The sequence below is a fragment of the Streptomyces coffeae genome (assembly GCF_016741875.1).
GTDB classification, from domain to species: Bacteria; Actinomycetota; Actinomycetes; order Streptomycetales; family Streptomycetaceae; genus Streptomyces; species Streptomyces coffeae.
In genome coordinates this window covers 1-56,688 of the sequence record NZ_JAERRF010000008.1, presented here as the reverse complement: position 1 = coordinate 56,688, position 56,688 = coordinate 1, and the positions used below count along the sequence as shown (strand labels likewise).

Below are 56,688 nucleotides of genomic sequence, written 5' to 3'. Positions count from 1 at the left end.
ATGAGCCGTGGGTGCTGTGGCTCGACGCGGATGTGACCGGCTGCCCGCCCGACCTCGTCCAGCGGCTGCTCGGCGCGGGCGAGGACATCGTGGTACCGCACTGCGTCACCGAGCCCGGCGGTCCCACCTTCGACCTCAACACCTTCGTACTGCGGCCCGGCGCCGACGCGCTGGACTGGAGCGGCTGGCTGCGCGACGGGATCCTGCAACCGCCCAGGGGCTACGGCCGGATGTACCTCGACGAGCTGCGCGGGCGGGAGCGGGTCCGCGTCGACTCGGTGGGCGGCGCGGGGCTCCTGGTACGCGCCGATCTGCACCGCGACGGCCTGGTGTTCCCGGCCGTTCCGTACCGGCATCTGATCGAGACCGAGGGACTCGCCGCGATGGCCCGCGACATGGGCATGGACTGCTGGGGGCTGCCCGCGCTGGAGGTGGTCCATCCGCCCCACCGCCGACCGGAGCCCGAACCGGAATCCACGACGGAACCCGAGCGTGCTGCGCCGGACAGGTGAAGCGGTCCGCATGATCGATCCCCGGCCCGCCGCTTGTCGTTGGACACAAGTCCGCGGGGACCCACGCGGAGCGCTCACAAGGAGGTTTTCATGAACATCGGCAAAACGGCCGCGCTGGTGACGGCGACGGCGGGCGCGGTGATGTTCGGCGGCGGTCAGGCCGCCCTCGCCGACCCCGTTAACCAGAGCAACGAGTGTGACACCGCCACCGCCAGCACCCTTCCCTTGAGCGCCGACGGCGTGGAAGCCGGGGCCAACTGCCTGAACTTCGCGCATATCTTCGGCGACCCGAAGAGTGTGACCCAGAAGAACCACTGTGACTCCTCCGGCCCGTCCAACAACGCCAATGTGGTCATCGTGCCGATCGGTGACGGCTCGTGCTCCAACATCGCCATCGGCAACGACTCCTCGAAAGCCGCCAAAGCCCGGTACGGCAGCTCGTCCACCACAGCCACCGGAGCCCGATGAGCGCGGCACCCCCCGCGGCCGAGCGCGGCCCCCTGGAGACAACCCTCCCGGGGGCCGCGTCCGGCTCGTGCGCCGACCCCGCCCCGCGTCCGGCCGTCTCCGTGGTGATCCCCTGCTACGGCTACAGCCGCTATCTGCCGCAGGCGGTGGCGAGTGTGCTGGCCCAGACCTACCAGGACTGGGAGCTGATCATCGTCGACGACGGCAGCCCCGACGACACCGCGGCGGTGGCCGAGTCCCTGATCGCCCGCCACCCCGGCCGCCCGATCCGGCTGCTGCGCCAGGCCAACGCGGGGGTCTCCGCCGCCCGCAACGCCGGGATCGCCGCCGCCACGGGCCGTTATGTGCTGCCGCTGGACGCGGACGACGTGATCGCCCCGACCATGCTGGAGAAGACCGTCGCGGTGCTGGAGGGCGACCCGGACATCGCCATCGCCTCCACCGATGTCTCCGCCTTCACCGACGACCAGGACCTCCCCGCCCAGGTGCTGGCGCTCCCCGCGTACAACCCGCGGCTGCTGCTGCGCCGTCTGATCATGTTCTACTGCTCGCTCTACCGCCGTGAGGTGTGGGAGGCGGTGGGCGGCTACAACGAGGAGATGCGCGCCGGGGAGGACTGGGACTTCTGGATCTCCTGCGCCGAGCGCGGCTTCACCGCCCACCATCTCCACGAGCCGCTCTTCGGGGCGCGCAACAAGGACGACGGGCTGCATGTGGAGGCCGCCGAGAACGATCTCGCGGTACGGGCCCGGATCGTGGCCAACCACCCGCGGATGTTCAAACCGGTCACCCGGGCATGGGCGCACGCGGTGCTCGGCCAGGACTCGCCGGACTGTCCGGACGACGCGCGGGTGCCGGACGACATCCTCACCCGGGCCGCCGATATGGACCAGTTCCTACGGGCGGTTCTGTCGCTCCAGCGCACCGCCCGGCTCCAGCACCGCCATATCCAGCGGCTGGAGGCGGCGCTGGCACAAGCCGGCGGCGGGGCGGTGGAAGCAGGGGCGGTGGAAGCCGGTCCGGTGGAAGCGGGGACGAGCCCCGGGCCGCCGGTCTGAACCGGCGTCAGGACGACGCGCGCACCACCAGCCGCGTCGGCAGCACCAGCTGCGGCCGGGCGGCCGTACGCTCCGCCGCGCCCTCGATCTCGTCCAGCAGCACCCGCACCATCGCCCGCCCCATCTCCTCGGTGGCCTGCCGGACGCTGGTGAGCGGGGGATCCATATGGCGGGCGACGGCGGAGTCCTCGAATCCGACGAGCGCGACATCGTCCGGCACCCGGCGGCCCGCCTCGCGCAGCACCTGCCGGGCGCCCGCGGCCATCACGTCCGAGGCCGCGAAGACCGCGTCCAGGCCGGGTCTGCGGTTCAGCAGTTCGCGCATCGCCCGGCGGCCGCCCTCCTCGGTGAAGTCCGCGGCCACGGCCAGTGCCGGATCCGCCTCCCGGCCCGCCGCCCTGAGCGCGGCGCGATAGCCGTCCAGACGGCACCGGGCGGCGTACATGTCCAGCGGGCCGGTGATGGTGGCGACCGTGGACCGGCCGCGCTCGACGAGGTGCTCCACCGCGGCCCGCGCACCGCCGGTGTTGTCCGAGTCCACGTACGGGACCGACTCGTGCGCCGAGCGGCGGCCACTGAGCACCGCGGGAATCTCTATCCGCTCCAGCAGGTCCGGAAGCGGATCGTCCGCGTGCACGGAGACCAGCAGCACACCGTCGACCCGGTGGGCGGAGAGATAGTCCGCGAAGCGCTGGCGCTCCTTGGGGGTGCGGATGAGGGTCAGCAGCAACTGGAGGTCGGCGTCGGCCAGTTCGGCGCCGACGCCGCGGATGATGTCGGAGAAGTAGGGCTCGGCGAAGAGCCGGGTCTCGGGCTCGGGTATCACCAGGGCCACCGCGTCGGCCCGGTTGGCGGCCAGCGCGCGGGCCACCCGGTTGGGGACGTAGCCCAGTTCGGCGACGGCCCGCTGCACGGCGACCCGGGTACGGTCGCTGACCCGCGGCGAGCCGTTGATCACCCGCGAGACGGTGCCCCGGCCGACTCCGGCGCGGGCCGCGACCTCCTCCAGCGTGGGCCGTCCGCGGCCCGCCCCGCGCCGCCGCGTTCCTGCCATCTCGCGCCTCCAGCCGTCGTACCCGGCAGCCCCTCCTCCCTCGGCGGCTGCGAAGGGACATTCAACAGCAGTGTGGTTTCGGGGCGTTGTTTCGCGCGCTCCCTTGACACCCCCGCGGGCAGCCGGAACCCTTCAACACATCAATTTGGGAGCGCTCCCACACTACCTGGGCCATACACAAGCCGCACGTTCCCCGCCCGCGCCGATGTTGCCCAAAGCGCCATGAACGCCCATCTCTTGGCCGGGAGCGGTACGCCGGGGTGCGAGGAGGACGGAATGCGCACGAGTTCAGGAAGACCAGGAAGACAGGGACGGCGGATGGTGGCCCTCACAGCCGCCGCCGCCCTCGGCGCCGGGCTGCTGACCGGCTGTGCCGACGACGGCGAGGACCCGGCCGGAGCCTCCTCCGGAGGCGGTGACGGAGGCGGCAGAACCACCGTGACCATGGGCGTCTTCGGTGTCTTCGGCTACCGGCAGGCCGGGCTCTACGACACGTATATGCAGCTGCACCCGGACATCCGGATCAAGGAAACCTCGATCGAGCGGAACGAGAACTACTACCCCCAGCTGCTCACCCATCTCGGCTCGGGCAGCGGGCTCGCCGACATCCAGGCCGTCGAGGTGTCCAATGTCAACGAGGTCACCACCACCCAGGCGGACAAGTTCATTGATCTTTCGAAGGCAAAGGGGGTGGAGAAGGACACCTTCTTGCCCTGGAAATGGGCGCAATCCACCACCAAGGACGGCCGGACGATCGGACTCGGTACCGACATCGGCCCGATGGCGATCTGCTACCGCAAGGACCTCTTCCGCCGGGCCGGACTGCCCACCGACCGGAAGAAGGTCGCCCGGCTGTGGGCGGGCGACTGGCGCACGTACCTCGCCACCGGGAAGCGCTATATGAGGAACGCCCCGCGCGGCACCGCCTTCGTCGACTCGGCGGCCGGGGTGTACAACGCGGCGGTCGCCGGCAACGCCCGGCGCTACTACAACCCCGGCGGCGAGCCCGTCTACCAGGACAGCCCGGCGGTCAAGGAGGCATGGCGCATCGCCACGGCCGCGGCGAAGGGCAAGCTGACCGCCCGGCTCCAGCAGTTCCAGAAGACCTGGGACCAGGCGTACGCCAACGGCCGGTTCGCCACTGTCTCCTGTCCGCCGTGGATGCTCGGCTACATCAAGGAGAAGTCCGGGCCCAAGGCCGAGGACCAGTGGGACGTGGCCGCCGCGCCCCGCCCCGGCAACTGGGGCGGCTCCTTCCTCACCGTGCCCAAAGCGGGGCGGCACACCGACGAGGCGGTGAAGCTCGCCGCCTGGCTGACCGCGCCCGAGCAGCAGGCCACACTCTTCCGGAAACAGGGCAGTTTCCCCAGCTCCCGGGCCGCGTACAAGCTGCCGCAGGTGGCGAAGGCCAGGCATCCGTACTTCGGCGACGCACCGATCGGCGCCCTCTTCAGCGCGGCGGCCGAAAGCATCCCTACCCAGGTGCTCGGCCCGAAGGACTCCCTCATCCACCAGAACATCACCGATGTCGGGCTGCTCCAGGTCGACCAGCAGGGCAAAACCGCGGACGAGGGCTGGAAGGCCGCCGTCCGGTCCATCGACAACGCCCTGGACCGGTGACCGCGCTCACCGCGCCGCGCGCTACCGCCGAGGAGCGGAGCCGCGCCCGGCGCAGCCGCCGCTACCGCCGGGACCTGCGCTGGAGTCCGTATGCCTTGGTCGCCCCGTTCTTCCTCTTCTTCAGCGCCTTCGGGCTGTTCCCGCTGCTGTACACGGGCTGGGCCTCACTGCACCGGGTGGAGCTGACCGACCCCACCCATATGGAGTGGGCGGGGCTGCACAACTACTCCCGGCTGTGGGAGGACGACTTCTTCTGGAACGCGCTGCGGAACACCTTCACCATCGGGGTGATCTCCACCGTGCCGCAGCTGCTGATGGCTCTCGGCCTCGCCCATCTGCTCAACTACCGGCTGCGCGGCTCGATGTTCTTCCGGGTCGCGCTCCTCACCCCGTACGCCACCTCGGTCGCGGCGGGGACGCTGGTGTTCGTGCTGCTCTTCGGGCGGGACTACGGCATGGTCAACTGGGCGCTGGGGCTGGCCGGACTGGACGCGATCGACTGGCAGAACGGCACCTGGACCTCGCAGTTGGCGGTCTCCACGATCGTGATCTGGCGCTGGACCGGCTACAACACACTGATCTATCTGGCCGCGATGCAGGCCGTGCCCAGCGATCTGTACGAGTCGGCGGCCCTGGACGGGGCCTCGCGATGGCAGCAGTTCCGCCATGTCACCATCCCCTCACTGCGGCCGACGATCCTGTTCACGGTCGTCGTCTCGACGATCGGGGCCACCCAGCTCTTCGGCGAGCCGCTGCTGTTCAACGGGGCCGCGGGGGCCACCGGTGGAGCCGACCACCAGTACCAGACGCTCGGGCTCTATCTGTACGAGCAGGGCTGGGTGAATCTGCACCTCGGCCGGGCCTCCGCCATCGCCTGGGCGATGTTCCTGATCCTGTTGCTGATCGCCGCCGCGCACTGGTTGATCGGGCGACGGCTGCGGAAGAGCGGGTGAGGGCCGTGACACACCCGCTGACGAAGGCGAAAAGGAAGGCGAGGGAGAGCCATGACCGCCACCGTGCCGTCCCGTCCGACGGCTGACACCGCGGCGGCGTCCGCACCGCCTCCCGCGCCCCCGGTCGCGCGGGGCCGCGGACGGGCCGGACGCCCGCTGCACGGCGGGCCGTTGACCTACGCCGTGCTCATCCTCTTCACCGCGGGCTCACTGTTCCCGCTGGTGTGGACCGCCGTCGCCGCCTCCCGTACCAACACCCGGCTGGCCGGGACCCCGCCGCCGTTCTGGTTCGGCGGAAACCTCGCCGGAAACCTGACGATCGCATGGCGCGACGCCAACATGGGCACGGCGCTGCTCAATACGACCGTGGTGGCGGGGACGGTCGCGGCCGGGACCGTGCTGTTCTCGACGATCGCCGGATTCGCCTTCGCCAAGCTGCGGTTCCGGTTCAAGAACGCACTGCTGCTGCTCACCATCGGGACGATGATGGTGCCACCGCAGCTGAGCGTGGTGCCGTTGTACATGACCATCGCCGAGCTGAAGTGGACCGATCAGCTCCAGGCCGTCATCCTGCCCACCCTGGTCAGCGCCTTCGGGGTCTTCTTCATGCGGCAGTACCTGCTCCAGGCGCTGCCGTCCGAACTGGTCGAGGCGGCGCGGATGGACGGGGCGAGCAGTCTGCGGATCATCTGGCATGTGGTGTTCCCGGCAGCGCGGCCGGCCATGGCCGTCCTGGGCATGCTCACCTTCGTCCAGGCGTGGAACGACTTCTTCTGGCCGGTGATCGCGCTCACCCAGAGCGGTAACCCGACCGTGCAGGTGGCCCTGACCGGCCTCGGCCGCGGCTATATCCCCGATCAGTCGGTGATCATGGCGGGCGCGCTGCTCGGCACCCTTCCGCTGCTGATCGCCTTTGTCCTCTTCGGCAAGCAGATCGTGGGCGGCATCATGCAGGGCGCCGTCAAGGGCTGAGCGCCCGCCGCCCGCCCCGACCCGTTCCGTCCGACCCGTCCGGACCCCCACCTTCGTACGCATGGGAGCGCTTCCATGACACTCGCCTTTCCCCCCGGATTCCTGTGGGGCGCGGCCACGGCCGCGTACCAGGTCGAGGGGGCCGCGCAGGAGGACGGCCGTACCCCGTCCATCTGGGACACCTTCTGCCGCACCCCCGGAAGGGTGCTCGGCGGTGACACCGGCGATATCGCCGCCGACCACTACCACCGCTACCGCGAGGACGTCCGGCTGATGAGCGGGCTGCGGCTGGGCGCGTACCGCTTCTCGGTCTCCTGGCCACGGGTCCAGCCCACCGGGCGCGGCCCGGCCGTCCAGCGCGGTCTCGACTTCTACCGCGCGCTGGTGGACGAGCTGCTGACGGCGGGCATCCAGCCGGTGCTGACGCTCTACCACTGGGATCTGCCGCAGGAGCTGGAGTCCCGGTTCCGCGGCGGCTCGGCCGCGGGTGGCGGCTGGCCGGAGCGGGAGACCGCCGAGCGGTTCGCGGAGTACGCCGCGATCGTGGCCGGTGCGCTCGGCGACCGCGTGGACTTCTGGACCACCCTCAACGAGCCCTGGTGCAGCGCCTTCCTGGGCTACGCCTCGGGGGTCCACGCCCCGGGGCGCACCGAGCCGCCGGCCGCGCTGCGCGCCGCCCATCACCTCAATCTCGCTCATGGTCTGGGCGCCCAGGCGCTGCGCGCCGCACTGCCCGCCCGCGCCCGGATCGCCATCAGCCTCAACCCGGCGGTGGTCAGACCGCTGACCGGGAGCCCGGGGGACCTGGACGCGCAGCGGCGGATCGACGCGCTCGCCAACCGCGTCTTCACCGGGCCGCTGCTGCGCGGCGCGTATCCGGAGGACCTGATCGAGGACACCCGGTCCATCACCGACTGGGACTTCGTCCACGACGGCGACCTGGCCGTCATCAAGCAGCCCCTGGACGCGCTGGGCATCAACTACTACACCCCGTCCCTGGTGTCCGCCCCGGCCGGTGACGAGCCCGCCGTGCGCCAGGACAGCCATGGCACGGGCGCCCACTCCCCCTTCCCGGGTGCCGAGCAGGTGGCGTTCCACCAGCCCGCCGGCGAGCGCACCGAGATGGGCTGGACGGTGGACCCGACCGGCCTGCACGACCTGCTGATGCGCTACACCCGGGAGGCACCGGGGGTGCCGCTGTACATCACGGAGAACGGCGCCGCGTACGACGACAAGCCGGACGCGGACGGCCGGGTCCATGACCCGGAGCGGATCGACTACCTCCGGAGCCATCTGGCGGCGGCGCACCGGGCGCTCGCCGACGGCGCCGATCTGCGCGGGTATTTCCTGTGGTCCCTGATGGACAATTTCGAATGGGCGTACGGCTACAGCAAGCGTTTCGGCGCGGTCTATGTGGACTATCCGTCCCAAGCCCGTATCCCGAAGTCCAGCGCCCGCTGGTACGCACGGGTGGCGGAGACCGGTGAGCTGCCGGAGGCGTAGGCCCCGTCGCCGAATGGGCCGCCCTCGTTCCGGCGGCCCGCCGGAGCACCCTCCGGGGACGAGCGGATGTTCGACCGCCCCCGGTTTTCCCCGCCCATGCGTATGCCGCGCTTTCTTCCCACGTTTCCTCCAACATTTCCGCCAAAGGGGCTAGCCGCGCACGGCCGACGCGGGCGGGGTACTGGAGGGACTGGTAAATCCGAAACATGAGAGCATTCCCGGGGCGCCGGCAGAGGGTCCACGACGACGAATCCGCCCGGACCGGACCGGTCGGCAAGGGCGAGGCCCTCGCCGACTGGGCGGACGGGCGGGTGGGCCTCTTCAAGATGGCCAAGGCCAATCTGCGGAAGGTCTTCCCGGACCACTGGTCCTTTCTGATCGGTGAGATCGCGCTCTACACCTTCATCATCATCATTCTCACCGGGGTCTATCTGACCCTGTTCTTCGATCCCTCGATGAACGAGGTCGTCTACCACGGCCGCTACGTCCCGCTCCAGGGCATCCGGATGTCGGCGGCGTACGAATCCACCCTGGACATCAGCTTCGACCTCCGCGGCGGGCTGCTGCTGCGGCAGATCCACCACTGGGCGGCGATCCTCTTCATCGCGAGCATGCTCGTCCATATGATGCGCACGTTCTTCAACGGCGTGTTCCGCAAACCGCGTGAGTTCAACTGGATGTCCGGCGCCGGACTGCTGATCCTCGGTATGTTCGACGGCTTCCTGGGTTATTCACTGCCCGACGATCTGCTCTCGGGCACCGGTCTGCGCTTCATGGAGGGCGCGATCCTGTCGGTGCCGATCGTGGGCACCTACCTGTCGTTCTTCCTCTTCGGCGGGCAATTCCCCGGCGACATCATCATTCCGCGTCTGTTCACCGTGCACATCCTGCTGATCCCGGGCATCATGCTGGGGCTGCTGGCGCTCCATATGATGCTGCTCGTCTACCACAAGCACACCCATCACCCGGGGCCCGGCAAGAAGAACATGAACATCGTCGGGCCGCCCCTGTGGCCGGTCTATGTGGCCAAGTCCGGCGGCTTCTTCTTCCTGGTCTTCGCCATCACCACCCTGATGTCGGGCATCGCCACCGTCAACCCGATCTGGGCCTACGGCCCGTACCGGCCCGACATGGTGTCCACCGACGCCCAGCCCGACTGGTACATGGGCTTCTCCGAGGGGCTGATCCGGCTGATGCCCGGCTGGGAGATCAACCTCTGGGGCCATACGCTCGTCCTCGGCATCTTCATCCCGCTGATGGTCTTCCCGATGGTGCTGCTCGTCATCTGGCTCTATCCGTTCCTCGAGGCGTGGATCACCGGGGACAGACGCGAACACCACCTCAATGAACGCCCGCGCAACGCCCCGACCCGCACCGCCTTCGGCGCCGCCTGGATCGCCCTGTACCTGGTGCTGCTGATCGGCGGCGGCAACGACCTGGTCGCCACCCACTTCCATCTGTCGATCAACGCCATCACCTGGGCCGGCCGGATCGCCTTCTTCGTGGCGCCGGTGGTGGTGTTCGCCATCACCAAGCGGGTCTGCCTGGGCCTCCAGCGGCGGGACCGGGACAAGGTGCTGCACGGCCGGGAGACCGGGGTCATCCAGCGGCTGCCGCACGGCGAGTACATGGAGGTGCACGAGCCGCTGACGCAGGGCGAGCGGTACACCCTGACCTCCTTCGACCAGTACCAGCCGCTGGAGCTGCCGCCCGCGGTCGACGAGGCCGGGGTCGAACGCAAGCTGACCTTCACGGAGCGTCTGCGGGTCCGGCTCTCCCGCGCCTACTTCGGTGAGAACGGGCAGATCGCCAAGCCCACGCGCGAGGAGTTCGAGCGGCAGCACCATCCGTAGCGGCCCGACCACACGACCGGCCCCCGGGAACGTTCCCGGGGGCCGGTCGTGTGGTCGGGTGCCTTCCGGCGTCAGCCCTTGTACGCGCCGAACGCCTTGGAGAACGCGAACTCCTTCTGCTCGACCGAACTGCACGTGGGCGACGCGGAGTTCTGGGCGCCTCCCGGGCACTGCTTGTCACGGGTCGCGGACCACATGGAGAGCCGGCCGAGCTTCTTGGACGTGGCGAAGTCCACCAGCTGCTTGGCGTCGTCCACGGTGAAGATCTCGGTGACCACGTCATTGACGCCGATCATCGGGGTCACGGCAACGGTCCGCCAGGCGGCCTTGTCGCTCAGCCCGAGGGCGTCCTTGATCTGGCCCTGGGTCGCGGTGGCCGCGTCGATCGCGTACTGGCCCATGTCACCGTCGAACGAGGCGCCGTAGTCCATCGCCATGATGTTGACGGCGGAGACCTTCACCCCGTTCTTCTTGGCGTCGGCGACCAGGTTGACGCCGTCCGGGGTGAGCCCGGTCGGCATCACCGGCAGGGTGAAGGAGACATCCAGGCCGGGGTGGCTCTTCTGGAGGGCGGCGATGGCCTTCGCGCGGCGGGTGTTGGCGGCCGTGTCCGGCAGTGCCGCGCCCTCGATGTCGAAGTCGACCTTGGTGAGCTTGAAGGTGTCCACGACCTTGCCGTACGCCGCGGTCAGCTGGTCGACCGAGGTGCAGGCCAGGCCCAGTTCGGAGCCGGAAGCGCCGCCGAAGGAGACCCGGACATCACCCCCTGCCGCGCGCAGCGTGTCCAGCTGCTTGGCCACGGCGTCGCTGCCGAGGTCGGTGACACCGCCCCACTTGGGCGTACAGCCGCCGCCGGAGGTGATGAAGGCGAGGTTGAACTCCTTGACGCCGGTCTTCTCGGCCGCGCCCACCAGGTCGAAGGCGGGCGAGAGCGAGGTGTCGACGTACGGGGCGAAGCCCGCGGCCGCCCGGGACGTCTTCTTGGTCTTCACCGCGGTGTGCCGGGGGCCTGAGTCCTTCTTCCCGCCGACGGTTCCGGCGTTCGCCGCACCGCTGAGCACGAACGCCGCGCCGCCGGCCACCGCGGCGGCGGCCACCGCGCCGATCACCATGCCGGTCCGGCTCACCGTGCGACGGTGCGTAGTGCTCATCAGCTGCCTGCCTCGTGGACGGGGGTGGGGGGTGGTGGTGCGGGCAGCACGCTAGCGAGGCCGAAACGGGCAAAAGTCTCTTCCCGGGTGCGGGGTGCGCTTCTTATGGCGCCCTTAAGGCGCCCATCGGGAGCGATTAAGCCGGGCCCGCCCACCGTTTGGGCCCCCGCCCACCGTCCGGGCGTCAGCCCCCGGGCAGCCGTGAGGTCAGCCGCTCGGTGAGGCAGCGCGCCTTCTGCCGGGCCCTGCGGCGCCTGCCGCGCCGCCCGTGCTCGGCCGCCCCGTCGCCGTGCAGCGACAGCCAGACCCGCACCTCGGTGCCGCCCAGCACCGAGCGCCCGATGCGCACATCGCCACCGGTGGACTCGGCGACCCGGCGCACGATGTCCAGCCCGAGCCCGGTCGAGCCGGGGCCGCCGTCGCCGTGGCCGCGGCGCAGCGCCGCCTCCGGGTCCTCGATGCCGGGGCCCGCGTCGGAGACCAGCACGATCACGCTGTCCTCGCCGTTGTGGACGTCGACGGCGAACGCGGTGCCCTCGGGGGTGTGCCGGAAGACATTGCCGAGCAGCGCGTCGAGGGCGGCGGCGAGTTCGGGGCGGGCGACCGGCACCCGTACGGTGCGGTCGACCCCGGCCAGCCGTACGGTGCGGTCCTCGTCCTCGGCCAGCGCGGACCAGAAGTCCATCCGCTCCCGGATCACCTCGGAGACATCGCAGCCGGAAGGAGCGTGGGTCTTCTGCTGCCGCGCGGTGCGGATGATCTGGTCGACCTCGCGCTCCAACTGGGCGACGGCGAAGCGGGTCTGGTCGGCCGCCGGTCCGTCGCCGAGCGAGGCGGCGTTGAGGCGCAGCACGGTGAGCGGGGTGCGCAGCCGGTGGGAGAGATCGGCGGCCAGCTCACGCTCCCCGGCCAGCAGCTGGACCACCTGGTCGGCCATGGAGTTGAACGCCACGGCGGCGGACCGGAGTTCGGCCGGTCCCTCCTCCGGAACGCGCACCCCCAGCTCACCCTGGCCCAGGTCGTGGGCGGCCCCAGCGAGCCGTTTCGCCGGGCGCACCACCCGGGTGCCGAGCCGGTCCGCGGTCGCCACGGCGCCCACGATCAGGGCGAGGCCGACCCCGGCCAGCACCAGCCAGGAGGTGGCCACCCCGCTGGTGACCATGGCGCGCGGCACATACACCTCCACCACCGCGACCTGAGCGGTGCTCAGCGCGGTGGGCTGGAGCAGGGTGTAGCCCCCGGGGGCCTCCGAGACCGAGGACCGGCCCAGCTTGCGGGCGGTGGCCACCGCACTGCGGTCCGCCCGGCTCTTGCCGAGGTCGTAGCCGCTGTCCCGGCGGCCCGGCACATCGGGGACATGGACCGCCATCCGGCCGTCCCCGCCCGCCTGGGTGCTGGCCACGGCGCGCTGGAGCCGGGCGCGTTCGGTGGTGATGGCGAGCGCCGGGCCGATCTGGGCGGCCTGCCGCTCGGCGTCCGCGAACGCCCGGTCGCGGGCCAGCTCCTTGACGACGAGTCCGAGCGGTACCGCGAAGGCGACCACGACCATGGTGGTGACGGCCAGGCAGACCTTGACCAGGGCCCATCTCACCGGCGCTCCCGGTACTCCCGGACGTCCGCGCCCTCGCCGTCCTGCGTGGGGGGCTCCAGTTTGACCCCGACCCCGCGCAGGGTGTGCAGATAGCGGGGGCGGGCGGCGGTTTCGCCCAATTTGCGGCGCAACCAGGACAGATGGACATCGATGGTCTGGTCGTCGCCGTAGGACTGCTGCCAGACCTCGGCCAGCAGTTCCTTACGGGGCACCACCACACCGGGTCGTCCGGCGAGGAAGGCCAGCAGGTCGAACTCGCGCCGGGTCAGGTCGAGTCCGATCCCGTCCAGGGCGGCCTGGCGGCGCAGCGGATCGACGGTGAGGCCGCCGACCCGCAGCACCCCCGAGGGCGGGGTCTCACCGGCGGCGGGGGTGCGGGAGCGGCGCAGCACGGCGGCCATCCGGGCCGAAAGGTGCGCCACGGAGAAGGGTTTGACGAGGTAGTCGTCGGCACCGTCGTTGAGCAGCCGGACGATCTCCGCCTCGTCGTCCCGCGCGGTCGCCACGATGACCGGGACATCGGTGATCCCGCGCAGCATCTTCAGCGCCTCGGCCCCGTCCAGATCGGGCAGGCCGAGATCCAGGATGACCACGTCGAATCCGATCTGCGCCACCTCGCGGAGCGCCTCCAGGGCGGTGCCCACGCTGCGGACGGTGTGGGACGCCTCGGTCAGCTGCCGTATGAGGGCCGAACGAACGAACTGGTCGTCCTCGACGACGAGCACACTTGCCATGGGCGGCACCGTACGCCATCCGGGTGAGGCAGCATGGGGGGCATGCAACGAGCTCTGGTCCAATGCCTGGCGTGGGTGCTGGCCACGGGAGCCGCGGTCGCGCTGTCCTGGTACGGCGTGCGTACGGTGCTGACCGGCACGGCGTACGACCCGCCGCGCGCGCTGACGATCGCGGGCGAGGGCCGGTCGACGACACAGGAGCGGTCCTCCTCGACCCACCAGCCCGATCGGCCCTCGCGGCCCTCGGATGAGCGGTCCGCGTCCCCGTCGCCCGGCCGCTCCTCGGCCCCGCCGTCGCCCGGTACGAAGCCGGATCCCACACCGCGTCCGACAAAGGAGTCGAAGCCGGAGGAGAGCGGAAACATCCGCAGCTATCCGGTGCGGGGCGGCCGAGTTGTCTTCGACATCCGCGACTCCGGGGCGGAGCTGGTCTCGGCCACCCCGGACAGCGGCTGGCAGATGCAGGTGTGGAAGCAGACCCAGTGGATCCGGGTGGACTTCACCTCGGGATCGGAGACCACCTCGGTCTACTGCACCTGGCACGAGGGTCCGCCGAAGGTCCGGGTGGACCATCCCTGACGCCGGTCCCGGTGCCTTCAGTCGAAGACGTCCGGCGGCGGGGCCGGGGAGGGCGCGGCGGCTGCGTCGGTGACGGGGGCCGCGCCACCGGTGAAGTCCTTGAGGGCCCGGCCGTGTTCGACCCGGGCGGGCTGCGGGTCGCTCGCGGCGCGGCGGGTCAGCTCGGCCAACGGCAACTCCCGGTCGGCGGCCAGCAGCACCGCGTTCCCGAAGCGGCGGCCGCGCAGCACGGCGGGGTCGGCGGTCAGACACACCTCGGCGAACACCGCGCGGGCGGTGGCGATCTGGGCCCGCAGATGGGCCAGCGGCGGGCCGTCGGCGACATTGGCGGCGTAGGCCCCGCCGGGGCGCAGCGCCCGCCGCACCTCGCCGAGAAACTCCACGCTGGTCAGATGGGCGGGGGTACGGCCGCCGCCGAAGACATCCGCGATGATCAGGTCGGCCCAGCCGTCGGGGACCTTGGCGAGCCCGGCGCGGGCGTCGGTGGAGCGCACCCGTATCCGGTCGCCGGGGTCGAGCGGCAGCTCACGCCGGACGAACTGGACGAGCGGGGCATCGATCTCGACGACCTGCTGGGTGGAGCGGGGGCGGGTGGCCGCGATGTAGCGAGCCAGGGTGAAGGCGCCGCCGCCGAGGTGGACGGCGTGCAGCGGACGTCCTGGCGGGGCGGCGAGATCGGCGATATGACCGAATCGGCGCTGGTACTCGAAGCCGAGGCGGGCCGGGTCGTCCAGGTCCACATGGGACTGCGGCTTGCCGTCCAGCAGCAGGGTGAAGGCGCGCGGATGGTCGCGGTCCGGCACCAGCTCGGCGAGCCCCCCGTCCACGGGTGCCACGGCCGGCTCGGGGGTGCGCCCCCGGCCCTTTCCGCGCCCGTGGGCCGCTCGCTTGTGTGTGCCTTTCGCCATGGGCCCCAGTATGCGTCCGGCCACCGACAACGGCCGTCACGGCGATCACCGGGGGCCAACGGAGATCACCGGGGCCGGGGGATCACCAGCGGATCACCGGGGGATCACTGGCAGCGGTCGACGGCCTCGATGGTGCGGGCCGCCTCGCCGAGCGCCGCCCGCAGTTCCGCGGGGTCGGTGGCCACGCTGTACGCATCGCCCGGCGGCACCAGCCAGCCGGTGCCGAACCCCGGGGGCTCGCCCGGGGCCCGGGGCGCGGCGCCGGGCACGGGGTCGGTGCCGGGCATGGGGTCGGTGCCGGGCATGGGGTCGGTGCCGGGGCTTATCCGCATACCGCGCCCGGAGGTCCGGGTGCAGTCACTGCCCGGCAGATCCCAGCCGTCCGCGGTGCCGGGCGGCACCAGGAAGCCGAGGGTGTCGCAGGCGGTGTCGTGCACTACGGGCCCGAGGCCGTCGCACGCACGGCGCAGGATGTCCACCGCCTCCAGCCCCTGACGGGCGGGCACGGTGACCAGATCGCAGTCCTGGCGCGGGGGATGGTGAGCCGTGCGCGGGGGATGCTGGGCAGTCGTCCGTGAGCGGCTGATATCCACTCCGGCCTCCCTCTTCATCGGGTTGCGAGGGGTTCAACGCCCGGACGGCGTCAACGGCTACGGCCGAATGCCGCCGTAAAGGATGGCAGTTCATGGCAGATCGTGGGCGACATGTCCCAATTGCTGGAATTCTCCGAGTGTCGTGTATCTCACAGCCGGTACGGTTCTCCCCCGCCCACCTGGCAGTACCCAAGGGAGAGGCTGCATATGACGCCGCTTCCAGATCCTCCGGCCCCCCGGCCGAACACCGCGTTCCGGCGGCTGCGAGGACCGCTCTCCCCCGCCGAGTTCGCGGCCTCCGTACGCCGCGCCGCCCGTGAGATCGGCGAACAGGTCTCCTGTGACGCCCGCTACATCGGCCGTGTCGAGTCCGGGGCGATCCGCTGCCCCAACTACGCGTACGAACGCGTCTTCCGCCATATGTTCCCCGGCCGCTCCCTGACCGATCTGGGCTTCGCCTCCCGGGAGTCGGTCCGCGGCCACCGCGCCCGCCACGGCGCGGGCACCGTCCCCGCGCCCGGGGCGGGGGCGGGGGCGTCCGTCGATGTCTTCGAGGAGAGCGAACTGCTACGCCGTGCCTTCATGACCAGTGGGGCGGCGGCCGCCGCCGTGGCCGCGACCCCCCTCGTCCCCCCGCCCCGGCGGTCCGGGCGCCGGGTGGGCGAGGCGGAGGCCGCCGCCGTGGAGGAGGCCGTGCGCCGGATCCGGGTGCTGGACGACCGGCACGGCGCGGACACCCTCTACAGCCACACCGCCAAACCGCTGAGCGCCGCCTACACGCTGCTGGACGCGGGCGGCTACAGCCGCTCGGTCGCCGCCCGGCTCTACGCGGGCGCCGGTGAACTGGCCATCTCGGTGGGCTGGTTGGCCCATGACTCCGGCCGGCTCTCCGACGCCCGTTCGCACTACGCCGAGGCGCTGGCCACCGCGCGGGTCAGCGGTGACCCCGCCCTGGAGGCCCACGCCTTCTGCAACACCGCTTTCCTGGCACGCGACGCGGGCCGCCCCCGCGAGGCGGTCCGGGCTGCCCAGGCGGCCCAACGGGTCGCCGAACGGCTCTCCTCCCCACGGCTGTTGTCCCTGCTGGCGCTGCGCGAGGCGGGCGGCTGGGCCTGGCTCGGCGACCGCGGCGGCTGCGAGGCCGCCCTGCTGCGCGCCCAGACCCTGTTCGGCCGCGGCCCCTCGGACGCCGATCCCGAGTGGATGAGCTTCTACGGCGAAGCGGAGCTGCAGGGTCTGGAGGCCCAGTGCTGGTCGGCCCTGGGCGACTGGGCGCGCGCCGTCGACCACGCGCGCCGCGCGGTCGCCCTCCAGGACCCCCACTTCACCCGCAACATCGCGCTGTTCACCACCGAGTTGGCGGGCGACCTCGCACAGCACGGCGCACCGGACGAGGCCGCCGTGGCTGCGGCACGCGCCCTGCGGCTGATGGACCAGGTCACCTCGTCCCGGATCCGCCGCATGCTCGACGACACCGCCCGGCGGCTGCGTCCGCACGGCGGCGAGGCCCCGGTCGCGGACTTCCTGGACCGCTACGAGGCGGCGGCGCGCCCGCGCCGGGTCTGACCACCGGCGCCCGGCGGCCCGGCCCCGGAGCGGCGCTCACGCCGCGGTGCGGTGCGCCGCGGGCACCGTCACCACCGCCGCACGGCGGCGCGAGCCGCCTGGACGGGTGCGCAACCCCCGCGTCACGCACGGCCGGAGGGCACGCCAGGCAACGTCTCGTGCCTGGGCGGGGGCCGGACCGCCGCGCCACGCACGGCCGCACATCCTCGGCCCGCCGAAACCCTGGGGCCGTCGGCCCCGGCCTGAGCCTCCGGGGAATCCCACACCGCCGGCGGGCCGCAGGCACCGCGACCGCCATCGCCTCGGAGACCCCGGCCCTCAGAAGGGCGCCCGCGCCGCGGTGGGCCGCAGGCACGTGACCGTCGTGGCTGGAGGCAGCGCCGGGCGGGGCGTCGCGCCAGGTGGGGCCGGACCTCGGGGGCGGCTCCGCCGCCGGAGGGCGTCAGCCCAGATGGCCCGTGTCGTTCCAGCGCTCGATGGCCGGTTCGCCGTACGCCCAGCCCAGGATCGACAGCGACGTCGGGTCCAACCGGATCCGGGACGCGAAGGAGATGTCGTAGCCGAGCCAGCGCGCGCCGAGGGTCCGCAGGATGTGGCCGTGCGCGAAGACGAGCACATCGCGGTCGGCCGAGCGCGCCCACTCCACCACCACGTCCGCGCGGGCCGCGACCGCCTCCCGCGCCTCGCCCTCCGGAACGCCGTCGCGCCAGATCAGCCAGCCCGGCCGGGATGCCTTGATCTCGCCCGGGGTCAGCCCCTCGTAGGCGCCGTAGTCCCACTCCAGCAGGGCATCCCACTCCCGCGCCCGGTCTCCGAAGCCCGCCAGCTCACAGGTCTCCTTCGCGCGGGACAGCGGGCTGGTGCACACCTCGGCCTCCGGCAGCCCGGTCCACGGCGCGCGGTGCAGCCGCTCACCGAGCAGCTTGGCGCCCCGCCGTCCTTCGTCGAGCAGCGGGATGTCGGTGCGGCCGGTGTGCTTCCCGCACAGCGACCACTCCGTCTGTCCGTGCCGGGCCAGGAGGATGCGGGGTGCCATGGGTGTGCCTTTCAGCGGATGTACCACCACGGCGCGCCGCCGTGCCCCGTCGCACACCGCCGCCCGCGGCCTGATGCGAACGCGGGGTGCGGACCTCAACCGGTCCGCCGTCCCCATCATCGCTCACCCGTTCCCGAGGCAACCCGCGGGGCGATCCTGGCGTCTTTTCCTTCGCGCACCACGTCGGCCGGGGGATACAAACGGGGCACTCCTACCGCAACCGGGGCATTCCGGGGGCGGTTCATGCGTTGCCTCGCCTACACCGTACGGTTGACCGCGCGCCTTGTTGTGGTTGCCTGACATTTTGGAGAACGTCCGGATGCCCCCTACCGCTGCCGCGCCCCGAGCCGGGGCATCACAGGGTGGTCGGCCCCGTTGGTGGACCGAACTGCCCCTGATAGCCGTGGTGTACGCCGCCTACTCGGCCGGACGGCTACTGGCTCGCGGTGATGTGTCCACCGCTGTGGACCACGGGCTGGCCATCCTCCACTTCGAACAACGCCTGAACATCGACTTCGAGTCGCCGCTGAACGACATCTTCACGGCGCACGCCGCGATAGGCATACCCGCCGACTTCGCCTATGCCTCGCTGCACTATGTGGTCACTCCGGCGATCCTGGTGTGGATGTGGAAGCGCCACCGGGCGTCCGACTACCGCTTTCTGCGCACCTGGCTGCTGATCTCCACGTTCATCGGCCTGATCGGCTTCACCCTGCTGCCCACCTGCCCGCCGCGGCTGCTGGACGGGGGCCACGGTTTCGTCGACACCATGGCGCAGTACCGCTCGTACGGCTGGTGGGGCGGCGACGCGAGCGCCCCGCGCGGGCTCGGCGGACTGACCAACCAGTTCGCGGCGATGCCCAGTCTCCATGTGGGCTGGGCGCTGTGGTGCGGGGTGGCGCTGTGGCGGCACGGCCGCTCCGTGTGGGCCAAGGCAGTCGCGGTCCTCTATCCGCTGTCCATCACGATCGTGGTGATGGGCACCGCCAACCACTACTTCCTCGACGCGGCCGCCGGCGCCACCGTGATGGGGGTCGGGGCACTGCTCGCGAAGCCCGCGCTGCGGCTCGCCGACCGGCTGCGCGCCCGCTTCCGCCCGGTCGGCGAGACCGTCGGCGAGGCCGTCCCGGAGGCCGCTTCGCGGACCCCCGTGGCCACCGGAAACACCGGTGCGGCCACGGATGTCGGTGACAAGTGCGAGACTGCGGCACGTGAACGGGAACGGATCCCCCGACAGCAGAGCAGGGGCGCGGACAGGGAACGCAACCACGGCGCCGCCGGTGACAGGCCCGGCACGGCAGGAGCAGGTGCCGCGGCCGAGACCGGTGACAGCGCTGCGGCAGCGGCTCGCTGAGCTGCGCGGACCGGAGACCGTTCCGCATCCGATGGATGCCCGCGCCCTGGCGGCGCTGGCCGCCAACCCCGGCTGCCGTCGCCGTGCCCTGCTGGACGGGGCCGGGGTCGACAAGGGCGCGCTCGCACGGGCGTTGGGCGCCTCGGCCAACTTCGGGCAGTCCCAATTCGCGCATCAGCGCGGCAATTCCTTCGAGGCGCGGGTCAAGGCCGACCGCGGTGAGACGCTCACCCGGCTGCTGCACGAGCGGCTGCGGGACGGCTCGCCCGCGCCCGAGCCGGGCGGTGTCGACACCCCCGACCTGACCGCCGTGGGCCCGCAGGGCCGCACCGCCCGTACGGCGCTGGCGCTGCGCGAGGCCACCGCGGCGGGGCGGTGGGCGCTGCTGGACCATCCGATGGTGAGCCTGGACGTGGCGGGTTCCCCCGCCTTCCTCGAACCGGACGCGGTCGTGGTGCACCCCGACGGCTCCTGGTCGGTCATCGAGATCAAGTCCTTTCCGATGGTGGACGGCTCGGCGGACCCGGCCAAGGTGGGCGCGGCCGCCCGCCAGGCCGCGGTGTACGCGCTGGCGCTGGAGCGGGTGGCGGCGCGGGTCGGCGAGCTGAAGCCGGACAGCGTGGGCGAGGCGAGGGCGGTCCGGGTGCGCCATCAGGTGCTGCTGGTGTGCCCCAAGGACTTCTCCAACCTGCCGACGGCCGAACTGGTCGATGTGCGCAAGCAGTTGTCCGTCACCCGGCGGCAGCTCGCCCGGCTCACCCGGATCGAGGACATCGCCGCCGCCCTCCCCGAGGGCACCACCTTCGATCTGCGACTGGCGGACGACGGCCGCACCGTGACCCGCCCGGCCGAGGAGCTGACGGCCGCCGTGGACGCGGTGGACGCCGCCTATGCCCCGGAGTGCCTGGCCGCCTGTGAGCTGGCGGTCCACTGCCGGGCGCGGTCCCGGGCGACGGGCGCCGTGGAGTCGCTGGGCCGCGGGGTGCGGGGCGAGCTGGGCGGGCTGACCACGGTCGAGTCCGTGCTGGCCGCCGCCCTCGAGAGGACCGGCGGCGAGCCCACCGGCGATCCGGCGGTGGACGCCCTGCGCCGTGCGGCGGCGCTGCGCGCCGAAGCGCTCGCCGCGCCCGGGGCGGTGGCATGTCGCTGATCACCACCCTGGCCCGGATGGAAGCCGTCCGGGACGGGCGGGCGCGGCCGGTTGCGACCGTGCTCCACCGCCATCTGTCCGACCGTCCGCTGGCGTTCGTACCCCTGACCACCGCCGGTGAGGCGGGAGCGCCGCTGGGGGCGCTGGTGGGCACCGACCGGGATACGCCGCGGCTGCTGGTCGTCCCGCAACCGCGCAACCGCGATCTGCGGTTCGCCTTCCTCGCCGATCTGGCCGAGGAGATGCTGCCCTATCTGGACTCCTACGCGGACGACGTGGAGCTGGAGGAGCGCAAGGAGACCGATCCGGAGACCGGGAAGAAGGTGCCGGTCCAGGTCGAGCTGTGCGCGGACGCCCCGCAGCTGCTGGTGCCGAGCGCCGCGGGCGTGGCGTTCGTCCGGCTGCTGGGCCGCTCGATGCGGTTCCGGCGGACGGCCGACCAGGACCCGGACACCCCCTTCCCGGCGCCCGCGCGCGTACCGCTGCTGGGCCGCTGGCTGACGCACTACGGCGAGCGGTCCCGGGTGCCGGGGTCGAGTCTGCTGCTGTCGCTGACCGAGCTGCTGGGCCGTCACTGGGCGACCGGCCAGAGCAATCTGGAGGACCAGCACCTGGGTTCGCTGCTGGCCTGGATCGACCCGCCCGAGGGATTCCCCGGCGCCGAGGCCGCGCTGCGGGCGGAGTCCGCGCGGGACGCCGACGGCCAGTTGCTGTGCCCGCCCGCGGGCCCGGCCACCGACCCGGCCTTCGACAACAAGCTGCTGGCCCCGGCCATCGCACGCTACGACGCGGCGCGCGCCGAGGTCCTCGGCGGGGTGGCCGGGGGCGAGGCACGGCTGCGGCTCGCCGAGAACGAGCTGCGCGAGCTGATCGCGTCCCAGCTGCGGCCCACCTGGGACGCGCTGTGGCACGGCGTGGACCGCTTGCGCGGGCTGCCGCGGGGCGAGCGGGTGGCGGAGCGCTGGAAGCGGGACCGCTGGTCCTTCACCGGCCATCGGGACCGGGTCCGGGCGGGCGAGCCGCCGCAGCCCAAGCGGGACGACGCGGTGACGGCGGCGCAGAAGCTCTCCGCGCGGGAGACGGCGCAGGCGCAGCTGGAGGCCCAGGAGGCGCTGGACGACCCGCTGGTGATGGCGGGGCGGCGGCTGGCCGGGGAGGCGTTCGCGGGCGAGGTCACCGAGGTGGAGATGGCCTGGTCGGAGGCGAAGGTGCCACGGCCGCGGCCGCTGGTCACGGTGCGCACCGAAGACCGTCCGCATCTGGAGGGGGAGGTCAAGCTGTACCGGGTGATGGCCGACGGCAGGACGCAGACCGGGGAGTTCGCGGGCGCGCAGGCGCCGGGCGCCCTGGTGGTGCGGCTGACCGGCGGTATGGGACGCGGGAAGACCCCGGAGCCGGGCTCGGTGCCGGAGCCGGGCGACCGGATGTGCTGGACGCTGTTCGAGCACGCGCCGCGCGGCGGCCCGGAGCTGCCCGACGCGGAGAGCACGCCGTGGACCCACGGCGGCCCGCCCGACGCCGTGGCGCTCGGCCCCGACCCCGACCCGGTGACCGAGGAGGACTATCTGTGATCGGCACGGACTGTGTCGACGGCGGGTCCCGTGCCGGGCACGGGGCCGAGCCGTTCGACCCGTCGGCCGCGGCGGCCCGCGCGACGGAGGCGATCCTGCGCGATACCCTGCACGGCGCCCACCGCGGTGTGGTGGTCGACTCCCCGCCCGGCGCGGGCAAGTCGACGCTGGTGGTGCGGGCGGCGCGGGAGCTGGCCGCCGCCGGGCGGCCGTTGATGGTGGTCGCGCAGACCAACGCCCAGGTGGACGATCTGGTGGACCGGCTGGCCACCGCGGATCCGGACCTTCCGGTGGGGCGGCTGCACAGCAGTGATCCGCATCCCTACGACCCGGTGCTCGACGAGCATCCGTCGGTGCGCACCTCGGCGAAGGTCGCGGATCTCGCCGGTCTTGGCATCGTGGTGTCCACCGCGGCGAAGTGGGCGCACATCAAGAACGTGGAGCCGTGGCGGCACGCGATCGTCGACGAGGCGTACCAGATGCGCTCGGACGCGCTGCTGGCCGTCGCCGGGCTGTTCGAGCGGGCGCTGTTCGTCGGCGACCCGGGGCAGCTGGACCCGTTCAGCGTGGTCGGCGCGGACCAGTGGGCGGGGCTGTCGTACGACCCGTCGGCGAGCGCGGTGACCACGCTGCTCGCGCACAATCCGCAGCTTCCGCAGCACCGGCTGCCGGTGTCCTGGCGGCTGCCCGCCTCGGCCGCGCCGCTGGTCTCGGACGCCTTCTATCCGTACACCCCGTTCCGCAGCGGCACCGGCCACGGTGAGCGGCGGCTGAGCTTCGGGGTGGCCTCCGACGGCTCGGGGCCGGACCGGGTGCTGGACGAGGCGGCCGTCTCCGGCTGGGGGCTGCTGGAGCTGCCCGCCCGCCGCACCCCGCGCACCGACCCGGAGGCGGTGACGGCCGTCGCCCAGGTGGTGCGGCGGCTGCTGGACCGGGGCGGGGCCGCGGTCAGCGAGCGCTCCGAGGAGCCGGTGCCGCTCACGGCGGACCGGATCGCGGTGGGCACCGCACACCGGGACCAGGCGGCGGCGGTGCGGGCGGCGCTCACCGGGCTCGGGGTGTCCGGCGTCACCGTGGACACCGCCAACCGCCTCCAAGGGCGTGAGTTCGATGTGACGGTGGTGCTGCACCCGCTGTCGGGGCGTCCGGACGCCACGGCCTTCCACCTGGAGACCGGGCGGCTGTGTGTGCTCGCCTCCCGGCACCGGCACGCCTGCGTGGTGGTCTGCCGCGCGGGAGTGGCCGAGCTGCTGGACGAGCATCCGTCCACCGAGCCGGTCCAGCTGGGCGTCACGGTGAAGTTCCCGGACGGCTGGGAGGCCAACCACGCGGTGCTGGCCCATCTGTCCGAGCACCGGGTGGCCTGGCGGCCGTAAGGTGCTGTCCGGATCCTGACCCCGGGCCGCCCGGCCCCTTGACCCGCCTCGTGCGGGCGGGCGGTGCCCGCCGGATCGCGGCCCGGGGCGTGCCGATCCACGGGTTCTGCCCGCCGCAGGGTTCGCGGGGCGGCGGGGTGGGGAGAGAAACCCTGGTCGGCGCCGTGCGGCAGGGGCGCTCTTGCCCCGCGCGCGACAATGGAGGGCAGGAAGCACCGCGAACCGGCCCTGTTTCACAACCCAGGAGGAGCGATCACATGCCCGAGCCGGATCCGGCTCAAGGCCCGCACCACGCGGCGACCCGGCGGCTGAAACCCGCACCGCTGCTCTTCGAGCCGGTGGCGGCCGTCAAGGACGAGGCGCACTTCTTCGACCTGGAGTCGATCGAGGACCCGCGGGAGCTGCTCGCCCGCTCCACAGAGCTGGTGCTGGCGTTCCGCGCGGCGACCGACCGCGCCATGGAGTTCCAGGCGATGGCCGCCGCCCAGCTCGCAGATCCGCGGCGGTTCGACCGGCTGACCCCGGCCGTGATCGCCGAGCGTGCCGAGTGGACAGCGGACTACGCCAAGAAGATGGTCGAGTTCGGCAGGGAGCTGATGCGGGGCGGCGACCCGTCGGACTGACGGTCGCGGCGTCCGCGGTGAAGGAGGGGTGGCTGATGTACGGGTTGTGCCCCGCGGTGCGGGTGGGAGATCGCTCCCGGTGCCGCGATCATGAGCCGGGGGCATATGCAGGCGGAAGGTACCCCATCCGGCGCCGCCGTGTCCCGGTTTTACCTCATCCCCCTACGCCGTCCGTACCGACGGTAAAGGTAGACACATGAGCAGATGGCCTCGGGAAATCCAGCACACCGCCGCGTTCGTCACCCCGGCGGGCGCGGACTGGCTCGCTTCGGCCAGCCACTCCCCCCGCGATGTGCACGCGCTGTGGGCCCAGCATCCGTCCGCGTCCGTGGCCCTGCCCTGCGGTACGGCGTTCGACGTGGTCAGCATGGACGCGCTCTTCGGCCGCCGGGTGGTGAGCCGGTTATGGACGGACGGCCCGGGCACCGGGCCGGTGGCCGCCCAGGGCGGCCGGGTCATGCTCTTCACCACCCCGGGCGCGGCCCAGCGGCTGCCCGCCCTGCTCGGCTGGGAGGAGTGGGGCGCCACCGCTCCCCCGCTGCTCTGCTACGGCTGGGGCGACGCGGTGACCGTGCCGCCGCTGTTCCCCCCGGATCCGCCCACTGGGGAGTCCTCCGCGGACACCGCCGCGGCACCGGCCCCGCGCTGGCTGGTGGCCCCCGATGTGCGCAACCCCTGGCTGCCCGGTCCCGAGGTGCTGCTGTGGGCGTGTGTCCGAGCCGCCCGCGCGGTCGGTACCGATCTCGGCACCACCCCTGTGACCAGCGCTCCCGCCGTTTTTCCGGGCTGAGGGATATCGATTTTCACGCAGCCCGATCCGGGTGCTAAGGTCTTCTACGTCAGCAGGCGCCGCTAGCTCAGTTGGTTAGAGCAGCTGACTCTTAATCAGCGGGTCCGGGGTTCGAGTCCCTGGCGGCGCACAGACATGTGTGAGGCCCCTCACTTCGGTGGGGGGCCTTTCGCATGCCCATGCCCATGCCGGGGGCGGGCGCGGCCGGCCACGACGCAGCCGCAGACGCATGACGGCACCTCGCGGCACTTCCCGCGGAGCGCTCAGTCGGTACGGCGGCGGCCGTCCCGTCCCCTCTCGGAACGGTCCGCGGAGGGACGCGGGGGCGCCGGGGCCGTCAGCCGGGTCACCACCCCGACCGCGTCGTCCGGGCCGGGCATCGCCAGCGCCTCCCGCCGCAGGGTGCGCGCCGCGGCGGTGTACGAGGGCTGCTCCAGCAGCCCGAACAGATTCCGGGCCAGCCGGGCGCCCGCCGCCATCGCCGTACGCGGCGCGTCGTCCAGGGCGTCGGCAGGCACCAGCACCCCGGCGCCCACCCGGGCCAACCGCGCCCCGTTGAGCTGCTGTTCGAGCCGGGGCGCGATCACCAGCTGCGGCACCCCGGCGAGCGCCGCGGCCAGCAGCGTCGTACCGCCCCCGGGGTGGAGCACCGCACCGCAACCGGGCAGCACCCGGTGCAGCGGCCCCGCGGGCGGCCGCCCCTCGGCGGCGCTGCCCACCCGCACCACCTCCACACCCCGTGACTCGGCCACCCGCAGCGCGGCCCGCACCGCCTCGGGCGGGCCCGCCGCATCGTCCCAGGCGGCGCAGACCCGCACCGGCCCGGACCGGACCGGGCGATACGGACGGCGACCGTACGGCGCGGGGGCCGCCGCCCGGTGCGACGGCTGCGCGGGCGACGGCGAGGGCGGTGCGCCATACGGCGGCTCGGCCGGGATGTCGAGGGGGACGAAGCGCACCGGCAGCCGCCGGGACCGCGAGGGCAGCGCCAGGCTCGGCGGGCAGGGGTCCAGCCACAGATCGGGTTCCCGCTCCGGATCCGCCCCGTAACGGCGCATCAGACGGGCGTAGCCGGGCAGCGGCGGGCCCTCCAGCCGGTGCCGCTCCAGCCGCACCACGGCGGCGCTGCCCCAGAGTTGGCCGACCGCAGGCACCCCCAGCGCCGCCGCGGCCACCGTGCCCGCGTACGCGCTCGCGTCATGCACCACCAGATCGGGCTGCCAGCAGCGGGCGAAGGCCACCAGACCCTGGGCCATCCCCTCGGCGATCCGCACCTGCCGGTCGCCGAACGCCCGCAGCACACCGTGCTGTTCGGGGCTGAGCACGGCGGGCCGCACCGGCCAGTCCGCGGGCCAGGGGCCCGCCGGGCGGCGGGCGGCGGGCGGCACCCTGGTCGCGGCCGGAGGCAGCGAGCCGACCGGGACCGGGACAAGACCGGTCCGGGCGACGGCCGCCGCACAGCCGGACGGCACCGCGAACCGCACCTGGTGGCCGACCGCCAGCAGCGAGCGGGCGAGCGGCACCAGGGGGACGAGATGGGCGCCGGAGGCCCATGTCGTGAAGAGGACGCGCACAGTCTCCTCCGGAATGTCGAGCGAGGCCGGACCGGTCGGTCCGGCCGCCGGGCAGCCGCCCGCAGGGTGGGTCCCCGGCCGGATCCGTCAGCGGGCGCCCGCGACCGTGAGCGTTTCGCCGGTGACGGCGGCATTGGCCGCCGAGCAGAGGAACAGCAGCACCCGGGCGATGTCCTCCGGGGTGCTCGCCTCCCCGGCCGGCGCCGAGGGGGCCGCGCAGACGGCGTTGACCAACACCCCGTCGGCAGCCGCGCCCTCCGTCAGACCGCGCGCCAGACCGTGCAACCCGGCCTTCGCCACCGCGTGGAACTCCCGGCCGTGCGCGGCGACGAGCGCGGGGTGCGGGGACACCAGCGCGATCCGGCCCCAGCCCCGCTTGCGCATCCCCGCGACCGCGCACTGCACGGTACGGATCGCGGGGGTCAGGTTGTCCGCGACGACCGGCAGCCAGTCCTGCTCGCTCACCTCCTCGAAGCGGGCGCCCGTGCCCTGCCGCTCCCCCCACCGCCAGGCGTTCGCCACCAGCACGTCCAGCCCGCCCCAGCGCTCCTCGACGGCGGCCACCACCCAGCGGGGCGAGGCGGAGTCCTCCAGCGCGTAGGGCACGGCGAAGGCACGGCCGCCGCCCGGTCCGGCCAGTTCGGCGGCCAGCTCCTCGGCGGCCTCGCGCCGGTGGCGGTAGGCCAGCGCCACCCGGGACCCCTGCTCCGCGAAGCCACGGGCGGCGGCGCGGCCGACGGCACCCGTGGCCCCGGTGACCAGGACGGTGCGCCCCTCCAGGCCGAGGTCCATCACGGGCCCTCCACCGCCACCCGCCCCGGGCCCCCGGCCCGCCCGGCGGGATCGGCCCACCCCGGGGCACCTCGCCGGTCGGTGGTATCCCGTCGTTCGCGAGCGCCCTTGCGTTCACGGGCGCCCCGGCGTTCGGGAGCGGCCCTGCGTTCGAGGGCGGCCGCCCACGGAGGGCTGACCGCGCGGGCGAAGGCCCCGGCCCGCTCGGGCACGCCCGCCGCGGCGAGCTGGTCGCGCAGCGAGCGGGCGGTGCGCTGCCGGGGCCGCCAGCCCAGCAGCAGCCGGGCCCGGGAGAGGTCCACCCGCTGCCAGTCGGGGCCCGGTCCGAAGCCGGTGCCCGCGCCGGGGTCCTCCACCAGCGGCACCGGATGCCCGCTGAGCACGATCATCCGCTCGACCAGCCGGCGCACGCCCAGCGCCTGTCCACCGCCGATGTTGACGACCTGTCCGACCACCCGTGGTGCCGTGGCCGCCGCCAGGGCCGCGGCGGCCACATCGCGGATGTCCACGAAGTCCCACCGCCCGTCCAGCGGGCCCAGCCGCAGCGCGGCCGGGCGGCGGACCGCCAGATGGTGGGCGACGGTGCCCAGCAGGCTGCCGCGGGGCGCGCCGGGGCCGAAGACATGGGCGATCCGCAGCACCGTGCCGTCCACCGCCCCGGCCCGGGTGGCGCGCAGCACCGACTGCGCGCCGAGCAGCTTGGTCCGGCCGTACGGGCTGATCGGTGCGGGCGGCAGATCCTCGGTGATGCCCACGCCCCGGCAGACCGGCCCGTACTCGTGGACGGTGCCCAGCTGGACCAGCCGGGGGCGGCGCTCCAGCGAGGCCACGGCCTCCACCAGGGCGTCCACCAGGCGGGAGTTGGCCGCGGCGAACTGCTCCTCGGTGCCGTCCCCGGCCAGCCCCGCGGCGTTGACCACCACATCGGCGGCGGCCCCGGTGAGCACCCCGGCCAGGGCTTCGCCCGGGGCGCGGGCCGGATCCAGCCGGATGTGGTCCGGGGACTCCGCGGGGTCGGCCGGTCCGCTGCGGGAGACCGACAGCACCCGGGCGCCCGCGTCCTGGAACGCCCGGCACACCTGGCGGCCCAGGGAGCCGGTGCCGCCGAGCACCACGACCGACAGTCCGGCTGCGTGTGACACCATCGGCGCTCCTCGCGGTTGTTCTCGCTGGGAACGTCCATGGTCGCCGCAGCGACTCGAGCCCGCCTCGACCCGTACCCGGCGGCCCCCTGCCATCGGCCGGGACGGACACGGACCGTCAGCCGGGGGCGCGCTGGAAGGCGGCCCGGTAGCTGTGCGGGCTGGTGCCGACCACCCGCTTGAAGCGGTCGCGGAACGCGGTCGGCGAACCGAAGCCGACCTGCCCGGCGATCCGCTCCACCGGGTGGCTGGTGGACTCCAGCAAATACTGCGCCTGCCGGATCCGGGCCCGGTGCAGCCACTGGAGCGGGGTGGTGCCGGTGTGCTGGCGGAAGCGGCGGTTGAGGGTGCGGGTGCTCATGCCCACGTGCGTGGCGATGTCGGCGAGGGTGAGGTCACGTCCGGCGTTCTCCTCCATCCACCGCAGCAGTGGTTCCAGTTGGGAGCCCTGCGGCACCGGTGGATGGTCATGGACGATGAACTGCGCCTGTCCGCCCTCGCGTTCCAGTGGCATCACGGCCTGCCGCGCGGCGTCGGCGGCCACCGCCGAGCCGTGGTCCCGCCGGATGATGTGCAGACACAGGTCGAGCCCGGCCGCCGCGCCCGCGGAGGTGAGGAACTGACCGTTGTCGACGTAGAGCACATCGGGGTCCACCTCCACCTCGGGATGGAGCTCGGCCAGCAGCGCCCCGCCCTGCCAGTGGGTGGTGGCGCGGTGGCCGTCCAGCAGCCCGGTGGCGGCGAAGACGAACGCCCCGGCGCAGATGGAGGCGATCCGGGTGCCGTCGGCGGCCGCGCGCCGCAGCGCGTCGATCACCTCGTCCGGGACGGGGGCGCGGGGGTCGGTCACACCGGGCAGCACGATGGTGTCCGCGTCGGCCAGGGCCTCCAGGCCGTACGGCACCTGGAGGGCGAACAGCCCGGCGTCGACCGAGGGGGTGGGGCCGCAGACCCGGACGCGGTAGGGGGCGCGGCCGTCGGGCAGCCGGGTGCGGGTGAACGCCTCGATCGGGGTGGCCAGATCGAAGGGGATCACCTGGTCCAGCGCCAGGATGACAACGGTGTGCATGCCTCAACCCTAGGCATTTCCGGCAGGCCCCTGGCCGGAATCGGATGGACAGCATGATTCCAGCCGCCAGGGTCTGTGCTCAACGAGCCCTAGGCCCAGCCGCAGGCCCGGTCGTCGGTGATCCGGATCGTTGGATTGCCGTAGGCGATGCGCTGGAGCGCCCGGCGGTAGAGCGGGGTATGGCGCAGTGCCCGCGCAAGCCGGGGACGTACGCGGGTGGCGTACGCGCCATGGGCGTGCATCACCCGGCTGTGGAGGCTCTGGCGGCGCATGACCGACGCGATATCGGGGCCCCGACGCCGCTCGAAGGCGGCGAGCCGGGCGGCGCCGGTGTCATCGTCGGCCAGCGCGCCGGTCAGCACCGGATGCAGCACCACCGCGTCCTGCACCGCCAGATTGACGCCCTGGGCACCGATGAGGCTGTGGGTGTGGGCGGCGTCGCCGATGAGCACCAGACCGTCGTCGGCCCAGCGCTCGGCGCGTGCGGAGAAGACATCCACCACGGTGAGGTCGCCCGGTGCGCGGATCCGGTCGCGGATCAGTCCGCCGTACTCGGGTACGGCCCGCACCAGACGCTCGGTGACGTGCTCCAGTCCGGACGCGGTCAGCTCATGGCCCTGGCGGTGCGGCAGCGTGCAGCCGAGCTGGATCCGGTCGGGCCGGCAGCCGTGGACGAGCACCGGGCCGTCCGGGGTGCGCACCACCCGGACCTCACGTGGCGGTGGCACCTCGGCCGCTCCCGTCCGCAGCGAGCACCACAGCACGTCCTCGCCGCAGGGCTCGGTGCGGCCCGCCCCGATGCCCGCGAGCCGCCGGATCCGCGAGAAGCGGCCGTCCGCGCCGACGACAACCCGGGCGCGCACCGCGCAGCGGCCCGAGGGGCCGTCGGCGACCACCCCGGCGATCCGCCCCTTCCGGCGCAGCAGTCCACCGGCCCGCCGTCCGGGCAGATAGCGGAAGCGCGGCGACCGCCGGCAGTGGGTGAGAAGTTCATCGAGCAGATGCGGACGGGGAATGGTCAACAGGTGGTCATACGGAGGCGGAAGCAGTCGATAGTCAGCCTCCAGCAGTACCCGTTCGCCGTCCAGGAAGCGAAAGCGGTCCAACTCACAGGCACCGCGCGCCCGAGCGCCGGTGAGCACCCCGAGCGCGTCCAGCAGCGCCAGTGCGCCGGGCTGGAGGATCTCGCCCCGGAACTCCCGCTGATGGGCACGGGCCCGCTCCAGTACGACCACACCCAGGCCCGAGCGCAGCATCAGCAGGGCCAGCACCAGGCCGGCCGGACCACCGCCGACCACACACACATCGGTGTCGATCTCGCGCACCTCAACGCCTCCTCCGCGTAGGCCAGAAGCCCCTGGACAGGGCCCCGTGGACAGGGCCCCGGGGGCAGGACCTAGTCGTCGAGCAGCGCCACCGCGCGGGTCCGCTGCGTCCCCGGCCCGGCGGTCCGCTCGGGGAGGCAGGCGACCCGGAACCCGGTGGGCGGCAGGATGTCCAGCCGGGCCAGCCGCTCGATCCGGCGGCAGGCGTGGCGGCGGCCCGCGAAGAGCGCGGGCCAGAGCACCGAGCGGTCGCCGGTGGCGTGATAGCGGCGGATCATGGCGCGGAAGGGGGCGTCCAGGCTGAACGCGTCGGTGCCGATGACCCGCACCCCGAGGCCGAGCAGATAGTCGGTGGCCGGTCCGTCCAGCCCGGTGAAGTCGGTGAAGTAGCGGGGTGTACCGGCCAGGCCGGAGGCACCGGTGCGCAGCAGGACCACGTCCCGGGGGCGGGGGCGGCAGCCGAGGCGGGCCAGCGCCCGGTCGATGTCCGTGACCCCGGCGGTGCGGGTCACCGGGGCCACGGTGCTGAGGTCCAGGACATGGGCCGGGCGGGGAGCCCACCGCGTGGCCGCCCCGGGGTCCGGCTCCGGTCTGTGGCCGTCCTCGGGTGTGGTCAGGTCGATGATGCGCAAGGCGCCCCCTCGGCTGGTGCGTTGGACGGCGGGAATGCACTACGGCTCCGCTTGCCCGCGCGGGGGGATCGGGCAGCGGAGCCGTAGCGGGCCCGGCTGAAGGGCGGCGCCGGGCGTTTCGGGGGGAGGGATCTCCGGACGGGGGACGGATGGCGCACGGGAAGACGGCTGACGGCGTACTACGCAGTGGGTGACGCGAGGTATGCGGTTGTGCGGACCACGCAGTGGGTGACGCGGGCTACGCGGTGCGGAGGGGTATGCGGGTTACGCGGTGAGGCGGGCGGGTTATGCGGGTTACGCGGCGAACAAGTCGAGCACCGGACGCCGCCACTGGGCGTCCGCGTCCAGATCGAGGGCGGGGTCGGAGGCGAGCACCGCCTGCTGGAGCTTCTGCAACCGGGGCGACGGCTCCAGGCCGAGGTCCTCCACCAGCCTGGCCCGCAGCCCCTGGTAGACCTCCAGCGCCTGCCAGGGGCGGCCGGCCCGGTAGAGGGCGGCCATGCACTGGGCGTGCAGCCCCTCGTGCAGGGGATGGCGGGCGGTCAATTCGGTGAGCTCGGTGAGCAGTTCGGCATGACGACCGAGCCGCAGATCAGCCTCGATCCGGCGCTCCAGGACGCCGAGACGGCTCTCCTCCAGCCGGGCCAGCTCGATCTCCAGGACCGGTCCGACCCGCACATCCACCAGCGCCGGACCGCGCCAGACGGCGAGGGCCTCGCGCAGCAGCAGGGACGCCTCCACATCGTCCCCCGCGTCCAGCGCGTCACGCCCCGCGGCCACCAGGCGGTCGTACTCGTGGATGTCCACCGCGCCCGGCTGGGCCTCCAGCACATAGCCGCCGTAACGGGTGGCCAGGACGCTCTTCGAGGCATCGGGGGCCTGCGGGCCGTAGGCGGCGGCCAGTCTCCGGCGGAGCTGGAGGATATAGGTCTGCAAGGTGGTCAGTGCGCTGCGCGGCATCTGAGTGCCCCAGATTTCCTCCATAAGAGTGGGCACCGGCAGCATCTGGTTGGCGTAGACGGAAAGCAGTGCGAGGATCTGCCGCGGTTTGCCCGCGCTGGGCACGATCGACTGACCGCACGCTTCGACGCTCAGCGGGCCCAACACCTTGATGTCCATGGTCCTGTACCTCCGTCAACGGTCCGTCAAGTGCCTCTTGGCCGCGCGGCCCTGCCACCGAGGCACCTAAGAGACTCGCGTGCGGAGGATGTCCCCGGCCAGTGCCGGAATACCGAACCCCATATGAGTTGCAGGGTGCAAAACCATGATAAATTCATACCTTGGCGACAAGATAGGTAGTGACCTGCATGTGGCCGCTCCGCGGCCTTCCCCAGGGAACTGCCCCTCTCATCCGAGGAGAGCGCGATGATCGACGCGCCCGCTTTCACATCCCCCTCCAGCACCGCCGAGTTGGCGCCCGTCGTGCCGGGCACCGCAGTGGCCGCATCGCTTCCGGCTCTCCAGGACGACCTGATCATCGAGGAACTCACGGACGCCGCCCGGGGAGTTGTCGCACCGCGCTCCTGCATCTGCATCTGCACCGCCGGAGACTGACGGCCGGATGTCAGGGGAATTGGGCTTCACCCCGCATCTGCGGGTCGAGCCGGTCCCGGGCGAGGCCGTCTATCTCGTCTCCGAGCACGGCGTCACGGCGCTCCACGGGCGGACCATCGCCACCCTCGCCCCGCTGCTCGACGGTTCCCGGGATCTCGCGCGCATCCTCGTCGAGGCGGCCGCCGCGGCGGACCGGGCGAGCGCCGTCCCCGCCGAACAGGCCGAGCTGGTCATAGCCCGGCTCCGGGAGGCGGGGCTGGTGTCCGAGCGCGGGCGCGCCGGTCTGCCGGGCCCGGAGGAGGCCTACTGGGAGCTGGCCGGGCTGAGCGCGGAGAGCGGCAGGGCCGCGTGCCCGGTGGCCCCCGCGACGGCCGTCGTGGCGCCGCTGAGCCTCGGCTCCACCGATCCGGAGGAGGTCCTGGGGGCACTGTGGGCGGCCGGTCTGCGGACCCCGGACGGAACGGCGGCGGACGCACCCCGGACCGGTGAGGATCCCGAACTCCCCGCTGTCAGGAGCCCGATGGGGCAGCGTCAACATCGCGATGCCGATCTCACCCTTGTGGTGTGCGACGACTATCTCGACCCCCGACTCGCCGCCGTCGACCGTGAGCACCGTGCCTCCGGCCGTCGCTGGCTGCCCGTCAAACCCGTGGGCACCCAGGCGTGGCTGGGCCCGTTCCTCGGCTCCCCCGACGACCCCTGCTGGTCGTGTCTGGCCGACCGGCTGTGGCGCGGACGCCAGGCCGAGGCGTACCTCCAGCGCAGACTGGGCCGCTCCGGGCCGGTGCCCAGGCCCCCCGCCTCGCTGCCCGCAAGCCGTGCCGCCGCCCTTCAGTTCGCCGCCCTGGAGGCGGCGAAGTGGCTGGCCGGGCACCGGCATCCGGGCCAGCGCACGCTGTCCGTGCTGGACAGCCTCACCGCCTCCGTGGACCGGCATCCGCTCGTCCGCCGTCCGCAGTGCGCCGGCTGCGGCGAACCGGGGCTGGTCGCGTCGCGAGTGCGGGCCCCGCTGGACCTGGCGGCGCGGCGCGGTCCCGCCGCCGCGGACACCTCGCCCCGGCGCGTGCTGGAGACCTACGGACATCTGATGGACCCGGTCACCGGGCTGATCACCGAGATCCGCCGCGATCCGCGCGGTCCCGAGGGGCTCAACTGCTTCCATGCGCGCCACCCTTCGTTCACCGGGGCGGACCTCCTGTCCGGTCTGGACGCGCTGCGCGCCGGTCTGGGCGCCGCGGCCCACGGCAAGGGCCGTACCGCCGAACAGGCCCGCGCGGGCGCCCTGTGCGAGGCCCTGGAGCACTACAGCGGCCATTTCCAGGGGGACGAGCCGCGGCAGCGGGCCCGTTACCGCGATCTGGACCCCGGGGACGCCGTCCACCCCGACGCCGTCCAGCTCTTCGCCGCCCGTCAGTTCCGGGACCGGACGGCTCCCGCGCGGCACCGCATCCACGATCCGTTCGACGAGACCGCGGAGCTGGACTGGACCCCGGTGTGGTCGCTGACCGCCGAGCGCCACCGGCTGCTGCCCACCGCGCTGCTGTACTACGGCGCCCCGCAGGCCCCGGGCCGCCGCTTCTGCCGGGCCGACTCCAACGGGGCGGCGGCCGGGGGCACCCTGGAGGACGCGGTGGTCCGCGGCTTCCTGGAGCTGGTGGAGCGGGACGCGGTCGCCCTGTGGTGGTACAACCGCACCCGGCAGCCCGGGATCCCCCTGGACGCCCTCGACGATCCCTGGCCGGACGAGGTGCGCCGACTCCACACCGGGCTGCAGCGGGAGGTGTGGGCCCTGGACCTCACCACGGACTTCGGCATTCCGGTGGTCGCGGCACTCTCCCGCCGGACCGACAAGCCCGCCGAGGACATCACCCTCGGCTTCGGCGCCCATCCCGACCGGCTCACCGCGCTGTGCCACGCCTTCGCCGAACTCAACCAGATGCTTCCGGCGGTGGTCGAGGCCCGTGCCGACGGCGGTGGCTACGGCGCCACCGACCCCGGGGCGCTGCGCTGGTTCCGTACCGCGACCACCGCCAACCAGCCCCATCTGATCCCGGATCCGGCCGCTCCGACCGCGGATCCGGCCGCCGTACCGCGAGAGATATCCGTGCCACCGGATCAGTTCTCTCCGGCCTCCATAGGTGAGATGGTCCGCCGCCGCGGGATGGAACTGCTGGTCCTGGACCAGACCCGGCCCGATGTCGGACTGCCCGTGGCCAAGGTGCTCGTCCCCGGACTGCGCCCGCACTGGCCCCGGTTCGCGCCCGGCCGCCTCTTCGACGTTCCGGTGGCCCTCGGCCGTCTCCCCGGCCCCACTTCCTACCGAAGTCTCAATCCCATTCCCCTCTTCTTGTGATCCTCGGTGCTCCCTCGTCACACTCGGCGTCATATCAACGCGCTACGCGACCTCTCCACCTGCGGCTTAGATCGGATACTCTCGGGCAAGCCGCCCAATCCGGCCCGACCATCCGGAGGACGAGTGCAGCGGAGCCTCTTTCCCGGCGATGCCGGGGACAACCGGCCGCGCCCTTACGAGAACCTGGCGCCGCGCCTGGCTGTTGTCATCACCGTGGTGGTCCTCCTGGGCTACTTCTGCGTCGCGGTGACCTATGTGGTGGACGCCCGCCCCTCGGGCCGCGCGATGGGCTCGGCGCAGCTGATGCTGGCCCTGGTGCCGATGGCGATGCTGCTGGGTCTCCAACTGACCCATTCCTTCCCGGGACTGGCACCACGGCTCGCCGAGGCCCGGCAGTGGACGCTGGTGTTGCAGGCGCTGCTGACCTTTCTGCCGTTCGCGGTCTTCAAACAGGCGTGGCTGGGCATGCCGGGATTCCTGGCGGGCTCCGCACTGCTGATGCTCTCCCCGGCGCTCGGCTGGACGGCGTTCACCACCGTGCTGCTCTGTACCGATGTGCTGCTGTTCCAGGTCGGCTTCGGATGGGGCAAGGTCGGGTACACCACGGTCTCCACGGCGCTGACCGGGCTGGTGGTCTTCGGGCTCTCCCGGCTGTCCGGTCTGGTCGCCGAGGTCTCCCGGTCGCGGGCCGAACTGGCCCGGCTGGCGGTCGCCCAGGAGCGGCTGCGGTTCTCCCGGGATGTGCACGACCTGCTCGGTTACAGCCTCTCCACCATCACCCTCAAGTGTGAGCTGGTGCACCGGCTGGTGCCGCGGCAGAACTCCCGTGCCCAGCGGGAGCTGTCGGAAATCCTCCAGACCTCCCGCCAGGCGCTGGCCGACGTCCGCGCGGTGGCCAGCGGCTATCGCACCATGTCGCTGTCGGCGGAGGCGGAGTCCGCGCGGTCGATGCTGGCCGCTGCCGGGATCAGCGCGACTTCGGACATCGGCTGCGGCAAGCTGCCCGAGCTGGTGGACACGGTGCTCGCGAGTGTGCTGCGCGAGGGGCTGACCAATGTGCTGCGCCACAGCAAGGCCGAGCACTGTGCGATCGAGGCGCGGCGCACCGGGCGCCGGGTCCGGCTGACCCTGGTCAACGACGGGGTGGGCAAGCCCTCCACCATCCTGCGCGCCGACAGTACGGACGGCGGCAGCGGGATCGGCAACCTCAAGGTGCGGCTGGAGAGCCTGGGCGGACGGCTGCGCGCGGGCGTGCGCCCGGACGGCTGGTTCGAGCTGCGGGCGGAGCTGGAGGTGTCCATGGAGCCGGAGCCGGATCCGGAGCCACAGCGGCGGGCGCGGCGCGGGGCGGAGGAGGAGTACGGCCCGGGGCCGGCCGTGACGGCGTGAACGGGGCCGTGGGAGGGGCGTGAACCAGCCTGCGAGGCCCGCCCGTTGCTGGCCGCGAGGAGTACACCCCTTCGAGCCCGCCCCGTGAAGCCAGCCCGTTGAAGAACGTCGTTTCGAGAACGCCAGGGCTCAGAAACGCCAGGGCTCAGATCCAGCCCGCCTCGCGGGCGATCCGGATGGCGTCGACCCGGTTCCGGGCGTTCAGCTTGGTCACCGCGGACGTCAGATAGTTACGGACCGTCCCGACCGACAGAAAGAGCGTGGCCGCGATCTGGGCCGACTCCTCCCCCTCGGAGGCCAGCCGGAGCACCTCCAGCTCACGCGGGGTCAGCGGCTGTGGACCGTCATCCAGGGCGGCCAGCGCCAGTTGGGGGTCGATCACCCGCTCGCCCTTGGCGACCGCGCGGATCGCGTCGGACAGCTTGTCCGGGCTGCTGTCCTTCAGCAGGAAGCCCGAGACATGGGCCGCGAGGGCCCGGCGCAGATTCCCGGGGCGGCCGAGGCTGGTGAGCATCATGGTCCGGCATTCGGGGACGGCGGTATGCAACTCCGCGGCAGCGGTCAGACCGTCCATGCCCGGCAGATCGATGTCCAGGACGGCGACGTCCGGACGGAGTTCCCGGGCGCGCGGCAGAATATCGGTGCCACTGGAGAATTCCGCCACAACTTCGATATCGGGTTCGAATTCCAGCAAGGCGACCAGGGCCTTGCGCAGCATATGCATGTCTTCGGCTATGAGCACGCGAACCATGTGGCCCCCGGTTGTGTTCCGCCCCATTATCGCCCCGTGGCAAGTATTCCCGCATCCTCGCAGCCGTTTCACCGAATCCGGCCGAATCCGCCCGTCGAACACCCGTCCCTTATTGCGCGCGAGCCGTGCGCGGGCGGTCAGGCCGCGCCGCCGCACGCCGGTTCGGCAGGACCGGGCGCGAACTCGGCATGCAGGGCGCGCAGTTCACCGCGGAGATAGCGCTCGCGCAGCAGGGAGCGGCGTACCTTGACCGCGCCGACCCCGCGCACCGTGCCGGGGCGGACGAGCAGCAGTGCGCCCGTGGAGACCCCGAACTCCTCCGCCACCCCGGCTCTGATCCGCGCGGCCAGCAGCGGCAGCCGGGTGCGGGCGCCGCCCGCCGCGCGGACCTCCTGGACGACCACCAGCCGACCGGTGCCGAGGCCGTCGCAGAAGACCCGCGCGGACCCCAGCGGGCGTCCGCGGCACAGCAGTTCGCGTTCGACGTCCTGGGGGTGCAGGGTGAGCCCATCCACCAGCAGGGTGTCCCGCAGCCGTCCGGCCATCCGGAGCCCGCCGTCCACGGCGAGCCCGAGGTCGCCGGTGCGCAGAAAGCCACCCGCCCCCTCGGCGGCGCGTGCGGCGAACAGGGGCGCGGTGTCCGGCGGTCCGCCCCAGTGGCCGGTGGTGACGGCCGGTCCGCGCAGCCAGATCTCCCCTGTCGCCCCGTCCGGCAGCCGGCGGGCGGTCAGCGGGTCGACAACCGCGGCGTCGGCCCCGGGCACCGTGCCGCGTCCCGTGGCGAACAGCACCGGGGCGCCCTCGGCCGGGACATAGCCGGCGACCAGGGTCCCGGTCCGCAGTCCGGCGGCGGCGCAGCGGCGGGGAAAGGTCGCCATGGTGGCGGCCGACACCGGTTCCCCGGCGTTCAGGGCGGTCCGCCAGTGGGACAGGTCCAGTCCGGCCAGCAGCTCGTCGGTGGCCACGGCGGCGCTGCGGGCGTAGAGGGTGTCGGGGGCGACGGTCTCGGTGATCCGGTGGTGGCTGACCGCCCGCAGCCAGGCGGCCGGGTCGGCGCGAAGGGCGTGTACGGGCAGGGTGACGGCGGTGGCGCCCAGCCAGAGCGGATGCAGCAGCTGTCCGACCAGGCCGGGGGTGTGATGGCGGGGCAGCCAGCCGCCGATCCGGGAGCGGCGGCCGGAGCCCAGCGCCCGGCGCAGCGCGACCATGGCGGTCAGGAGATTGCCATGGGTGAGCCGGGCCCCGCGCGGGGCGGTGGCGGGGCCGGAGTCGTACGCGAGCAACGCGAGGTTGTCGGGGCCGGTGCGGGCGGGGGCCTGGGTCTCCCGGGCGTGCTGGGGGCGGCTGTCCGGCCGCAGTCCGTCGACGGCGAGGCAGGTGAGATCGGCGCGGCCCACGAGCGAGAGACGGCGCGAGGTCTCGGTGGCGTGCGCGGTCTCGGTGAGGACGAGGTCCACGGCGGCGTCGCGGGCGATGGCGGCGGTGCGCTCGGCGTCGGTCCGGGAGTCGGACGGCGCGGGCACCGGCACCGCGACGGCTCCGGCATGCAGACAGCCGAGCAGGGCCACCGCCGCGTACGGCCCGGGGTCCATGGCGATCAGCACCCGTCGGCCACCGGCGTCGCGGGCCCGCAGCCAGGCGGACACGATGGTGGCACGGGCGTCGAGCTCGACGTAGGAGAGCCGCTGGACCGGTGCGGCGGCCCCGCTCCCTGCCTGATGCACCAGCGCGTCATGGCTCGGGCGCTGGAGGGCACGTTCCTTCAGGGCCTCCGCCAGATTCGCGTATCGCGTCATGCTCAACTCCCGGGCGCCTGAGGTCAAAACGGGCCCACAGTCTCGGAGCGCCACCTAGAAGGCGGCTTGATCACCGGTGGTCATAACGCCCCAACCCAACCCCGACCACCACCCGCGCGCCCCGTGACTCGGCCGTCGGGGCACGGCGGGAACGACGTGGCGAGGCCTAGGGGCCCAGTTCACGGCGGGTGACCTTGATGCTCCAGGCGCCGCCCGTGGTACGGCCGGTCACCGTGACCCGGACGGCCTCGTCCTTGGCGGACAGGCTGTCCCCGACGCCCAGGGGGGCGTCGGCCAGGGCGGGGTAGACCGATTCGTTCCAGCAGGCGGAGCTGGCGGGGTGGCCGTCGAGCACCTGGATGGGGCCGTCACCGGAGGCGGTGTCGTTGTGCACGCGGTAGACCAGCACACCCTCGGTGCACACATGGGCGTCGTTGCCGTAGCGCTCGCGGGCCTCGATGGCCAGGGCAGTGGTGGGGCCGGTGCGGACCACCACCAGCCGGGTCCGGGTGTCGGCGGCGCGGCGGCGAGCCGTGGGGGCGGCGAGCGGGTGGAGGGTGTACCTCCGCGAACCGAGGGCGCGGTCGCAGGCGACCTGGCGATCGCTGAGCCAGCCCAGCTTCCACTTGTGCCAGCCGAAGGGGTCCGGCGCCAGTCCGAACTGACTGCCCATGAGGTCCCAGTCGCCGACATAGGTGTCCCACTCACCGCTGTTGTCGGTGTCCTTGGGGCGGTGGTAGAGGTCGGGCAGGTCGAAGACATGGCCGGTCTCATGGGCGAGGACATTGCGGTCCGGCGGGTGGTGCTCAAAAACGGTAACCAGCCGACGCAGATCGATACCGTCCGCACGCAGCGGACGTTCGAAGTTGACCACCTTGGTCGCGTCGGCGTCCACACCTGGGGCGTCGGGGTCGGCGACCAGATAGACGATGTCGTAGCGGGCGAAGTCCACCCGCGGATCGGCGGCGGCGATGGCGTCCCGTAGATAGGCCGCCCGCCGCCCGGAGTTCCAGTCGCGCTGTATGGCGTACGCGGTGGACGCCTGGGGCATGGTGATCCAGTTCTTGAACGGATGCACCCGCAGCCCGAACTTCCCGTAGGAGGAGCGCTTGAAGAAGTCGGCGGTGGCGGGAGTGTGGTCGGCGGCCAGCCGGTCCGGGGTCACCTTCGGCTTCGCATCCGGGAAGCGGAGGAAGACCATCACCGCGTTCAGCGCATGGGCCGGGCGCGGATAGCGCGAGTTCCAGCTGTCCAGGCCCTCGGAATGATGCGCTCCGGTGCGTTCCAGATCACAGGGGCCGCCCGCCCTCGCCGCGGCCGCGGGGCCCGCCAGCACGGATGTGGTGATCAGGGCGCTCAGGCAGGTCAGGACGGCTCCGGCAGGCCGTAGCCGGGAGGGTCGGTGCACCCCCTCGGGTACCTGAGGACGCACCATGTCGGCCTCCCGGGCGTAGTCGGAACACCCCCTCCACCCTGAGGTCGAAAGGGGCGGTACGCCCTGTTCGGCTGGACCGGTCGAGTGAACCGGCCGCGATGCGGGTACGTAACAGACGGTCACAATCGGTCAGGCGGGCCGTTGGCCCGCGCAGAGTCGAACAGTTACGACCAAACACACGGTCAAGGCGGCGGTGAGCGCGATGACGTCGATGGAATGCCCGGAGTGTGAGCCTCTATGATCGGCACATTTCCCACGGGGATTCCCTCGGTGAACGGGCGATCTCGGCCCGTCCGGCACCCGGTGTGAGACATGCGCAAGACGTGTACGACAGACCTGGCCACGACGAACGCCACGTGGGAGCGAGCGGTGAGCGGAACCCCCGACGGGCAGGGCCGCGCGCCCGGCGCGACACTGCCGAATATCACAGAGCGTAATGCGGCGCCCAGCGTTCCACCTCCAGGGGAAGGCTCCGGCGCACCCGGTCCCGGCACCGGCGCTCCCCCGAGCGCCGTGCCCGCCGACTATCGCGCCGCCTTCAACGCGGCCCGGCTGGCGATGGCCGTTGTCGACCGCGAAGGCAGAGTGCTGGACGCCAACCCGGCGCTCGGCGCGTTATTGGGCACCGATCCGGCCCTGCTGGCCACCCGCAGCGCCGCCGAGCTGGCCGATCTGCGGGAGGATCCGCGGACCTGGAGCGAGTACCGCGAGGTGCTGTGCGGCCGCCGGGCGCGGCTGTGCTGCACCCGCCGCCTCCAGCACACCGACGGCCATGCGCTGTGGGCCGAGATCACCATCGAGCCCGCCGCGGACAGTTGCAGCATGCTGCTGTCGATGGCGGACATCAGCGACCGGCGGGACCTCCAGGGGCGGCTGCGCCATCTCCAGCTGCACGATCCGGTGACCCGGCTGCCCAACCGCCATCTCTTCTTCGAGCGGCTGGCCTCGGCGCTGGAGTCGGCCGCCTACGACCAGGAGGGCACCGGTCGGATCGGGCTGTGCTATCTCGATCTGGACGGCTTCAAGGCGGTCAACGACACCCTCGGCCACCGGATCGGCGACCGGCTGCTGGGCGCGGTGGCCCAGCGGTTGACCGAATGCGCGGCGCCCGGCGGCCATCTGGTGGCACGGCTCGGCGGGGATGAGTTCGCCCTGCTGGTACAGAACTCCACCGGCACCGAACAGCTCTGTGAACTGGCCCGGTCGGTGCTGGCCGCGCTCCAGCGGCCGTTCGACGTGGTGGGCCAGCGACTGTCGGTATCGGCGAGCATCGGCGTGGTGGAGCGGCCCGCCGCGGGTACCCACACCACCTGGCTGATGCAGGCCGCGGACACCACGCTGTACTGGGCCAAGGAGGACGGCAAGGCGCGCTGGACCCTCTTCGACCCCGAGCGCAACGCCCACCGGATGACCCGTCAGGCGCTGTCCAGCACCCTGCGCCCGGCGGTCGAGCGGGAGGAGTTCGTGCTCGACTACCAGCCGCTGGTGGGGCTGGTCGACGGGGTGGTGCACGGGGTGGAGGCGCTGGTGCGCTGGGACCATCCGCAGTTCGGGCGGCTGTCGCCGAACCGGTTCATCCCGCTGGCCGAGGAGAACGGCGCGATCGTGCCGCTCGGCCGGTGGGTGCTGCGGACCGCCTGCCACCAGGCCCGCGCCTGGCAGCGGGCCCATCCGCTGCGTCCGCTGGTGGTCAGCGTCAATGTGGCGGTCCGCCAGGTCTGGGACTCGGACCTGGTCGCCGATGTGGGCGCGATCCTCCAGGAGACCGGGCTGCCGCCGCATCTGCTGCAACTGGAGCTGACCGAGTCGGCGGTGATGGGCTCGGCCGGACGTCCGCTCCAGGCGCTCCAGCGGCTCAGCGACATGGGGGTGGCGATCGCCATCGACGACTTCGGGACCGGCTACTCCAACCTGGCCTATCTCAGCAGGCTGCCGGTCTCCACGCTCAAACTGGACGGATCGTTCGTGCAGGGCTTCCGGACGGCTGAGCATCCGAACCCGGCGGACGAGACGATCGTGGAGGCGCTGGTGCAACTCGCCCACCGGCTGGGGCTGACGGTGACGGCCGAATGTGTGGAGAGCGCGGAGCAGGCGGAGCGGCTGGGGCGGATCGGCTGCGACACCGGGCAGGGGTGGTTCTACTCCCGCCCGGTGCCGCCGGACCGTATCCAGGCCATGATCACCACGTCCCCGGCATCCTCGGCGGCGTCATAGCGCCGCGGCACACCGGTCCGCGATCGGGCGCGCCCGCGGCCGGACGTTTGCGATCGGGCATCCGGGGTCGGGCGCTTGCGATCGGACGTCCTCGGTCAGGCGTCCTTGTCCGGCAGGCCGTAGGCGTCGGCGATCAGCTCGTAGGAACACAGCCGCGCCTCACGGCCGTGCGCCGTGGCCGTGATCATGAGCTCATCGGCCCCGGTCCGCTTGACCAGCCCGTCGAGCCCCTCGCGGACCTCGTCCGGTATCCCGTACACCACATTGGCCAGCCAGCTGTCCACGAAGTCGCGCTCGAGCTCGCTGAAGGGATATGCCTCGGCCTCCTCGGGGGTGGGGACCAGACCGGGGCGGCCGGTGCGCAGCCGGATCATGGACAGCGCGCCGGTGAGCACCTGGCGATGGGCCTCCTTGCCGTCCTCGGCCGCGAGCGCGGAGACGCCGATCGAGGCATACGGCCGGTCCAGTACGGCGGAGGGGCGGAAGGTCTCGCGGTAGAGGTCGAGCGCGGGGAGGGTGTTCGCGGCGGAGAAGTGATGGGCGAAGGAGAACGGCAGACCGAGGGTGCCCGCGAGCCGGGCGCTGAACCCGCTGGACCCCAGCAGCCACACCGAGGGCCGGTCGGCGGACTGCACCCCGCCGGGGACGGAGCCCTGCACGGGTCCGGGCACGGCGTGGATCCGGGCGTAGCGGTGGCCGTCCGGGAAGTCGTCGTCGAGGAACCGGATCAGCTCGGCCAACTGCTGCGGGAACTCGTCGGCGCCCTCGCGCAGCCGGTCGGTGCGGCGCAGTGCGGCGGCGGTGGCGCCGTCGGTGCCGGGCGCCCGGCCGAGCCCGAGGTCCACCCGGCCGGGGGCGAGCGCCTCCAGGGTGCCGAACTGCTCGGCGATGACGAGCGGTGCGTGGTTGGGCAGCATCACCCCGCCCGAGCCGAGCCGGATGCGCTCGGTGTGGGCGGCGAGATGAGCCAGGATCACGGCCGGGGAGGAGCTGGCGACACCGGGCATGGAGTGGTGCTCGGCCACCCAGAAGCGGTGGAAACCGCGGCGCTCGGCGAGCCGGGCGAGCGAGACGGAGGTCTTCAGCGCCTGGGGGGCGGTCACCCCGCTGCCGACGGTCGCCAGATCGAGCACCGACAGGGGTACGGGCGCGCTGCCGAGGGGCTCGCCCCGGACGGTGTCGCGCTGTTCGTCTTGCCGGTCCCGCTCATCGGCCACGGTGGCCCGCCTCCCTGGTCGCTCTTGTCCGGTTGCGGTGCCACGGGGCAGCCCGTGGCACCGCAACCGGACCAACCGGAGAACGTCTCCGCTTTATTCCCGGCGGACGGACGAAACGACCCGGCCGCCCCCGCCTGCGACCAGGCCGCCCCCGCCACCGCGGAAGCCACCATGGGCCGGGGAACTTCGCGGACCCGAACTCCCCGGTGTGCCAAGCCCGTTCGGAATCCCCGCCGCTGTCAGCGCCCGGCTTTGGCGAACAGGGTGCCCAGCCGGTCATGGGCCGGTTCACGGCCCAGCAGCCGCAGCCCCTCCCAGACCGTGACCTGGTTCGCCGTGAGCACCGGCTTGCCCAACTCCTCCTCCAGATCGGGCAGCCAGGCGGCGGTGTGCAGCGCGGTGTCCGGAAGCAGCACCGCCTGCGCCTCGGGGTGGTCTCCGGCCCGAGCCAGATGCAGCACCTCGTCACGGCCCCAGGTGCCGACCTCCGCGGCCGTGATGATGCCGCTGCCCCGGGTGGAGACCACTTCCGCGCCCGCCGCCTTGAGGAAGGCCCGGAAGAGCTCGGCGACATCCTCCGGATAGGTGGCGGCGATGGCGACCCGCTCGGCGCCGAGCGCCTGCACCGCATGGGCGAAGGCGAAGGAGGTGCTGGAGGTGGGCAGCCCGGTCGTCTCCCCCAGCTCGCGCACCTGCTCATGCGCGCCCTCCCAGCCGAAGACGAAGCTGGCGCTGGTGCAGGCCCAGACCACGGCCTGAGCGCCGCGCTCCTTCAGCTCGCCGACCCCGGCCGCGAGCCGCCGGGCCGACCCCATCTCCAGCAACGCGTCCACCCGGTGGGCGTCCTCACCGATATCGGTATGGACCAGAGGGAGCCGGACACCGCCGCCCAGGATGCCCTCCAGGCGCGGATAGTCGTCCTCGGCGGAATATCCGGGGTAGAGAAAGCCCACCGTGTCCGGGACCGGATGCGTCATGTCCGCTACCACTAGCACTGCCTCCTAACCGGCGACCCCCGTGAGCGCCGCCCCTGCTCTGTCACTTCTTCTACACCGCGGACGCCCGCCGGGTTCCCTCTCACCCGGCGAACCACCGGGCGAACCACCGGCAGACCACCCGCGGACCACCCGGCGGACTCGTCCCGCGGACCACCCTGCGGAACCGCCAGGCGAACTCACCCCGCGGAGCCGTCCCGGATCACCAAACGATCCGGGCACCGACCGAGGGGCCAAACGAGTGACTGTCCGGCCCCTCACCCCGTTCCGCCGGTTCGCCCCGGCACCTCACACCGGCGGCGGGCCGCCCGCGTCGTCGAGGTACGGGCCCTCCCCGATCCCGGGGCCGAACCCGGGATCCAGCTCCCCGGGCTCCATGTCCGGCACCGGTGACGTCGCACCGGCCAGCGCCGCCTCGGGCTCCGGTTCGGCGTCGGCCACCTGCTCGGCGACCGGCGCGCTCAGCGACGACGAGGACATCCCCGCCGGACCGGACCGGGCGGCCGGATCCAGCAGCGCCTGGTACGGCCCGACGGCCCGGGCGCCTATCGCCCGCAGCGCCGCCCACATCGTCACCTGGTTGGCCGACAGCACCGGCATCCGCAGCTCCGCCTCGAGCTGCGGAATCACGTCGTAGGTCGGCAGATTGGTGCAGCTGATGAACAGCGCGTCGGTGGACCCGACCACCGCCTCCCGCGCCATGTCGACCACATCGCGGTAGGGCACCTTCCAGATGTGCCGGGTCAGTCCGAGATAGGCACGCCCGGTGACGGTGATACCGCCCTCACCGAGGTACTCCTCCAGCGAGTCGGTCACCGACCGGGTGTACGGCGTGACCACCGCTACCCGCCGCGCGCCGATCTCGTGCAGCGCCTCCAGCAAGGCGCCCGAGGTGGTCAGCGAGGGAAGCTCCCCCGCTTGGGTCATGGCCGCGCACATCGCGCGCTCGCCGGCCACACCGCCGACGAAGCTGCCGGAGGTGCAGGCGTAGGCCACCACCTCCGGTGCGACCGCGCTCAGCGCCCGCACCGCTTCGTGCAAAGTCTCGTGCTCGCTGACAAGGCGTGCCAGGTCAAGGCTGACCTCGACCGGCACAAAAGGGGTCCGGGTGAGGTGCAGGGAGACCTCGTCCGGCACCCAGCGCCACAGCTCTCGGTCGAGAGCGAAGTCGAACGGTGCTACGACACCCACGCCGAGCTGCGGCTGTGGGCCACCGAGGAAGGAGACGTCCATATCGAGCCCCAAATCAGAACGGAGGGCTGGACCATTGGCCAGAGATACAGAGATGCCGGCCTGATGCCGGGACGCCGGAACAGATGCCGTTGTTGACGACGGTAGTTTCCGCTGCCTAGCGTGGTCAATCCTGCAAACTGAGGCGCCTGCCCAGGCTTGGTTCAGCCAAACCCACCCACGTTTCGAAACGGTTTCCCGCCTATGTCCGAAACCACTGTTGTCGTCTTCGGCGATCAGCCTCCGATCCGGCTGGACCGGCTGGCCGGCCGGGCCCGGGTCGTGGTCTGCGACGAGAGTTCCCTGCCCGAACAGCTCCCCACCGCGGATGTCCTCCTGGTGTGGGACTTCACCTCCGACGCGGTCCGCGACGCCTGGCCCGGTGAGGGGCCCCGGCCGCGCTGGGTGCACACCGCGAGCGCGGGCGTCGACCGCCTGCTGTCCCCGGAACTGACCGCTTCCGACACCGTGCTGACCAACGCCCGCGGTGTCTTCGAACAGCCGATCGCCGAGTATGTCGCGGGCCTGGTCATCGCCATGGCCAAGGATTTCCACGGGAGTTGGGAGCTCCAGCGGCAGCGCCGCTGGCAGCACCGCGAGACCATGCGGCTGGCAGGGAGCCGCGCGGTCGTCGTCGGCGCGGGCCCCATCGGCCGGGCCATCGGCTCCACCCTGGCCGCGCTCGGCGTGGTCGTCGATCTGGTCGGGCGCACCGCGCGGGAGGGGGTGCACGGCGGCGACGAGCTGCCCGAGCTGCTCTCCCGGGCCGACTGGGTGGTGTGCGCGGCGCCGCTCACCGAGTCCAACCGCGGGATGTTCGACCGGACCGCGTTCGCCCGGATGAAGTCCACCGCCCGGTTCATCAACGTCGGCCGCGGCCCCCTGGTGGTCGAGAAGGACCTCTCGGCGGCCCTGACCGCCCGGCAGATCGCCGGCGCGGCGCTGGATGTCTTCGAGCATGAGCCGCTGGCCGCCGACGATCCGCTGTGGGATGTGCCGGGGCTCTTCGTCTCGCCCCATATGAGCGGCGACACGGTCGGCTGGCGTGATCATCTGGCCGAGCAGTTCCAGGACAACTACGACCGCTGGGCCGCGGGTGAGCCGCTGCTCAACGTCGTCGACAAGCGACTCGGATACGTACCGGTGGACTGAACGCACGACCCCGAACGGAGAGTTGGATGACCGATATCCACGCCCTGACCGCTGTTCAGCTCCTGGAGCGGTACGCCTCCGGTGAGCTGTCCCCCGTCGAGGCCACCCGGGCCGCCCTCCAGCGGATCGAGCAGATCCAGCCCGAGGTCAACGCGTTCTGCCGGATGAACGCCGAGGAGGCGCTGCGGCAGGCGGAGGAGTCCGCCGAGCGGTGGCGGCGCGGCGCCCCCCTGGGGCTGCTGGACGGGGTGCCGGTGTCGGTGAAGGACATCCTGTTGCAGCGGGGCGCGCCCACGCTGCGCGGTTCGCGGACCGTGCGCGCGGAGGGTCGGGCGTGGGACGAGGACGCGCCCTCGGTGGCCCGGCTGCGGGAGCACGGCGCGGTGTTCGTCGGCAAGACGACCACCCCGGAGTTCGGCTGGAAGGGCGTCACGGACAGCCCGGTCCACGGCGTGACCGGCAATCCGTACGACCCGGGGCGGACCGCGGGCGGCTCCAGCGGCGGCAGCGCGGCGGCGGTGGCGCTGGGGGCGGGTCCGCTGAGCCTGGGGACGGACGGCGGTGGCTCGGTCCGCATCCCGGCGTCCTTCTGCGGCATCTTCGCGCTCAAACCCACCTATGGGAGGGTTCCGCTCTATCCGGCGAGCGCCTTCGGGACCCTGGCCCATGTGGGACCGATGACCCGGGACGCGGCCGACGCGGCGCTCCTGATGGATGTCATCTCCGGTGCGGACTGGCGCGACTGGTCCCAGCTGGCGCCCCCGCCGGAGGGCGGCGCGGGCTTCCGTGACGCGATCACGGCGGGCGGCGGCGGGGTCGACGGCCTGCGGGTGGCCTACAGCCCCGCGCTCGGCGGTACGGCGTCGGTGGACCCGGAGGTGGCCACGGCGGTCCGGCGGGCGGTGGACCTGCTGGAGCGGCTGGGCGCGGTGGTCGAGGAGATCGACCCGGGGTTCGAGGATCCGGTGGAGGCGTTCCACACGCTGTGGTTCAGCGGCGCCGCCCGGGTGGTGCAGCCGCTGAAGCAGGAGCAGTGGGAGCTGCTGGACCCGGGGCTGCGTGAGATCTGCGCCCAGGGGGCGGCGTACAGCGCGCTGGACTATCTGGCGGCGGTGGATGTGCGGATGGCTCTCGGCCACGCCATGGGCCGGTTCCACTCGGCGTACGACCTGCTGGTCACCCCGACCATGCCGATCACCGCCTTTGAGGCGGGAGTCGAGGTGCCGCCGGGCTCGGAGCACACCCGGTGGACCGGCTGGACGCCGTTCACCTATCCGTTCAACCTCACCCAGCAGCCCGCGGCGTCGATGCCGTGCGGGCTGTCCTCGGAGGGGCTGCCGATCGGGGTGCAGCTGGTGGGCGCGCGCCATGCGGACGCGCTGGTGCTGCGGGCCGCGCACGCGCTGTACGAAGCGGGCCTGGCGGACGGCGTACGTCCACCCGCCGCCTGAGCCCGCGGCGTCCGGGACCACGCCGACCACCTGAGCCCCGAAGCGTCATCGTGCGCCGGACGGACCGACCGGGTCCGTCCGGCGATACGTCATGCCCGGCGGAAGTTCAGGGTCTCCCCCAGCGCACCGGCCCGCCACAGGTCCTGGCAGGCGTCGGCCATGCGGTCCAGGCCGTCCACGACGGTGCCCCACACGATGCCGGGCACCCATCCCGCGTCACCGTTGATCAGCAGGTTGTTCCGCTCGTAGAAGAGCGCGAGGTCGATGACCTGCGTACGCCCCTGGTGTTTGGCGTCCGTCTCGTAACCGTAGGAGTTGGTTCCGAGCTGGGTGTCCGTGAAGGTGAAGTAGCACAGATCGCCCGGGATGGGGGTGATCGTCGGGTTCTCGAGCGGGGGCTCTTCCGGCGCGAACGGCGGCAGCAACGTGTAGATCTCGTTCCGCGCGTACTTGGCGTGGTACACATCACCCCCCAGGGGGAGCGCGTTCCAGACCGCCTCACAGGTGATCGGCGCACGATCGTCAAGGAGTTTCGCCGTGCAGGTCACCCCGCGCTTGTCGAGCGAGACCTCGATGAACCGGTCAGCTCGGTCAACCATGGACATTCCTCCAGGTCAGTTCGGAGCCAATGCTGTCGTAGGGATATACCCAGCATCGACTAGATCAAGGGCTGGAAACAGCCTGCATACATTTCGCCGAGTCGGGTAGTCGCGCGCCCATGGCTCCACCACGTGGGAACGACATCGAAAGCAGAGGAAAAGGGCTTGCGCGCCGCTCGCTTCTGGCCGGCGGCGCGGCCCTGGGTCTGCTGGGCGCGGTCGGCTGTAGCCGGGTGTCCAGCTCTGGTGCCAAGGACGGGGGCAATCTGCTGGAGCGGCTGCGGTCGCAGGGGACGGTACGGCTGGGAATCGCGGGGGAGATCCCATTCGGCTATATCGACAAAAACGGCGATTTCACCGGTGAAGCACCGGAAATCGCGAAGGTCATCTTCAAACGGCTGGGCGTGGACAGGGTCCAGCCGGTGCCGACCGAGTTCGGGTCACTGATCCCGGGTCTGCGATCGCAGCAGTTCGATGTGGTCTCGGCGGGGATGTACATCAATCCGGAGCGCTGCGCTCAGGTGATCTTCTCCGACCCCGACTACCGCATGCGTGACGCGTTCATCGTGCGCAAGGGGAATCCGAAGAATCTCCACAATTACGACGACATTGCGAAATCGAAGGCCAAGATGGCCACCGGTACCGCTTATGCCCAGATCGGCTACGCGGAGGCCGCCGGGGTGAAGCAGGGCGACATGCTGATCCTTCCTGATCAGCTGGCCGGTCTGCTGGCCGTGGAGCAGGGCCGGGCCGATGTCTTCGCGGGCACGACCGTGACCGTCCACAACGTGGTGAAGCAGCGGAACAGCCAGCGGGCGGAGGCGACCGAGCCGTTCCAGGCCTACGTGGACGGCAAGCCGGACATCGGAGCGGGCGGCTTCGCCTTCCGGCCGGAGGAGACGAAGCTGCGCGACGCCTTCAACAAAGAGCTGCACAAGCTGAAGAAGAGCGGCGAACTGCTCCGGATCGTGCGGCCGTTCGGCTTCACCAAGGAAGAGATGACCGATCTGACCGCAGAGGAGCTGTGCAAATGACAGCCGGACTGTGGGAACACTGGCTCCTCCCGGGCATCTGGATCACGATCCAGCTGACCCTGTACAGCGCCGCCTTCGCCACCGTCGTGGCCTTCGGTATAGGGCTGGCGCGCACCTCGCCGCTGTGGATCGTCCGTTTCCTCTCGGGCTTCTACGTGGAGATCTTCCGCGGCACCTCGGCCCTGGTGCTGATGTTCTGGCTGGCGTTCGTGATGCCGCTGGCCTTCCACTGGCAGCTGTTCCCGATGTGGGCGGCGGTTCTGGCACTGGGCCTCACCTACGGCGCCTACGGCTCGGAGATCGTGCGCGGTGCCATCGCGTCCGTGGCCCCGGCCCAGCGCGAGGCGGCCATCGCGCTCAGCTTCACGCCCGCGCAGCGGATGCGCCGGGTGATCCTGCCGCAGGCGATACCCGAGATGATCCCGCCCTTCAACAACCTGCTCATCGAGCTGTTGAAGGGGACGGCCCTGGTCTCCGCGGTGAACGTCGCCGACATCACCTTCGCCGGTCAGCTCTCCCGGCTGGCGACCGGTGAGAGCGCCCAGATCTACACGATCATCCTGGTCATGTACTTCGTGCTGGCCTTCGTGCTGACCCGGCTGATGCGGATGCTGGAGCGGCGTGCCAAGGCGGGCATCGGGCAGATCCCGGAGAAGCGCGGCGCGCTGGTGACGCGGAAGCTCACCCCCCGCCAGGAGACCGAGCAGTCGTCCAACCTGATCACTGGAGGTGGGGTCCAGTGAACTGGAACTGGGACGTAGCCAAGGACTTTCTCCCCGAGCTGGGCGATGGACTGCTGATCACGCTGGAGGCCACCGCCCTCGGCTCGGTGCTGGCGTTCGCACTGGGCCTGGTGTGGGCGCTGGCCTTCCGCTCCCCCAGCCGCTTCGTACGCTGGCCGGTGTCGGCGGTCGTGGAGTTCACCCGCAACACCCCGCTGCTGGTCCAGCTGTTCTTCTTCTTCTATGTGCTGCCCACCTGGGACATCAAGTTCTCGGCGCTCACCACCGGTGTGATCGCACTGGGGCTGCACTACTCCACGTACACCGCCGAGGTCTACCGGGCCGGTATCGACGGTGTGCCGGTGGGCCAGTGGGAAGCGGCCACCGCGCTCAGCCTCTCCCGCGGCCGTACCTGGACGGCGGTGATCCTGCCGCAGGCGATCCGCCGCGTGGTGCCCGCCCTGGGCAACTACGTGATCGCGATGCTGAAGGACTCCCCGATGCTCGCGCTGATCGGCGTTGTCGACATGTTGCAGAAGGCGCGGGCCGAGGGCTCCTCGTCCTTCAACTACATCGAGCCGTTCACCATGGTCGGCATCGCCTTCATCCTCATCGCCTATCCGGCATCCCTTCTCATGCGAGCCCTGGAGCGTCGTCTTGGCCACTGAAACCGACCACACGAATCCTGCCGTGGACGGCAGTGAACTGATCCGCTTCGACCAGGTGACCAAGCGCTTCGGCGACAACGTCGTCCTGGACAACCTGGACTTCTCGGTCTCCTCGGGCAAGCACGTCACCCTGATCGGCCCGTCCGGCTCCGGCAAGACCACGATCCTGCGGCTGCTGATGACGCTGCTCAAGCCCGACGAGGGCACGATCAAGGTCGACGGGGCGTACCTCACCCACGAGGACAAGGGCGGCAAGCTCGTCCCCGCGGGCGAGAAGCACACCCGTGAGGTGCGCAAGAAGATCGGCATGGTCTTCCAGCAGTTCAACCTGTTCCCCAATATGCGGGTGCTGCGCAACATCACCGAGGCCCCGGTGCACGTCCTGGGGCTGAGCAAGGACGAGGCCGAGACGCGGGCGCGGGAGCTGCTCGACCTGGTCGGCCTCGGCGACAAGTGCGACTCCTATCCGACGCAGCTGTCCGGCGGACAGCAGCAGCGGGTGGCGATCGCACGGGCGCTGGCCATGCGCCCGCAGGTGATGCTGCTGGACGAGGTGACCTCGGCGCTGGACCCGGAGCTGGTGGCCGGGGTGCTGGACGTGCTGCGCGACATCGCCCACACCACCGACATCACCATGCTCTGTGTCACCCACGAGATGAACTTCGCCCGGGACATCTCGGACGACGTCCTGATGTTCGACTCGGGCCGGGTCATCGAGTCCGGCCCGCCGGAGAAGATCTTCACCGAGCCGGAGCACGAGCGGACCCGTGAGTTCCTGAGCGCGGTTCTCTAGCCCGAGAGACACCATGCCCCCGCCGATCACGGCGGGGGCATGCTCATGGCATATGCCGGGGAAATGCCCCGCTGCTGACGGAGTGCGTAGCCCCCGTCAAAATGCTCAACACCCGCTCCCCGCACAGCCCTTGGCGGCTATCGTGGTAGGCGGTCACAACCTGCGAGGGGGGACACCGTGGCGCTCAAGCCCGAGCCGACCGCGCCATTCCACTCGGTGCAGCATGCCCTCCGCATCCTGGAGGTCGTCGCCAAGCACTCCGGCGGCGTGGACGACACCGTCATCGCGCGCGAGACCCGGCTGCCCGCCCACCAGCTCACCGATCTGCTGCGGATGCTGCGCCGCGAGGGCTATGTGGAGCAGATCGGCGACGGGGCGTACATCGGCGGCGAATCCCTGACGCTGCTCGGCTCCGCCGCCGCCGACCGCGTCCACGCCGTCGACGACAAGCTCCAGCAGTCGCTGGCCGCGCTGCGCGACTCGGTGGGGGCCGCGGTCTACCTCAGCCGCTATGTGGACGGCGAAGTCAAGATCACGCAGTACGCCGACGGCCCGCGGATGCCCAGGGTCAACGAGTGGGTGGACTTCCGGTCCGCGGCCCATGCCATGGCGGTCGGCAAATGCCTGCTCACCCAGCTCGACCACGACGGCCGCCGGGACCATCTCTCCCGCCACAAGACCGTGCGGCTCACCTCCCGCACGACGACCAACGAGAAGGTGCTGTTCCGCAAGCTGGACAGCCAGCCCGCCACCGTGCCCGTGCTCGACCTCCAGGAATACGCGGTCGGCACCGTCTGCGCGGCCGTGCCGATCACCGCGGGCCAGTCGGTCGGCTGCCTCGCCCTCTCGCTCCCGCTGGAGCATGCCCACCGGCTGCACCAGGCCGCCTACACCCTCAACCGGGAAGCGGCCCCGATGCTGCTCTCCCTGACCATCTAGGTCCTGTCCCAGCCCGGCCGGTTCCGCCCCACGGCCGGTGGTCAGGAGCACCCTCCGGAACCGGGTAGTATTTACGTCGTCAGCAGGCGCCGCTAGCTCAGTTGGTTAGAGCAGCTGACTCTTAATCAGCGGGTCCGGGGTTCGAGTCCCTGGCGGCGCACCGATGATCAGGCAGCTGACCTGGGCGTTCTCGGTTTTCCGAGGACGCCCGGCCGCGTTGTGGGGCCATGACGTAGCTCATGACATGGCCGCCGCTCAGCGCGCCCCGCCGCGCACCTCCAGCGAGCCCAGCAGCTGCCCGGTGGCGGCGGTGACCGCCTCGACCGCGCGGTCGAACGCCTCCGCGTTGTGCGCGGCGGGCTGCCGGAAGCCGGAGATCTTGCGCACGTACTGGAGCGCCGCGGCGCGCATGTCCTCTTCGGTGACGGTCTCGGCGTAGGGCGAGCGGAGTGTCTTGATGGATCTGCACATACCCCCGACGGTACGCCGCCGCACCGACAGCGCCCCGGGCCCGCGGCCCGGAGGCACGCGGCGCTCAGCCCAGCAGCAGCCCGCCCACGGTGACGACCGGGGCCCGGTCGCCGCGCACCGCGACCGCCGCGTGGTAGCCGGGGGGCGCGTCGACATCGGCGAGCGTCCAGCCGTCCGGGCCGGGTGGCGCGTCCGCGGGCGCCAGCCCCTCGGCGAGGCCGACGTAATGGGTACGCAGCCCACCGGGCAGTCCGGTGCCGATGCCCTTGAGAAACGCCTCCTTGCGCACCCAGCAGCTGAGGAACGCCTCCTCCCGCAGCTCCTCGGGGAGCGCGTCGATCGCCGCCCGCTCCCCGGGGTGCAGCTGGCCGATCAGCCCGGTCAGCCGGGTGCCCGCACGCCGGGGTTCGCGCCCCTCGATATCGGCGCCGACGGTCACCCCGGCGACCGCGTAGAGCGCGGCGTCCCCGGCGTGGGAGAGGGAGAAAGCCAAGGTGGGGTCCCCGGCCAGGGCGGGGCGGCCGTGGGGCTTGTCGCAGTCCGGCATTCCGCAGGTCTCCCGGGCGAACTCCACCGCCGCCGGGTCGGTCCCGAGATAGCCGCCGAGCAGAGTGCGCAGCCCCACGTGCGAGGCGACATAGCGCTCCCGCAGGGTGGCATGGCGGAAGCGCGCGGCACGCTCGCGCTCCCGCTCGTCCAGAACTCCGGCGGCCTCCTCGGCGGCGGCGACGGCGGGTGGTATCCGCAGCAGCCAGACGGCCACCTCACCGGGGGCGGGCCGGTTCTCCGGGCGGGGCAGGGCACGGGCCGGCCCCCAGGACCCGGGATTCCGGGTGGGGTCGGCCGGGCTGGTGAACGGCACTGTTCGGCTCCTCCGCGCAACTCGTCGCCATCCGGCGTCCCGTCGGGACGACGGTACAGGGGCGGACCCGGCTCACCCGTCCGGCGGCACGGCAGGAAGCTGTCGCCGCGGCCCTCCCGGCCTGGTCCAACGCCCGTACGGCGACGCGGTGTTGCCGCACCGCAGCACTCGGTGAGTTAGGACACGTTCACCTCGCGGCCGACCCGGTCAGGGGGTCGCGGCACTACGATCGCGCACGTCCGTGCACAACCGGTGATGGGGGTTTGCAACATGGCGACGGGATTCCTGACGAAGGCGGCTTCCGCGGCCACCCTCCCGGTGGCACCGCTGTACGGGGCGTTCCTCTCATACTTCATCTATCACCCGCCACGCAAACGCCATCACAAGACCCCCGCCGACCTGGGCATCGACAGCACCGAGGTCATGGTGGAGCTGGACGGGTTCAAGGGGCGCGGGCTGCATGTCTGGCTCTGCCCCGGCGATCCCCAGCGGGTGGTGGTGCTCGGCCACGGGCTGGGGCTGAGCAAGTCCGCGAGCCTGTCCCAGGCCAAACTGCTGCACCAGGCGGGCTACACGGTCGCCCTCTTCGACCACCGCAACCACGGCAAGAGCGTGGCCGACCGGGCCTGCTGGGGCATGAGCGAGCGTCATACGGACGATGTAGTGGCCGTGGTCCGGTACCTGCGCGCACAGGAGGAGTACGCCGGGGCGCGGATCGCCATCTACGGCTTCTCCATCTCCACCTTCCCCTCCTTCTACATGCTCGGCAGGGGGCAGGACTGCCCGGTGGACGCGGTGGTCTGCGACAGCGGCCCGGCCCTTGAACTGGCCCCGCTGTTCCGGAACTTCGTCGCCTCCGACGGGGTGCCGGTCCCGGGCCCGCTGCGGTCCGGGCCCTCGCGCGCCGTGCTGGAGAAGGTCGCCTCGTCGGCGGCGGTGGCGATGCTGCGGGTGCAGTGGCCCCCGGCGGCCGAGAGTGCGTACGAGCGAACGCCCATGCTCTTCCTGGCCGGTGAGCACGACACCATGATCCCCGCTGCCGGGGTACGGGCGCTGGGCGAGCGCTATCCGCTGGCCGAGGTGCACACCCTGCCGGACACCGAGCATCTCCAGGGCATCAAGACCCAACCGGACGTCTACGCCGACACCGTCCTGGGCTTCCTGGACCGAACCCTCAAGAACTGAGCACCCGAACCGCCCGGACTTCAGCGAGGCCGCGTAGTCGGGCGCCCCAGAAGCCGAAACGGTCATCGCCGGGCGAACGGACCTTTCGGTCTCCCCCGCCCCCGTGACGGGGGAGAACCGATGCACCTGCATTTCCATAGTCCGTCACTCACGCCCCCCGGCCCAGCGTCTGGCAGAAAGATGCCATAAGAAAACGGGCAGGCTCCCACCCGATACGGGCAGGAGCCTGCACACTCCGGTCAAGGGCGGGGGCTCAGTCCTTGATCTCGCAGACGACCGCGCCCGAGCTGACCGAGGCACCGACATTCGCGTTCAGGTTCTTGACGATT

51 protein-coding genes and 2 tRNA genes (1 of these 53 only partly in view) are annotated in these 56,688 nt (G+C 72.2%); 30 read left to right on the top strand and 23 right to left on the bottom strand.

From position 1 onward, the window contains the following. The 3 genes from JK363_RS15255 to JK363_RS15245 all read left to right on the top strand — a co-directional run. Positions 1–512, top strand: the final stretch of a protein-coding gene (locus tag JK363_RS15255) for a glycosyltransferase (RefSeq protein WP_201875437.1). The gene continues 2,017 nt to the left of window position 1, outside the view; only the last 512 of its 2,529 coding nucleotides appear in the window; its start codon lies off the left edge, out of view; its stop codon occupies positions 510–512. Positions 513–602: 90 nt separating this feature from the next. Continuing rightward, a complete protein-coding gene (locus JK363_RS15250) occupies positions 603–980 on the top strand; it encodes a hypothetical protein (protein ID WP_201875436.1) in 378 nt (125 codons plus the stop codon). Next, positions 977–2,038 (top strand): glycosyltransferase family 2 protein, encoded by a 1,062-nt coding sequence (locus tag JK363_RS15245; RefSeq protein WP_201875435.1) that lies wholly within the window; start codon positions 977–979, stop codon positions 2,036–2,038. Before JK363_RS15250 ends, JK363_RS15245 begins: the two co-directional genes overlap by 4 nt. Positions 2,039–2,045: 7 nt before the next feature. Here JK363_RS15245 and JK363_RS15240 read toward each other — a convergent pair whose 3' ends face one another. After that, positions 2,046–3,092: a LacI family DNA-binding transcriptional regulator gene (locus tag JK363_RS15240; RefSeq protein WP_201875434.1), complete on the bottom strand. Its 1,047-nt coding sequence runs from the start codon at positions 3,090–3,092 to the stop codon at positions 2,046–2,048. 276 nt (positions 3,093–3,368) lie between these two features. Here JK363_RS15240 and JK363_RS15235 point away from each other — a divergent pair, with 276 nt between their 5' ends. From JK363_RS15235 to qcrB, 5 genes are all read left to right on the top strand, one after another. Continuing rightward, positions 3,369–4,712: an ABC transporter substrate-binding protein gene (locus JK363_RS15235; protein WP_201875433.1), complete on the top strand. Its 1,344-nt coding sequence runs from the start codon at positions 3,369–3,371 to the stop codon at positions 4,710–4,712. Beyond that, complete coding sequence (locus JK363_RS15230; RefSeq protein WP_307821734.1) at positions 4,709–5,665, top strand: carbohydrate ABC transporter permease; 957 nt, start codon at positions 4,709–4,711, stop codon at positions 5,663–5,665. Before JK363_RS15235 ends, JK363_RS15230 begins: the two co-directional genes overlap by 4 nt. A 51-nt stretch (positions 5,666–5,716) precedes the next feature. Continuing rightward, positions 5,717–6,637, top strand: a complete 921-nt coding sequence (locus JK363_RS15225; protein WP_201875432.1) for a carbohydrate ABC transporter permease — start codon at positions 5,717–5,719, stop codon at positions 6,635–6,637. A 75-nt stretch (positions 6,638–6,712) separates the two neighbouring features. Next, the gene (locus tag JK363_RS15220; protein WP_201875431.1) at positions 6,713–8,140 is read left to right on the top strand and encodes a GH1 family beta-glucosidase; all 1,428 of its coding nucleotides are present in this window, start codon (positions 6,713–6,715) and stop codon (positions 8,138–8,140) included. Positions 8,141–8,346: 206 nt separating this feature from the next. Then, positions 8,347–9,993 (top strand): cytochrome bc1 complex cytochrome b subunit, encoded by a 1,647-nt coding sequence (gene qcrB, locus JK363_RS15215; protein ID WP_201875430.1) that lies wholly within the window; start codon positions 8,347–8,349, stop codon positions 9,991–9,993. A gap of 71 nt (positions 9,994–10,064) precedes the next feature. Here the strand turns inward: qcrB and JK363_RS15210 are convergent, their stop codons facing one another. From JK363_RS15210 to JK363_RS15200, 3 genes are all read right to left on the bottom strand, one after another. After that, positions 10,065–11,144: a chitinase gene (locus JK363_RS15210; RefSeq protein WP_201875429.1), complete on the bottom strand. Its 1,080-nt coding sequence runs from the start codon at positions 11,142–11,144 to the stop codon at positions 10,065–10,067. 184 nt (positions 11,145–11,328) lie between these two features. After that, positions 11,329–12,735 (bottom strand): sensor histidine kinase, encoded by a 1,407-nt coding sequence (locus tag JK363_RS15205; RefSeq protein WP_201875428.1) that lies wholly within the window; start codon positions 12,733–12,735, stop codon positions 11,329–11,331. Continuing rightward, positions 12,732–13,469: a response regulator transcription factor gene (locus tag JK363_RS15200; protein WP_201875427.1), complete on the bottom strand. Its 738-nt coding sequence runs from the start codon at positions 13,467–13,469 to the stop codon at positions 12,732–12,734. Before JK363_RS15200 ends, JK363_RS15205 begins: the two co-directional genes overlap by 4 nt. Before the next feature lie 42 nt (positions 13,470–13,511). On the opposite strand from JK363_RS15200, the gene JK363_RS15195 reads away from it, so the two are divergent. Beyond that, positions 13,512–14,048, top strand: a complete 537-nt coding sequence (locus tag JK363_RS15195) for a hypothetical protein (RefSeq protein ID WP_201875426.1) — start codon at positions 13,512–13,514, stop codon at positions 14,046–14,048. A gap of 17 nt (positions 14,049–14,065) precedes the next feature. Here JK363_RS15195 and JK363_RS15190 read toward each other — a convergent pair whose 3' ends face one another. Beyond that, positions 14,066–14,956: a spermidine synthase gene (locus JK363_RS15190; protein WP_201875425.1), complete on the bottom strand. Its 891-nt coding sequence runs from the start codon at positions 14,954–14,956 to the stop codon at positions 14,066–14,068. A 104-nt stretch (positions 14,957–15,060) separates the two neighbouring features. After that, a complete protein-coding gene (locus JK363_RS15185; RefSeq protein WP_201875424.1) occupies positions 15,061–15,567 on the bottom strand; it encodes a hypothetical protein in 507 nt (168 codons plus the stop codon). A gap of 189 nt (positions 15,568–15,756) precedes the next feature. Between JK363_RS15185 and JK363_RS15180 the strand changes: the two genes are divergently transcribed. Further along, complete coding sequence (locus tag JK363_RS15180) at positions 15,757–17,115, top strand: NsdA family TPR-like regulatory protein (protein ID WP_201875423.1); 1,359 nt, start codon at positions 15,757–15,759, stop codon at positions 17,113–17,115. Between the two features lie 442 nt (positions 17,116–17,557). Here JK363_RS15180 and JK363_RS15175 read toward each other — a convergent pair whose 3' ends face one another. After that, positions 17,558–18,151 carry a histidine phosphatase family protein gene (locus JK363_RS15175; RefSeq protein WP_201875422.1) on the bottom strand — a complete coding sequence of 198 codons (594 nt, stop codon included), beginning with the start codon at positions 18,149–18,151 and terminating at the stop codon, positions 17,558–17,560. 319 nt (positions 18,152–18,470) lie between these two features. Here JK363_RS15175 and JK363_RS15170 point away from each other — a divergent pair, with 319 nt between their 5' ends. The 7 genes from JK363_RS15170 (at position 18,471) to JK363_RS15140 (ending at position 25,145) form a co-directional block, all read left to right on the top strand. Next, the gene (locus tag JK363_RS15170; RefSeq protein WP_201875421.1) at positions 18,471–19,505 is read left to right on the top strand and encodes a phosphatase PAP2 family protein; all 1,035 of its coding nucleotides are present in this window, start codon (positions 18,471–18,473) and stop codon (positions 19,503–19,505) included. A gap of 31 nt (positions 19,506–19,536) precedes the next feature. Further along, complete coding sequence (locus JK363_RS15165) at positions 19,537–20,655, top strand: hypothetical protein (RefSeq protein WP_215910967.1); 1,119 nt, start codon at positions 19,537–19,539, stop codon at positions 20,653–20,655. Continuing rightward, positions 20,646–22,226, top strand: coding sequence for a hypothetical protein (locus tag JK363_RS15160; RefSeq protein ID WP_201875419.1), 1,581 nt, complete (start codon positions 20,646–20,648; stop codon positions 22,224–22,226). The genes JK363_RS15165 and JK363_RS15160 overlap by 10 nt, the downstream gene beginning before the upstream one ends. Further along, on the top strand, positions 22,223–23,602 hold the full coding sequence (locus JK363_RS15155) for an AAA domain-containing protein (protein WP_307821733.1): 1,380 nt from the start codon (positions 22,223–22,225) through the stop codon (positions 23,600–23,602). Before JK363_RS15160 ends, JK363_RS15155 begins: the two co-directional genes overlap by 4 nt. Before the next feature lie 257 nt (positions 23,603–23,859). Further along, the gene (locus JK363_RS15150; RefSeq protein ID WP_201875418.1) at positions 23,860–24,225 is read left to right on the top strand and encodes a DUF8844 domain-containing protein; all 366 of its coding nucleotides are present in this window, start codon (positions 23,860–23,862) and stop codon (positions 24,223–24,225) included. A gap of 196 nt (positions 24,226–24,421) precedes the next feature. Continuing rightward, positions 24,422–25,015 (top strand): bifunctional DNA primase/polymerase, encoded by a 594-nt coding sequence (locus tag JK363_RS15145; RefSeq protein WP_201875417.1) that lies wholly within the window; start codon positions 24,422–24,424, stop codon positions 25,013–25,015. A gap of 56 nt (positions 25,016–25,071) precedes the next feature. After that, positions 25,072–25,145, top strand: a tRNA-Lys gene (locus JK363_RS15140). Between the two features lie 133 nt (positions 25,146–25,278). On the opposite strand, the gene JK363_RS15135 is transcribed toward JK363_RS15140, so the two are convergent. The 7 genes from JK363_RS15135 to JK363_RS15105 all read right to left on the bottom strand — a co-directional run bounded on the left by JK363_RS15135 (position 25,279) and on the right by JK363_RS15105 (position 32,668). Beyond that, positions 25,279–26,589, bottom strand: a complete 1,311-nt coding sequence (locus tag JK363_RS15135) for a glycosyltransferase (protein ID WP_307821732.1) — start codon at positions 26,587–26,589, stop codon at positions 25,279–25,281. 87 nt (positions 26,590–26,676) lie between these two features. Beyond that, positions 26,677–27,381 carry an SDR family NAD(P)-dependent oxidoreductase gene (locus JK363_RS15130; RefSeq protein WP_201875416.1) on the bottom strand — a complete coding sequence of 235 codons (705 nt, stop codon included), beginning with the start codon at positions 27,379–27,381 and terminating at the stop codon, positions 26,677–26,679. Continuing rightward, positions 27,381–28,526, bottom strand: a complete 1,146-nt coding sequence (locus JK363_RS15125) for an NAD-dependent epimerase/dehydratase family protein (protein ID WP_201875415.1) — start codon at positions 28,524–28,526, stop codon at positions 27,381–27,383. The genes JK363_RS15130 and JK363_RS15125 overlap by 1 nt, the downstream gene beginning before the upstream one ends. 115 nt (positions 28,527–28,641) lie before the next feature. Continuing rightward, positions 28,642–29,592, bottom strand: coding sequence for a GlxA family transcriptional regulator (locus JK363_RS15120; RefSeq protein ID WP_201875414.1), 951 nt, complete (start codon positions 29,590–29,592; stop codon positions 28,642–28,644). A gap of 89 nt (positions 29,593–29,681) precedes the next feature. Continuing rightward, a complete protein-coding gene (locus JK363_RS15115) occupies positions 29,682–30,917 on the bottom strand; it encodes an FAD-dependent monooxygenase (protein ID WP_201875413.1) in 1,236 nt (411 codons plus the stop codon). A 71-nt stretch (positions 30,918–30,988) separates the two neighbouring features. After that, on the bottom strand, positions 30,989–31,549 hold the full coding sequence (locus tag JK363_RS15110) for a cyclase family protein (protein ID WP_215910941.1): 561 nt from the start codon (positions 31,547–31,549) through the stop codon (positions 30,989–30,991). Positions 31,550–31,843: 294 nt separating this feature from the next. Then, a complete protein-coding gene (locus JK363_RS15105) occupies positions 31,844–32,668 on the bottom strand; it encodes an AfsR/SARP family transcriptional regulator (RefSeq protein ID WP_201875412.1) in 825 nt (274 codons plus the stop codon). A gap of 246 nt (positions 32,669–32,914) precedes the next feature. On the opposite strand from JK363_RS15105, the gene JK363_RS15100 reads away from it, so the two are divergent. The 3 genes from JK363_RS15100 to JK363_RS15090 all read left to right on the top strand — a co-directional run bounded on the left by JK363_RS15100 (position 32,915) and on the right by JK363_RS15090 (position 36,845). Next, complete coding sequence (locus JK363_RS15100) at positions 32,915–33,103, top strand: hypothetical protein (protein WP_201875411.1); 189 nt, start codon at positions 32,915–32,917, stop codon at positions 33,101–33,103. Positions 33,104–33,110: 7 nt separating this feature from the next. Next, complete coding sequence (locus tag JK363_RS15095; RefSeq protein ID WP_201875410.1) at positions 33,111–35,456, top strand: TOMM precursor leader peptide-binding protein; 2,346 nt, start codon at positions 33,111–33,113, stop codon at positions 35,454–35,456. A gap of 123 nt (positions 35,457–35,579) precedes the next feature. Continuing rightward, positions 35,580–36,845 carry a sensor histidine kinase gene (locus JK363_RS15090; RefSeq protein WP_201875409.1) on the top strand — a complete coding sequence of 422 codons (1,266 nt, stop codon included), beginning with the start codon at positions 35,580–35,582 and terminating at the stop codon, positions 36,843–36,845. Positions 36,846–36,990: 145 nt separating this feature from the next. Here the strand turns inward: JK363_RS15090 and JK363_RS15085 are convergent, their stop codons facing one another. The 3 genes from JK363_RS15085 to JK363_RS15075 all read right to left on the bottom strand — a co-directional run bounded on the left by JK363_RS15085 (position 36,991) and on the right by JK363_RS15075 (position 40,827). Next, entirely contained in the window at positions 36,991–37,596 is a 606-nt protein-coding gene (locus JK363_RS15085; protein ID WP_201875408.1) for a response regulator transcription factor, read from the bottom strand. Positions 37,597–37,733: 137 nt separating this feature from the next. Beyond that, a complete protein-coding gene (locus JK363_RS15080) occupies positions 37,734–39,392 on the bottom strand; it encodes an AMP-binding protein (RefSeq protein ID WP_201875407.1) in 1,659 nt (552 codons plus the stop codon). 166 nt (positions 39,393–39,558) lie between these two features. After that, positions 39,559–40,827 (bottom strand): M6 family metalloprotease domain-containing protein, encoded by a 1,269-nt coding sequence (locus tag JK363_RS15075; RefSeq protein WP_201875406.1) that lies wholly within the window; start codon positions 40,825–40,827, stop codon positions 39,559–39,561. A 312-nt stretch (positions 40,828–41,139) separates the two neighbouring features. Here JK363_RS15075 and JK363_RS15070 point away from each other — a divergent pair, with 312 nt between their 5' ends. After that, positions 41,140–43,041 carry a putative bifunctional diguanylate cyclase/phosphodiesterase gene (locus JK363_RS15070; protein WP_201875405.1) on the top strand — a complete coding sequence of 634 codons (1,902 nt, stop codon included), beginning with the start codon at positions 41,140–41,142 and terminating at the stop codon, positions 43,039–43,041. Between the two features lie 95 nt (positions 43,042–43,136). Here the strand turns inward: JK363_RS15070 and JK363_RS15065 are convergent, their stop codons facing one another. The 3 genes from JK363_RS15065 to JK363_RS15055 form a co-directional block, all read right to left on the bottom strand. Next, positions 43,137–44,258 carry an LLM class flavin-dependent oxidoreductase gene (locus JK363_RS15065; protein WP_201875404.1) on the bottom strand — a complete coding sequence of 374 codons (1,122 nt, stop codon included), beginning with the start codon at positions 44,256–44,258 and terminating at the stop codon, positions 43,137–43,139. Between the two features lie 239 nt (positions 44,259–44,497). After that, positions 44,498–45,235, bottom strand: coding sequence for a maleate cis-trans isomerase family protein (locus JK363_RS15060; RefSeq protein ID WP_201875403.1), 738 nt, complete (start codon positions 45,233–45,235; stop codon positions 44,498–44,500). 306 nt (positions 45,236–45,541) lie between these two features. Continuing rightward, positions 45,542–46,486, bottom strand: a complete 945-nt coding sequence (locus JK363_RS15055) for a maleate cis-trans isomerase family protein (RefSeq protein ID WP_201875402.1) — start codon at positions 46,484–46,486, stop codon at positions 45,542–45,544. A 201-nt stretch (positions 46,487–46,687) separates the two neighbouring features. On the opposite strand from JK363_RS15055, the gene JK363_RS15050 reads away from it, so the two are divergent. Both JK363_RS15050 and JK363_RS15045 read left to right on the top strand, forming a co-directional pair. Continuing rightward, positions 46,688–47,635: a D-2-hydroxyacid dehydrogenase gene (locus JK363_RS15050; protein ID WP_201875401.1), complete on the top strand. Its 948-nt coding sequence runs from the start codon at positions 46,688–46,690 to the stop codon at positions 47,633–47,635. 26 nt (positions 47,636–47,661) lie between these two features. Further along, positions 47,662–49,086, top strand: coding sequence for an amidase (locus tag JK363_RS15045; RefSeq protein ID WP_201875400.1), 1,425 nt, complete (start codon positions 47,662–47,664; stop codon positions 49,084–49,086). Between the two features lie 89 nt (positions 49,087–49,175). Here the strand turns inward: JK363_RS15045 and JK363_RS15040 are convergent, their stop codons facing one another. Then, entirely contained in the window at positions 49,176–49,685 is a 510-nt protein-coding gene (locus tag JK363_RS15040; RefSeq protein ID WP_201875399.1) for a DUF3830 family protein, read from the bottom strand. A gap of 119 nt (positions 49,686–49,804) precedes the next feature. Here JK363_RS15040 and ehuB point away from each other — a divergent pair, with 119 nt between their 5' ends. From ehuB to JK363_RS15010, 6 genes are all read left to right on the top strand, one after another. Then, positions 49,805–50,719, top strand: a complete 915-nt coding sequence (gene ehuB / locus JK363_RS15035) for an ectoine/hydroxyectoine ABC transporter substrate-binding protein EhuB (protein ID WP_201875398.1) — start codon at positions 49,805–49,807, stop codon at positions 50,717–50,719. Then, entirely contained in the window at positions 50,716–51,462 is a 747-nt protein-coding gene (gene ehuC / locus JK363_RS15030) for an ectoine/hydroxyectoine ABC transporter permease subunit EhuC (protein ID WP_201875397.1), read from the top strand. Before ehuB ends, ehuC begins: the two co-directional genes overlap by 4 nt. Continuing rightward, positions 51,459–52,109 carry an ectoine/hydroxyectoine ABC transporter permease subunit EhuD gene (gene ehuD, locus JK363_RS15025; RefSeq protein ID WP_201875396.1) on the top strand — a complete coding sequence of 217 codons (651 nt, stop codon included), beginning with the start codon at positions 51,459–51,461 and terminating at the stop codon, positions 52,107–52,109. Before ehuC ends, ehuD begins: the two co-directional genes overlap by 4 nt. A gap of 22 nt (positions 52,110–52,131) precedes the next feature. After that, positions 52,132–52,902, top strand: a complete 771-nt coding sequence (gene ehuA, locus JK363_RS15020) for an ectoine/hydroxyectoine ABC transporter ATP-binding protein EhuA (RefSeq protein WP_201875708.1) — start codon at positions 52,132–52,134, stop codon at positions 52,900–52,902. 177 nt (positions 52,903–53,079) lie between these two features. After that, complete coding sequence (locus JK363_RS15015) at positions 53,080–53,841, top strand: IclR family transcriptional regulator (RefSeq protein ID WP_201875395.1); 762 nt, start codon at positions 53,080–53,082, stop codon at positions 53,839–53,841. An 86-nt stretch (positions 53,842–53,927) separates the two neighbouring features. Next, positions 53,928–54,001 (top strand) — tRNA-Lys (locus JK363_RS15010). Positions 54,002–54,096: 95 nt separating this feature from the next. Here JK363_RS15010 and JK363_RS15005 read toward each other — a convergent pair. After that, a complete protein-coding gene (locus JK363_RS15005; protein WP_201875394.1) occupies positions 54,097–54,312 on the bottom strand; it encodes a DUF2277 domain-containing protein in 216 nt (71 codons plus the stop codon). 64 nt (positions 54,313–54,376) lie between these two features. Then, positions 54,377–55,174: a 4'-phosphopantetheinyl transferase family protein gene (locus JK363_RS15000; RefSeq protein WP_201875393.1), complete on the bottom strand. Its 798-nt coding sequence runs from the start codon at positions 55,172–55,174 to the stop codon at positions 54,377–54,379. 270 nt (positions 55,175–55,444) lie between these two features. On the opposite strand from JK363_RS15000, the gene JK363_RS14995 reads away from it, so the two are divergent. Beyond that, on the top strand, positions 55,445–56,359 hold the full coding sequence (locus JK363_RS14995; RefSeq protein ID WP_201875392.1) for an alpha/beta hydrolase: 915 nt from the start codon (positions 55,445–55,447) through the stop codon (positions 56,357–56,359). Positions 56,360–56,688: the final 329 nt, after the last annotated feature.

Excerpts from the sequence above, each read along its gene's own strand:
- JK363_RS15150 (WP_201875418.1), top strand. The coding sequence starts at position 23,860 with ATGCCCGAGCCGGATCCGGCTCAAGGCCCGCACCACGCGGCGACCCGG.
- JK363_RS15125 (WP_201875415.1), bottom strand. The coding sequence starts at position 28,526 with ATGGTGTCACACGCAGCCGGACTGTCGGTCGTGGTGCTCGGCGGCACC.
- JK363_RS15085 (WP_201875408.1), bottom strand. The coding sequence starts at position 37,596 with ATGGTTCGCGTGCTCATAGCCGAAGACATGCATATGCTGCGCAAGGCC.
- JK363_RS15095 (WP_201875410.1), top strand. The coding sequence starts at position 33,111 with ATGTCAGGGGAATTGGGCTTCACCCCGCATCTGCGGGTCGAGCCGGTC.
- JK363_RS15175 (WP_201875422.1), bottom strand. The coding sequence starts at position 18,151 with ATGGCACCCCGCATCCTCCTGGCCCGGCACGGACAGACGGAGTGGTCG.
- JK363_RS15100 (WP_201875411.1), top strand. The coding sequence starts at position 32,915 with ATGATCGACGCGCCCGCTTTCACATCCCCCTCCAGCACCGCCGAGTTG.
- JK363_RS15120 (WP_201875414.1), bottom strand. The coding sequence starts at position 29,592 with ATGCACACCGTTGTCATCCTGGCGCTGGACCAGGTGATCCCCTTCGAT.
- JK363_RS15170 (WP_201875421.1), top strand. The coding sequence starts at position 18,471 with ATGCCCCCTACCGCTGCCGCGCCCCGAGCCGGGGCATCACAGGGTGGT.
- ehuB (WP_201875398.1), top strand. The coding sequence starts at position 49,805 with ATGGCTCCACCACGTGGGAACGACATCGAAAGCAGAGGAAAAGGGCTT.
- JK363_RS15200 (WP_201875427.1), bottom strand. The coding sequence starts at position 13,469 with ATGGCAAGTGTGCTCGTCGTCGAGGACGACCAGTTCGTTCGTTCGGCC.
- JK363_RS15075 (WP_201875406.1), bottom strand. The coding sequence starts at position 40,827 with ATGGTGCGTCCTCAGGTACCCGAGGGGGTGCACCGACCCTCCCGGCTA.
- JK363_RS15225 (WP_201875432.1), top strand. The coding sequence starts at position 5,717 with ATGACCGCCACCGTGCCGTCCCGTCCGACGGCTGACACCGCGGCGGCG.
- JK363_RS15235 (WP_201875433.1), top strand. The coding sequence starts at position 3,369 with ATGCGCACGAGTTCAGGAAGACCAGGAAGACAGGGACGGCGGATGGTG.
- qcrB (WP_201875430.1), top strand. The coding sequence starts at position 8,347 with ATGAGAGCATTCCCGGGGCGCCGGCAGAGGGTCCACGACGACGAATCC.
- JK363_RS15080 (WP_201875407.1), bottom strand. The coding sequence starts at position 39,392 with ATGACGCGATACGCGAATCTGGCGGAGGCCCTGAAGGAACGTGCCCTC.
- JK363_RS15210 (WP_201875429.1), bottom strand. The coding sequence starts at position 11,144 with ATGAGCACTACGCACCGTCGCACGGTGAGCCGGACCGGCATGGTGATC.
- JK363_RS15045 (WP_201875400.1), top strand. The coding sequence starts at position 47,662 with ATGACCGATATCCACGCCCTGACCGCTGTTCAGCTCCTGGAGCGGTAC.
- ehuC (WP_201875397.1), top strand. The coding sequence starts at position 50,716 with ATGACAGCCGGACTGTGGGAACACTGGCTCCTCCCGGGCATCTGGATC.
- JK363_RS15250 (WP_201875436.1), top strand. The coding sequence starts at position 603 with ATGAACATCGGCAAAACGGCCGCGCTGGTGACGGCGACGGCGGGCGCG.
- JK363_RS15060 (WP_201875403.1), bottom strand. The coding sequence starts at position 45,235 with ATGACGCATCCGGTCCCGGACACGGTGGGCTTTCTCTACCCCGGATAT.
- JK363_RS15050 (WP_201875401.1), top strand. The coding sequence starts at position 46,688 with ATGTCCGAAACCACTGTTGTCGTCTTCGGCGATCAGCCTCCGATCCGG.
- JK363_RS15145 (WP_201875417.1), top strand. The coding sequence starts at position 24,422 with ATGAGCAGATGGCCTCGGGAAATCCAGCACACCGCCGCGTTCGTCACC.
- JK363_RS15105 (WP_201875412.1), bottom strand. The coding sequence starts at position 32,668 with ATGGACATCAAGGTGTTGGGCCCGCTGAGCGTCGAAGCGTGCGGTCAG.
- JK363_RS15220 (WP_201875431.1), top strand. The coding sequence starts at position 6,713 with ATGACACTCGCCTTTCCCCCCGGATTCCTGTGGGGCGCGGCCACGGCC.
- JK363_RS15185 (WP_201875424.1), bottom strand. The coding sequence starts at position 15,567 with ATGAAGAGGGAGGCCGGAGTGGATATCAGCCGCTCACGGACGACTGCC.
- JK363_RS15190 (WP_201875425.1), bottom strand. The coding sequence starts at position 14,956 with ATGGCGAAAGGCACACACAAGCGAGCGGCCCACGGGCGCGGAAAGGGC.
- JK363_RS15040 (WP_201875399.1), bottom strand. The coding sequence starts at position 49,685 with ATGGTTGACCGAGCTGACCGGTTCATCGAGGTCTCGCTCGACAAGCGC.
- JK363_RS14995 (WP_201875392.1), top strand. The coding sequence starts at position 55,445 with ATGGCGACGGGATTCCTGACGAAGGCGGCTTCCGCGGCCACCCTCCCG.
- JK363_RS15245 (WP_201875435.1), top strand. The coding sequence starts at position 977 with ATGAGCGCGGCACCCCCCGCGGCCGAGCGCGGCCCCCTGGAGACAACC.
- JK363_RS15055 (WP_201875402.1), bottom strand. The coding sequence starts at position 46,486 with ATGGACGTCTCCTTCCTCGGTGGCCCACAGCCGCAGCTCGGCGTGGGT.
- JK363_RS15070 (WP_201875405.1), top strand. The coding sequence starts at position 41,140 with ATGCGCAAGACGTGTACGACAGACCTGGCCACGACGAACGCCACGTGG.
- JK363_RS15180 (WP_201875423.1), top strand. The coding sequence starts at position 15,757 with ATGACGCCGCTTCCAGATCCTCCGGCCCCCCGGCCGAACACCGCGTTC.
- JK363_RS15005 (WP_201875394.1), bottom strand. The coding sequence starts at position 54,312 with ATGTGCAGATCCATCAAGACACTCCGCTCGCCCTACGCCGAGACCGTC.
- JK363_RS15130 (WP_201875416.1), bottom strand. The coding sequence starts at position 27,381 with ATGGACCTCGGCCTGGAGGGGCGCACCGTCCTGGTCACCGGGGCCACG.
- JK363_RS15165 (WP_215910967.1), top strand. The coding sequence starts at position 19,537 with ATGGATGCCCGCGCCCTGGCGGCGCTGGCCGCCAACCCCGGCTGCCGT.
- JK363_RS15240 (WP_201875434.1), bottom strand. The coding sequence starts at position 3,092 with ATGGCAGGAACGCGGCGGCGCGGGGCGGGCCGCGGACGGCCCACGCTG.
- JK363_RS15195 (WP_201875426.1), top strand. The coding sequence starts at position 13,512 with ATGCAACGAGCTCTGGTCCAATGCCTGGCGTGGGTGCTGGCCACGGGA.
- JK363_RS15160 (WP_201875419.1), top strand. The coding sequence starts at position 20,646 with ATGTCGCTGATCACCACCCTGGCCCGGATGGAAGCCGTCCGGGACGGG.